The 52,001-nt window shown below is 72.4% G+C and carries 58 protein-coding genes and 1 tRNA gene (1 of these 59 cut by a window edge); 25 read left to right on the forward strand and 34 right to left on the reverse strand.

Annotated features, from left to right (window positions below; genetic code table 11):
* The 4 genes from ubiG to D3218_RS15705 form a co-directional block, all read left to right on the forward strand.
* Positions 1 to 290, forward strand: the 3' portion of a protein-coding gene (gene ubiG, locus D3218_RS15690) for a bifunctional 2-polyprenyl-6-hydroxyphenol methylase/3-demethylubiquinol 3-O-methyltransferase UbiG (RefSeq protein WP_119541080.1). Its footprint begins 454 nt before the window's first position; only the last 290 of its 744 coding nucleotides appear in the window; its start codon lies off the left edge, out of view; it ends in the stop codon at positions 288 to 290.
* An 83-nt stretch (positions 291 to 373) separates the two neighbouring features.
* Positions 374 to 1,183: a serine hydrolase domain-containing protein gene (locus D3218_RS15695; protein ID WP_119541012.1), complete on the forward strand. Its 810-nt coding sequence runs from the start codon at positions 374 to 376 to the stop codon at positions 1,181 to 1,183.
* A 113-nt stretch (positions 1,184 to 1,296) separates the two neighbouring features.
* The gene (locus tag D3218_RS15700) at positions 1,297 to 1,773 is read left to right on the forward strand and encodes a hypothetical protein (protein WP_119541013.1); all 477 of its coding nucleotides are present in this window, start codon (positions 1,297 to 1,299) and stop codon (positions 1,771 to 1,773) included.
* Between the two features lie 296 nt (positions 1,774 to 2,069).
* Positions 2,070 to 2,540, forward strand: a complete 471-nt coding sequence (locus tag D3218_RS15705) for a Dps family protein (protein ID WP_119541014.1) — start codon at positions 2,070 to 2,072, stop codon at positions 2,538 to 2,540.
* A 90-nt stretch (positions 2,541 to 2,630) separates the two neighbouring features.
* Here D3218_RS15705 and D3218_RS15710 read toward each other — a convergent pair whose 3' ends face one another.
* The 6 genes from D3218_RS15710 to D3218_RS15735 are packed head-to-tail and all read right to left on the reverse strand — an operon-like array spanning position 2,631 to position 5,626.
* Entirely contained in the window at positions 2,631 to 2,906 is a 276-nt protein-coding gene (locus D3218_RS15710) for a DUF1289 domain-containing protein (RefSeq protein WP_119541015.1), read from the reverse strand.
* A gap of 35 nt (positions 2,907 to 2,941) precedes the next feature.
* Entirely contained in the window at positions 2,942 to 3,235 is a 294-nt protein-coding gene (locus D3218_RS15715) for a DUF1289 domain-containing protein (protein ID WP_119541016.1), read from the reverse strand.
* A gap of 23 nt (positions 3,236 to 3,258) precedes the next feature.
* A complete protein-coding gene (locus D3218_RS15720) occupies positions 3,259 to 3,723 on the reverse strand; it encodes a DUF1178 family protein (protein ID WP_119541017.1) in 465 nt (154 codons plus the stop codon).
* Positions 3,720 to 4,574: a carbon-nitrogen hydrolase family protein gene (locus D3218_RS15725; protein ID WP_119541018.1), complete on the reverse strand. Its 855-nt coding sequence runs from the start codon at positions 4,572 to 4,574 to the stop codon at positions 3,720 to 3,722. Before D3218_RS15725 ends, D3218_RS15720 begins: the two co-directional genes overlap by 4 nt.
* A 10-nt stretch (positions 4,575 to 4,584) precedes the next feature.
* Positions 4,585 to 4,842 (reverse strand): glutaredoxin 3, encoded by a 258-nt coding sequence (gene grxC, locus D3218_RS15730; protein WP_119541019.1) that lies wholly within the window; start codon positions 4,840 to 4,842, stop codon positions 4,585 to 4,587.
* 34 nt (positions 4,843 to 4,876) lie between these two features.
* Complete coding sequence (locus tag D3218_RS15735; RefSeq protein ID WP_119541081.1) at positions 4,877 to 5,626, reverse strand: ComFC family protein; 750 nt, start codon at positions 5,624 to 5,626, stop codon at positions 4,877 to 4,879.
* A gap of 138 nt (positions 5,627 to 5,764) precedes the next feature.
* On the opposite strand from D3218_RS15735, the gene D3218_RS15740 reads away from it, so the two are divergent.
* Positions 5,765 to 6,637, forward strand: a complete 873-nt coding sequence (locus tag D3218_RS15740; protein ID WP_119541020.1) for a class I SAM-dependent methyltransferase — start codon at positions 5,765 to 5,767, stop codon at positions 6,635 to 6,637.
* A 13-nt stretch (positions 6,638 to 6,650) separates the two neighbouring features.
* Here D3218_RS15740 and D3218_RS15745 read toward each other — a convergent pair whose 3' ends face one another.
* From D3218_RS15745 to D3218_RS15770, 6 genes are all read right to left on the reverse strand, one after another.
* Positions 6,651 to 6,854 carry a Flp family type IVb pilin gene (locus D3218_RS15745; protein ID WP_168990553.1) on the reverse strand — a complete coding sequence of 68 codons (204 nt, stop codon included), beginning with the start codon at positions 6,852 to 6,854 and terminating at the stop codon, positions 6,651 to 6,653.
* Complete coding sequence (locus D3218_RS15750) at positions 6,848 to 7,120, reverse strand: hypothetical protein (RefSeq protein ID WP_119541022.1); 273 nt, start codon at positions 7,118 to 7,120, stop codon at positions 6,848 to 6,850. The genes D3218_RS15745 and D3218_RS15750 overlap by 7 nt, the downstream gene beginning before the upstream one ends.
* A 119-nt stretch (positions 7,121 to 7,239) precedes the next feature.
* On the reverse strand, positions 7,240 to 7,647 hold the full coding sequence (locus D3218_RS15755) for a (deoxy)nucleoside triphosphate pyrophosphohydrolase (RefSeq protein ID WP_119541023.1): 408 nt from the start codon (positions 7,645 to 7,647) through the stop codon (positions 7,240 to 7,242).
* A 22-nt stretch (positions 7,648 to 7,669) separates the two neighbouring features.
* Positions 7,670 to 8,458: a GNAT family N-acetyltransferase gene (locus tag D3218_RS15760; RefSeq protein ID WP_119541024.1), complete on the reverse strand. Its 789-nt coding sequence runs from the start codon at positions 8,456 to 8,458 to the stop codon at positions 7,670 to 7,672.
* On the reverse strand, positions 8,439 to 9,671 hold the full coding sequence (argJ, locus tag D3218_RS15765) for a bifunctional glutamate N-acetyltransferase/amino-acid acetyltransferase ArgJ (protein ID WP_119541025.1): 1,233 nt from the start codon (positions 9,669 to 9,671) through the stop codon (positions 8,439 to 8,441). Before argJ ends, D3218_RS15760 begins: the two co-directional genes overlap by 20 nt.
* Positions 9,672 to 9,841: 170 nt before the next feature.
* Positions 9,842 to 10,840, reverse strand: a complete 999-nt coding sequence (locus D3218_RS15770; protein ID WP_119541026.1) for a peptidylprolyl isomerase — start codon at positions 10,838 to 10,840, stop codon at positions 9,842 to 9,844.
* Between the two features lie 308 nt (positions 10,841 to 11,148).
* Between D3218_RS15770 and secA the strand changes: the two genes are divergently transcribed.
* Positions 11,149 to 13,881, forward strand: coding sequence for a preprotein translocase subunit SecA (gene secA / locus D3218_RS15775; RefSeq protein ID WP_119541027.1), 2,733 nt, complete (start codon positions 11,149 to 11,151; stop codon positions 13,879 to 13,881).
* 118 nt (positions 13,882 to 13,999) lie between these two features.
* Here secA and D3218_RS15780 read toward each other — a convergent pair whose 3' ends face one another.
* The 4 genes from D3218_RS15780 to D3218_RS20145 all read right to left on the reverse strand — a co-directional run bounded on the left by D3218_RS15780 (position 14,000) and on the right by D3218_RS20145 (position 17,535).
* Positions 14,000 to 15,013 (reverse strand): L,D-transpeptidase family protein, encoded by a 1,014-nt coding sequence (locus tag D3218_RS15780; protein WP_245415066.1) that lies wholly within the window; start codon positions 15,011 to 15,013, stop codon positions 14,000 to 14,002.
* Between the two features lie 275 nt (positions 15,014 to 15,288).
* Entirely contained in the window at positions 15,289 to 16,248 is a 960-nt protein-coding gene (locus D3218_RS15785; RefSeq protein WP_119541029.1) for an acetyl-CoA carboxylase carboxyltransferase subunit alpha, read from the reverse strand.
* 157 nt (positions 16,249 to 16,405) lie between these two features.
* On the reverse strand, positions 16,406 to 17,350 hold the full coding sequence (locus D3218_RS15790) for a site-specific tyrosine recombinase XerD (protein WP_280959976.1): 945 nt from the start codon (positions 17,348 to 17,350) through the stop codon (positions 16,406 to 16,408).
* Positions 17,351 to 17,352: 2 nt separating this feature from the next.
* Positions 17,353 to 17,535, reverse strand: coding sequence for a histidine kinase (locus tag D3218_RS20145; RefSeq protein ID WP_245415067.1), 183 nt, complete (start codon positions 17,533 to 17,535; stop codon positions 17,353 to 17,355).
* Positions 17,536 to 17,778: 243 nt separating this feature from the next.
* Here D3218_RS20145 and D3218_RS15795 point away from each other — a divergent pair, with 243 nt between their 5' ends.
* Positions 17,779 to 18,363 (forward strand): shikimate kinase, encoded by a 585-nt coding sequence (locus D3218_RS15795; protein ID WP_119541031.1) that lies wholly within the window; start codon positions 17,779 to 17,781, stop codon positions 18,361 to 18,363.
* The gene (gene aroB / locus D3218_RS15800; protein WP_119541032.1) at positions 18,360 to 19,484 is read left to right on the forward strand and encodes a 3-dehydroquinate synthase; all 1,125 of its coding nucleotides are present in this window, start codon (positions 18,360 to 18,362) and stop codon (positions 19,482 to 19,484) included. The genes D3218_RS15795 and aroB overlap by 4 nt, the downstream gene beginning before the upstream one ends.
* On the opposite strand, the gene D3218_RS15805 is transcribed toward aroB, so the two are convergent.
* The gene (locus D3218_RS15805; protein WP_119541033.1) at positions 19,481 to 20,182 is read right to left on the reverse strand and encodes a YoaK family protein; all 702 of its coding nucleotides are present in this window, start codon (positions 20,180 to 20,182) and stop codon (positions 19,481 to 19,483) included. The genes aroB and D3218_RS15805 overlap by 4 nt on opposite strands.
* Positions 20,183 to 20,187: 5 nt before the next feature.
* The gene (locus tag D3218_RS15810) at positions 20,188 to 20,490 is read right to left on the reverse strand and encodes a BolA family protein (protein WP_119541034.1); all 303 of its coding nucleotides are present in this window, start codon (positions 20,488 to 20,490) and stop codon (positions 20,188 to 20,190) included.
* A gap of 133 nt (positions 20,491 to 20,623) precedes the next feature.
* Here D3218_RS15810 and D3218_RS15815 point away from each other — a divergent pair, with 133 nt between their 5' ends.
* The 5 genes from D3218_RS15815 to D3218_RS15835 all read left to right on the forward strand — a co-directional run bounded on the left by D3218_RS15815 (position 20,624) and on the right by D3218_RS15835 (position 25,750).
* Entirely contained in the window at positions 20,624 to 21,244 is a 621-nt protein-coding gene (locus D3218_RS15815) for a J domain-containing protein (RefSeq protein ID WP_119541035.1), read from the forward strand.
* A gap of 94 nt (positions 21,245 to 21,338) precedes the next feature.
* On the forward strand, positions 21,339 to 22,325 hold the full coding sequence (gene cobS, locus D3218_RS15820; protein ID WP_119541082.1) for a cobaltochelatase subunit CobS: 987 nt from the start codon (positions 21,339 to 21,341) through the stop codon (positions 22,323 to 22,325).
* Entirely contained in the window at positions 22,325 to 22,792 is a 468-nt protein-coding gene (locus D3218_RS15825) for a hypothetical protein (RefSeq protein WP_119541036.1), read from the forward strand. The genes cobS and D3218_RS15825 overlap by 1 nt, the downstream gene beginning before the upstream one ends.
* A gap of 4 nt (positions 22,793 to 22,796) precedes the next feature.
* The gene (gene cobT / locus D3218_RS15830; RefSeq protein WP_119541037.1) at positions 22,797 to 24,701 is read left to right on the forward strand and encodes a cobaltochelatase subunit CobT; all 1,905 of its coding nucleotides are present in this window, start codon (positions 22,797 to 22,799) and stop codon (positions 24,699 to 24,701) included.
* Between the two features lie 2 nt (positions 24,702 to 24,703).
* Positions 24,704 to 25,750, forward strand: a complete 1,047-nt coding sequence (locus D3218_RS15835) for an esterase-like activity of phytase family protein (protein WP_119541038.1) — start codon at positions 24,704 to 24,706, stop codon at positions 25,748 to 25,750.
* Here D3218_RS15835 and D3218_RS15840 read toward each other — a convergent pair.
* Entirely contained in the window at positions 25,723 to 26,412 is a 690-nt protein-coding gene (locus D3218_RS15840) for a queuosine precursor transporter (RefSeq protein WP_425359314.1), read from the reverse strand. The genes D3218_RS15835 and D3218_RS15840 overlap by 28 nt on opposite strands.
* Before the next feature lie 114 nt (positions 26,413 to 26,526).
* Positions 26,527 to 26,835 (reverse strand): 50S ribosomal protein L28, encoded by a 309-nt coding sequence (gene rpmB / locus D3218_RS15845; RefSeq protein WP_119541039.1) that lies wholly within the window; start codon positions 26,833 to 26,835, stop codon positions 26,527 to 26,529.
* Between the two features lie 245 nt (positions 26,836 to 27,080).
* Here rpmB and D3218_RS15850 point away from each other — a divergent pair, with 245 nt between their 5' ends.
* Positions 27,081 to 27,863 carry a DUF3108 domain-containing protein gene (locus D3218_RS15850; protein ID WP_119541040.1) on the forward strand — a complete coding sequence of 261 codons (783 nt, stop codon included), beginning with the start codon at positions 27,081 to 27,083 and terminating at the stop codon, positions 27,861 to 27,863.
* 9 nt (positions 27,864 to 27,872) lie between these two features.
* Here D3218_RS15850 and D3218_RS19835 read toward each other — a convergent pair whose 3' ends face one another.
* A complete protein-coding gene (locus tag D3218_RS19835; protein WP_168990555.1) occupies positions 27,873 to 28,175 on the reverse strand; it encodes a YggT family protein in 303 nt (100 codons plus the stop codon).
* Between the two features lie 192 nt (positions 28,176 to 28,367).
* Here D3218_RS19835 and D3218_RS15860 point away from each other — a divergent pair.
* Positions 28,368 to 28,443: transfer RNA gene (locus D3218_RS15860), tRNA-Ala, on the forward strand.
* Between the two features lie 61 nt (positions 28,444 to 28,504).
* Positions 28,505 to 29,773 carry an MFS transporter gene (locus D3218_RS15865; RefSeq protein WP_119541042.1) on the forward strand — a complete coding sequence of 423 codons (1,269 nt, stop codon included), beginning with the start codon at positions 28,505 to 28,507 and terminating at the stop codon, positions 29,771 to 29,773.
* Positions 29,774 to 29,816: 43 nt separating this feature from the next.
* Here D3218_RS15865 and sthA read toward each other — a convergent pair whose 3' ends face one another.
* The 7 genes from sthA to hemC all read right to left on the reverse strand — a co-directional run bounded on the left by sthA (position 29,817) and on the right by hemC (position 37,656).
* On the reverse strand, positions 29,817 to 31,265 hold the full coding sequence (gene sthA, locus D3218_RS15870) for a Si-specific NAD(P)(+) transhydrogenase (protein ID WP_119541043.1): 1,449 nt from the start codon (positions 31,263 to 31,265) through the stop codon (positions 29,817 to 29,819).
* Positions 31,266 to 31,368: 103 nt separating this feature from the next.
* Positions 31,369 to 32,112 (reverse strand): glutamine amidotransferase, encoded by a 744-nt coding sequence (locus D3218_RS15875; protein WP_168990559.1) that lies wholly within the window; start codon positions 32,110 to 32,112, stop codon positions 31,369 to 31,371.
* Positions 32,113 to 32,141: 29 nt separating this feature from the next.
* Positions 32,142 to 32,630: a tellurite resistance TerB family protein gene (locus D3218_RS15880; RefSeq protein WP_119541045.1), complete on the reverse strand. Its 489-nt coding sequence runs from the start codon at positions 32,628 to 32,630 to the stop codon at positions 32,142 to 32,144.
* Positions 32,631 to 32,670: 40 nt separating this feature from the next.
* Positions 32,671 to 34,092 (reverse strand): heme biosynthesis protein HemY, encoded by a 1,422-nt coding sequence (locus tag D3218_RS15885; RefSeq protein WP_119541046.1) that lies wholly within the window; start codon positions 34,090 to 34,092, stop codon positions 32,671 to 32,673.
* Between the two features lies 1 nt (position 34,093).
* On the reverse strand, positions 34,094 to 35,836 hold the full coding sequence (locus tag D3218_RS15890) for a COG4223 family protein (protein ID WP_119541047.1): 1,743 nt from the start codon (positions 35,834 to 35,836) through the stop codon (positions 34,094 to 34,096).
* Positions 35,837 to 36,031: 195 nt separating this feature from the next.
* Positions 36,032 to 36,718: a uroporphyrinogen-III synthase gene (locus D3218_RS15895; RefSeq protein ID WP_168990556.1), complete on the reverse strand. Its 687-nt coding sequence runs from the start codon at positions 36,716 to 36,718 to the stop codon at positions 36,032 to 36,034.
* Between the two features lie 5 nt (positions 36,719 to 36,723).
* Entirely contained in the window at positions 36,724 to 37,656 is a 933-nt protein-coding gene (gene hemC, locus D3218_RS15900) for a hydroxymethylbilane synthase (protein WP_119541049.1), read from the reverse strand.
* Positions 37,657 to 37,801: 145 nt separating this feature from the next.
* On the opposite strand from hemC, the gene tsaD reads away from it, so the two are divergent.
* From tsaD to D3218_RS15935, 7 genes are all read left to right on the forward strand, one after another.
* The gene (gene tsaD / locus D3218_RS15905) at positions 37,802 to 38,962 is read left to right on the forward strand and encodes a tRNA (adenosine(37)-N6)-threonylcarbamoyltransferase complex transferase subunit TsaD (RefSeq protein ID WP_119541050.1); all 1,161 of its coding nucleotides are present in this window, start codon (positions 37,802 to 37,804) and stop codon (positions 38,960 to 38,962) included.
* Complete coding sequence (locus D3218_RS15910; RefSeq protein ID WP_119541051.1) at positions 38,959 to 39,939, forward strand: NAD(P)H-dependent glycerol-3-phosphate dehydrogenase; 981 nt, start codon at positions 38,959 to 38,961, stop codon at positions 39,937 to 39,939. Before tsaD ends, D3218_RS15910 begins: the two co-directional genes overlap by 4 nt.
* Positions 39,940 to 39,991: 52 nt before the next feature.
* Positions 39,992 to 40,282 (forward strand): YciI-like protein, encoded by a 291-nt coding sequence (locus D3218_RS15915; protein ID WP_119541052.1) that lies wholly within the window; start codon positions 39,992 to 39,994, stop codon positions 40,280 to 40,282.
* A 5-nt stretch (positions 40,283 to 40,287) separates the two neighbouring features.
* Positions 40,288 to 40,725 (forward strand): EVE domain-containing protein, encoded by a 438-nt coding sequence (locus D3218_RS15920; protein ID WP_119541053.1) that lies wholly within the window; start codon positions 40,288 to 40,290, stop codon positions 40,723 to 40,725.
* Between the two features lie 45 nt (positions 40,726 to 40,770).
* Complete coding sequence (locus D3218_RS15925) at positions 40,771 to 40,995, forward strand: DUF3072 domain-containing protein (protein WP_119541054.1); 225 nt, start codon at positions 40,771 to 40,773, stop codon at positions 40,993 to 40,995.
* A gap of 259 nt (positions 40,996 to 41,254) precedes the next feature.
* Complete coding sequence (locus tag D3218_RS15930) at positions 41,255 to 41,953, forward strand: class I SAM-dependent methyltransferase (protein ID WP_119541055.1); 699 nt, start codon at positions 41,255 to 41,257, stop codon at positions 41,951 to 41,953.
* A gap of 25 nt (positions 41,954 to 41,978) precedes the next feature.
* Positions 41,979 to 42,788, forward strand: a complete 810-nt coding sequence (locus tag D3218_RS15935) for a TIM barrel protein (protein ID WP_119541056.1) — start codon at positions 41,979 to 41,981, stop codon at positions 42,786 to 42,788.
* Here the strand turns inward: D3218_RS15935 and D3218_RS15940 are convergent.
* Positions 42,772 to 45,123 carry an FdhF/YdeP family oxidoreductase gene (locus D3218_RS15940; RefSeq protein WP_119541057.1) on the reverse strand — a complete coding sequence of 784 codons (2,352 nt, stop codon included), beginning with the start codon at positions 45,121 to 45,123 and terminating at the stop codon, positions 42,772 to 42,774. The two genes, D3218_RS15935 and D3218_RS15940, sit on opposite strands and share 17 nt — an antisense overlap.
* A gap of 86 nt (positions 45,124 to 45,209) precedes the next feature.
* Complete coding sequence (locus D3218_RS15945; protein ID WP_119541058.1) at positions 45,210 to 45,776, reverse strand: L,D-transpeptidase family protein; 567 nt, start codon at positions 45,774 to 45,776, stop codon at positions 45,210 to 45,212.
* 70 nt (positions 45,777 to 45,846) lie between these two features.
* Here D3218_RS15945 and D3218_RS15950 point away from each other — a divergent pair, with 70 nt between their 5' ends.
* Both D3218_RS15950 and D3218_RS15955 read left to right on the forward strand, forming a co-directional pair.
* Positions 45,847 to 46,530 (forward strand): response regulator transcription factor, encoded by a 684-nt coding sequence (locus D3218_RS15950; RefSeq protein WP_119541059.1) that lies wholly within the window; start codon positions 45,847 to 45,849, stop codon positions 46,528 to 46,530.
* 160 nt (positions 46,531 to 46,690) lie between these two features.
* Positions 46,691 to 47,197 (forward strand): cyclic nucleotide-binding domain-containing protein, encoded by a 507-nt coding sequence (locus tag D3218_RS15955; protein WP_119541060.1) that lies wholly within the window; start codon positions 46,691 to 46,693, stop codon positions 47,195 to 47,197.
* A 181-nt stretch (positions 47,198 to 47,378) separates the two neighbouring features.
* Here D3218_RS15955 and D3218_RS15960 read toward each other — a convergent pair whose 3' ends face one another.
* The 4 genes from D3218_RS15960 to D3218_RS15975 all read right to left on the reverse strand — a co-directional run bounded on the left by D3218_RS15960 (position 47,379) and on the right by D3218_RS15975 (position 51,887).
* Complete coding sequence (locus D3218_RS15960; RefSeq protein ID WP_119541061.1) at positions 47,379 to 48,992, reverse strand: FGGY-family carbohydrate kinase; 1,614 nt, start codon at positions 48,990 to 48,992, stop codon at positions 47,379 to 47,381.
* Positions 48,993 to 49,009: 17 nt separating this feature from the next.
* Positions 49,010 to 49,738, reverse strand: a complete 729-nt coding sequence (locus D3218_RS15965) for an SDR family oxidoreductase (protein WP_119541062.1) — start codon at positions 49,736 to 49,738, stop codon at positions 49,010 to 49,012.
* 77 nt (positions 49,739 to 49,815) lie between these two features.
* On the reverse strand, positions 49,816 to 51,069 hold the full coding sequence (locus tag D3218_RS15970; protein ID WP_119541063.1) for a sugar ABC transporter permease: 1,254 nt from the start codon (positions 51,067 to 51,069) through the stop codon (positions 49,816 to 49,818).
* The gene (locus D3218_RS15975) at positions 51,066 to 51,887 is read right to left on the reverse strand and encodes an ATP-binding cassette domain-containing protein (protein WP_119541064.1); all 822 of its coding nucleotides are present in this window, start codon (positions 51,885 to 51,887) and stop codon (positions 51,066 to 51,068) included. The genes D3218_RS15970 and D3218_RS15975 overlap by 4 nt, the downstream gene beginning before the upstream one ends.
* Positions 51,888 to 52,001 lie beyond the last annotated feature (114 nt).

Raw genomic sequence — 52,001 nt, forward strand, 5'->3', positions numbered from 1 at the left:
CGGCGCGCATGGTGAAGCCCGGCGGGCTCCTGTTCGTGGCGACGATCAACCGCACGGCCAAGGCGCTGGCCTTCGCCATCGTGGGGGCGGAATACGTTCTGGGCTGGCTGCCGCGGGGCACGCACCAATACGCCAAGCTGGTGCGCCCGGCCGAGATCGAGGCGCCGCTTCGCGCCGAGGGCCTGGCGCGCATCGACGAGACGGGCGTCGTGTACCATCCGCTGGCCGACGAGTGGCGCCGCTCGCGCGACATGGACGTGAACTACATGGTGCTCCACCGCCGGCCGTGAGCGCCCCTCGCGCCGTGGCGGTGGTGCGCCGCGACGGCGCGGTGATCGAGGCGGGCGACGGGGCGCCCGTCGCCTAGTGGAGCCTGACCAAGACCGCGATCGCGGCCCTTGCCCTGCGTCTGGCGGACGAGGGACGGCTCGACCTCGACGCGCCGGAGCCGGGCGCCCCGTACACGCTGCGCCAGCTCCTGCGCCACACCGCCGGCCTCCCCGACTACGGCGCGCTGCCGGCCTATCGCCGGGCGGTGGAGGCGGGCGAGACGCCCTGGAGCGATCGCACGGTCCTGCGCCGGACACGGGCGCACCGCCTGCTCTTCGCGCCGGACGGGGGCTGGCGCTATTCCAACGTCGGCTATCTCCTGGCGCGTCGGCGCCTGGAGGAGCGGACGGGCCATGCGCTGGGAGACGCGCTGGCCGGCCTCCTGCTCCGACCGCTCGGCCTGCGCGCCACGCGGCTCGCCGAGACGGCGCGGGACATGGCCGACCTCCTCCTGCCGCCGCCCTTCCCCTACCATCCGGGCTGGGTGTTCCACGGCACGCTGATCGGCCCCGTGCGGGAAGCCGCCCTGTTCCTCCACCGGCTGCTCGAGCCGGGCTTCCTGTCGGCGGACGGGCTCGCCGCTCTCCTGTCTTCCCACCGGCTGGCCGACGGCGAGGCCGGCCCTCCCTGGCACGCGCCCGGCTACGGCCTCGGCGCGATGACCGGCGAATGGCGCACGCAGGCCGGCCTCTGCGTCGGCGTCGTCGGCCACGGGGCGGCGGGCCCGGGAAGCCGAGGCGCCACGTTCCGCCTCGCGAAAGGGGCCCGGTCCGTCACCGTGTGCGCCGTCTGCGCCGAGCCGGGACCCGATCCGCAGCTCGGCGTGCTGGAGGCCGCCCGCCCTCATCTGTGATGGGTCGCCCGCCCCCCTTCCGGTGCCTCGCGCGATCTGATAGGGAATGCTTCCGTTGAAAGTCAGGTTTTGAGACCGCGGGGCCTCGGCCCCTCGGAAACCGGGAATCCTCGATGTCAGCATCCCCAGCGCGGCTCTCCCCTTCGCTCGACGCGGATCGCCGGGTCGTCGCCTTTCCGCGCTGCCCCACTGCCGAGCGCATCAATGCGGCGCGCAGCCTTTCGGCCGACCAGCGGCTAGATCTGGAGCGCCTGCGCTGGCTGGCGCTGCGCTCGCAGCTCGCGCCCCGCGCCGACCTGGAGCGCGCCTGCTACGTGCTGGCCGGCCAGCCCACCGCCTCGCTGGACCGCCTCGCCACCGTGTTCTTCCGGGGCCTTGCCGAGCGCGCATCCTCCGAGATGGTGATCTACCGGCCGGGCGCCGCGTCGGTGAGCGACGACGAATGCTGGCTCCTGCGCCTGGTGTCGGCGTGCCGGGCCGAACAGGACGCGGCCGCCGCCGCGCTGGTCGCCTGGCGTGTCGCCCCGTGCGCGAGGCGCTGGATGCGCTTCCTGTCCGCGGCCATGGTGCGCGCGCTGGACGCCGCCTGAGCCATGCCGGCGGCCGGTGCCTATCCCGCCGCCCCTCCTCCCGCTGCCTCGCCGCACCCGGCCCTCCCCGCGCACGGGACGCCGGACACTCTCCCGTGCAACGCCTCGCCGCGTTCGCTTGTTGGTGGCCGCAAGGGGTGTCCGGCGACGCCCGCGACCACGTCCGTCCACTAGTTTAGAATGATTCAAAAGAGGCTTGAAACGGGGCGCGCGAGCGTCTAGTTTGGAATTATTCCAATTCAGTCTCGCCCGACGCGGCGGGGCCGCGAACCGAACCACCGACGAAGGAGAACCCCATGGGTCTGGTTGCCGCCAAGATCGAGCCGAGCGCCAAGGAAGAGATCGTCAACGGCCTGACGCAGGCCCTCGCCGAGACCGCCGTGGAGACGCTCAAGGCGCAGAACTTCCACTGGAACGTCACGGGCATGAGCTTCGGCCCGCTGCACGAGCTGTTCCAGAAGATCTACGAGGACCATTTCGAGGCGCAGGACACCCTGGCCGAGCGCATCAAGGCCTTCGACGCCCATGCGGAAGGCCGCTACTCCGTGTATCTCGAGCGCAGCGCGATCGAGGAGCACGACGGCCACGCCGACGCGCGCACCATGATCGAGATCCTCATGAAGGATCAGGAGACCCTGTCGTCCACCCTGTCCTCGCTGGCGCAGGTCGCCGAGGAGCACGGCGACTGGGCGACCAACGACATGGCCACCGGCCGCATCGAGGTCCACGACAAGTTCGCCTGGATGCTGCGCGCCCACCTCAAGTAGGCGCCGCGCCGGCCCGAGGGGCCGCCGGCATGCGAAAGGGCCCGCCGGAGCGATCCGGCGGGCCCTTCGCGTCTCGGGAGGGGCGAGGCCTCAGAGGTCGTCGCCGTCCAACGGACAGGGCACGCCCTCCTGCTCGCACTTGCGGCGGTAGGCGATGGCCCAGAAGGCGGGGTTCTTGTGCTCGGCACGCAGGCGTGCCAGCAGCGCGTCGAAGAACGCCTTCTTGCGCTCGGCGCCGCCCGAGCGGGGGAAGGAGTCCTTCTCCATCTTGGTCATCATGCAGCCGACGCAGCGCCCCGCGCGCTTGTACTTGCACACGTCGACGCAGGGGCTCGGGGCGTCGGCCCAGGCTGGCGATACGCTCATGGACGGGGCCGCTCCGTGTCTTGGGAGACCTGCAGTTAGGCGGCCTCCCGCCCCTTGTCGAGGCCCGCCTCCAGCTTGTCGAGCGGGCACGGCCGGCCCTTCTTCTCGCAGCGCCGGCGATAGAGGCGCGACCAGTAGCCGTAGCGCCCCGCCGCCTGGAGCCGCGCGCTCAGCATCGCCAGGAAGGCGCGCTTCTCGCCCTTGCCCTCCAGCTTCTTGAACCGCTTCTTCTCCGGCTTGGTCATGCGGCAGCCGATGCATTGCCCCTCGATCCGGAACTTGCAGACCGAGATGCAGGGGCTGGGCGCCTTGGCGAAGGTCTTGGCCATGGATCGTCTCCCGCGTCGCCTCGTCAGTTCCGGTCTTCAGGCAGCGGCGGCAGCGGCAGCGCGGGGATCCCGTCCTCCAAGAGGCGGCGCACCTCGCGCCCGCTCGCTTGGCCCCAGATCTGGCGCTCCTCGGCCTCGCCGCGATGGATTCGCCGGGCCTCCTCGGCAAAGCCCGCGCCGACGTTCTCGCCCTCGGCGCGCACCTTGCGCGCCATCTCCTGCATGCGCCGATAGAGAGCGGCGGCCTCGCCGGAGGGCGCGCTCGCGACAGCGCCGCCGGTCGGCCCCGACTGCGATCCGGCACTCACCCCCGATCCAGGCGCGGCCGCGATGGCCGGCCTCATCAAGGCCTTGTCCACCGCGCGGGCGTCGCAGACAGGGCAGGCCAGATGGCCCGCCTCGCCCTGCGCGTCGAAATCGGCGGAGGAGCGGAACCAGCCGTCGAAGCCGTGGCCGCAACGCCGGCAGCGCAGCGCGTAGCGGATCATGCCCGTTCGGGCAGGCGCGGCGCCTCGAAGGGCCGGCGGTTCTTCAGGTTGGGGATCTTGGAGCGCACGCTGGCGACGAGGTCCGTGTCGATGGCGGCGAGCGCGACGCCGGGCTCGTCGCCCCGCACCTCGGCGATCACCCGGCCCCACGGGTCGCAGATCAGCGAATGGCCGAAGGTCTCGCGGCCGTCCTCGTGGCGCCCGCCCTGGGCGGCCGCGATCATGAAGCAGTTGTTCTCGATCGCGCGGGCACGCAGGAGCACGTGCCAGTGCGCCTCGCCGGTCTGCCGGGTGAAGGCGGCGGGCGCGGTCAGCACCTCGGCGCCCGCCAGCGCCTGGGCGCGGAACAGCTCGGGAAAGCGCATGTCGTAGCACACCGCGAAGCCGAGCCGGGCCGAGCCGTCGGCGAAGGCGACGTCCGCCAGCCCCGAGCGGGTGCCCGGCGCGTAGGTCGCCGATTCGCGCCAGCTCTCGCCGCCGTCCAGGTCCACGTCGAACATGTGGATCTTGTCGTAGGTCTCGATCGTGCCGCCGTCCGGCCCGAACAGGAAGGCGCGGTTGGCGGCCATGCCGTCGGCGGCCGCGACCGCGGTCGAGCCGAGATGTAGGACGATCGCGTGCCGGCGGGCGAGGGCGCGCGCGGCGGCCACCACCGGGTCGCTCTCGGCCGGCCGCAGATGGTCGCGGAACAGGGCGCGGTCGCGGCACAGCATGCCTGTCATCTCGGGCGTCTGGACATAGGTCGCGCCCCGGTCGGCGGCCTCGGCCACCAGCACCTCCATCGCCTCGATGTTGCGGGCGGGATCCTGGCCGGAGCGCATCTGCACCACGGCGGCTCGGAACGTCGTCATCGGCGCGCCCTCAGGACGCCAGGAGCGGATCGAGCCCGCCGGCCCGGTCCAGGGCGTGCAGGTCGTCGCAGCCGCCGATGTGGCGCTCGCCGATGAAGATCTGCGGGAAGGTCGCGCTGCCGGGCGCGCGCGTCATCATCTCCTGCCGGAAGGCCGGCTCCGCGGTGGCGTCCTTCTCCTCGAAGGCGACGCCCTTGCGGGTGAGAAGGTCCTTGGCGCGCGTGCAGTAGCCGCAAAATTGCCGGGTGTAGATGGTGACGGGGGGCATGGGCGTCCTCGCGATGGGCGAGGGTGATATGCGGTCATCGCGCGCCGGCCGCAACCCTGGCGAAGACCAGGACGTCCACTTCGGCCGCTCCGGCGCGCTTCAGCGCGCGCGTCGCCGCCTCCACGGTGGCGCCCGTGGTGAAGACGTCGTCCACCAGGAGCACCCGCCGGCCGCGGACCTCGCCCTCGCGCCCCGCCTGGACGTGGAAGGCGCCGCGCACGTTCTCGCGCCGCTCGTCGGGCCCGAGGCCCACCTGGCTGCGCGTCGCGCGCCGCCGCCGCAGGCACAGCGGCGCATAGGCGAGGCGCTCGGCGCGCGCGACGGCGCGCGCGAGCTCGGCCGACTGGTTGAAGCGGCGGCTGAGGAGACGCCGGGAATGCAGCGGCACCGGCACCACCAGGTCGCAGTCCGCGATCACCTCCCGCCCCGCCCGGCGCATCCAGGCGGCCATCAGCGGAACGAGATCGGCTCGGTCGGCGTATTTCAGCGAGGCGACCATGCGGGCGGCCAGCGTCTCGTAGACCAGCGCCGCGCGCAGGCGTGCGAACACCGGCGGGTCGGCGATCGCCTCCGCCGACAGGAAGCCGGCGCCGAGATCGTAGGAGAAGGGAAGGCCCAGCACCTCGCAATAGGGCCGCTCGATGAAGCGCAGGGAGCGCCAGCAGTCGGGACAGACCGCGGGCGCCGCGGCCAGCGCGCCGCCGCAGCCCGCGCAGACGGGCGGATAGAGCAGCCGCCCGATCGGCCCCGCGAAGCGGGACAGCCCGCGCCGGAGGAACTCCATGCCCATCGCCTCCCCGCGCCCCCGTCCGCCGTGCCGCGCCGGTCGCCCGGCCGCGGCGCTTTCCTTCCGCCCCGCCCGACGATACTCCCCTTCCGGCGCGCCACAAGCCCTCGCCGCCCATCCACCCGGAGCCCGCCGATGACCGCCAACGCCCCATTCGACCGCGACCTGATCGACCGCAGGCGCCTCCGGGCGGCGGCGCGCGGGGCGGGCGGCGCGTCGTTTCTCCTGGACGCGGTGGCCGAGGAACTCGCCGAGCGCCTGTCGCTGGTGCAGCGCCGCTTCGCGCTGGGGGTCGAGCTTGCCGGGCACACGGGCGCGCTCGAGGCGCGGCTGCGGGGCGGCGGGCAGGTGGAGCGGCTCCTGCGCATCGAGCGCGACGCGCGGTTCCTCGGGCCGGGCGAGGGCGTGGTGGCCGACGAGGAGGCGTTGCCGCTCGCCGAGAACAGCGTGGATCTCGTGCTGTCGCCCCTGTCGCTGCACCTCACCAACGACACGCCGGGCGTGCTAGTCCAGGCGCGGCGCGCGCTGCGGCCGGACGGGCTGTTCCTGGCCGCGCTGCTCGGCGGCGAGACGCTGCACGAGCTGCGCGCCGCGCTCCTGGCTTCGGAGGCCGAGATCACCGGGGGCGCCAGCCCGCGCGTCGCTCCCTTCGCCGACCTTCGCGAGGCCGGCGCGCTGCTCCAGCGGGCGGGCTTCGCCCTGCCGGTGATCGACCAGGACCGGCTCACCGTGCGCTACGCGTCGATGTTCGAGCTGATGCGCGACCTGCGCGACATGGGCATGAGCAACATGCTCCATGCCCGCGCTCGCCGGCCGGCCGGCCGGCGCCTGTTCCTTCGCGCGGCCGAGATCTACGCCGAGCGGTTCGCCGACCCGGACGGTCGCGTGCGCGCGACCTTCGACGTCGTCTACCTGTCGGGCTGGAAGCCGCACGAGAGCCAGCAGAAGCCGCTGAAGCCGGGATCGGCGACCCACAGCCTGGCCGAGGCGCTGAAGCCGAGGCGCTGACGCCTGCGGACGGCTACGGCTCTTTCAGGATGTCCGCGACCTTCTCCATCAGGTCGTTGAACAGGGCGGCCACGCCGTCGTGCGTGTCGCCGAGGCCCGCCAGGAGGGCCAGCCCCACCAGCGCGACGATGAGCCCGTACTCGATCGCCGTCGCGCCCGCGCGATCGGACAGGAAGCGGCGCGTGGCCGCGCGCGCGAAGGACGCGGACCTCAGCATGCGCCGCCCTGGCGCCCGTCCGGCAGGCGCAGGCATCCGCCGGTCGGCGCGCCGCCCATGGCGAAGGTGAAGCGGGACGAGGAGACCGATCCGGTGGTCATCGTGTCGATCCCCTCCGAACCGTTGGCCGCCACGAGGCGGTCGGAGCCGCGCGGCGCGATCCCGAAGGCGATAGCGCCGGCGAGCGGGGCCACCAGTAGCGCGGCGCGCAGCAGGGCACCGGCGACGCCGGCGCGGCGAGGCGATCGAGTGGGCTTCTTCCGCATGCGATCCGGCTCCGATCCCGTCCGGCGCCGCACGCAGCCGGACCGCCGGAATGATGAGCGGGGCGGGTAAAGGTCGCTTTAAGCGACATGCTTAATGCGGGCGGGCTCCCCGCCCCGGCTCACAGGAGATCGGTCAGGAAGGGGATCAGCGGCAGGTCGGCCGGCGGCATCGGATGGTCGCGCAGCGCCCCCGCCCGCACCCATTTCAGCGCCTGCCCCTCCATCGAGCGGGGAATGCCCTCGTAGCGCCGGCACACGTAGAGCGGCATCAGGAGGTGGAAGTCGTCGTAGCCGTGGCTGGCGAAGGCGAGCGGGGCGAGACAGTCGGCCTTGGTCTCGACGCCGATCTCCTCGCGCAGTTCGCGGATCAGCGTCTCCTCCGGCGTCTCGCCGGCCTCCACCTTGCCGCCGGGAAACTCCCAGAGGCCGGCCAGCGACTTGCCGGGCGGGCGCTGGGTCAGGAGGATGCGGTCGTCGGCGTCGAGCAGCGCGCAGGCGGCGACGAGGAGAAGGCGGGGCGTCGGCATGGGAACGGCTCCGGCGGGCGGGTCAGGCGGCGACGCCCGGCGGGGCGCGATAGACGTAGCGGTAGGCTTCGGCGAAGCCGAGGCGCGCGTACAGCGCGCGCCCGGCCCGGTTGTCGGCCTCGACCTGCAGCCAGCCGGTGCGCGCGCCCTTGTGCGCCGTATGGCGCAGCGCGGTCGCCACGAGGTCGATGCCGATGCCCCGGCGGCGGGCGGACGGGTGCACCGCCACGTCGAGGATGCCGGCGAGGTCGTTGTCGGAGATGGCGAGCGCCACGGCGATCGGCGTCCCATCCTCGCTCTCGCGCACGAAGTAGGCCGCCGGCGGGCGGATCGAGCCGAGCACCGCCTCCAGCCCCTCGCGCAGGGAGGCCGGCCGGTGGTGCACGGCGAGCGAGGCCTCGAGGTAGCGGCGGGCGTCCTGCAGCGGGATGCGGTCGATCGCGTCCGCGAGGTCGAGCGTGGCGAGGTCCGCCGTGTAGACGATGGACTCGCCGAAGCTCGACCAGCCGGCCTCGTCCAGGTGGCGCACAAGGGCCGGCGGGGCCAGCGGCGACTGGCGGAACAGGAGCGGCCGGCCGGCGGCGGCGAAGCGCCGGCCCGCCCGCTCGATCCGCGCCTCGATGGCGACGTCGTCGGCCGGGTCGAGCGGATTGACCGAGTTCAGCCGCTTGGCCGGAAAGCTCGTCGTCAGGCGCACCGCCCAGGTGCCGTCGTAGTAGGTCGAGCTCGCCGGCCAGGCCCGGAAGCCCGCCGCCTCCAGCCGACGCACCACGGTCAGCCGCGGCACGCGGTCAGCTCCGGTAGTCGCCATTGATCGCGACGTATTCCTTGGTGAGGTCGCAGGTGTAGACCGTCCAGCGTCCGGTCCCCATGCCGAGCTCGACGCGGATCGCGATCTCGTCCCGCTTCATCGCGGCCGACGCCTCCGCCTCGCTGTAGGCGGGGTCGCGCTCGCCGTCCACGGCCACGCGCACGTCGCCGAACGAGATCGCCAGACGGTCGCGCTCGGCCGGCTCGCCCGCCTTGCCCACCGCCATCACGACGCGGCCCCAGTTGGCGTCCTCGCCCGCCACCGCGGTCTTGACCAGCGGCGAATTGGCGATCGACAGCGCGACGCGCTTGGCGGACCGGTCGTCCACCGCGCCCTCCACGGTGACCACGATCTCCTTGCGCGCGCCCTCGCCGTCGCGCGCCACCTGGCGGGCGAGATCGAGCAGCACGGCGCCCAGCGCCTCGCGGAAGGGCGCCAGGCGGGCGTCGCCCGTCTCCGTGACCGGCGCGTTGCCGGCGGCGCCCGTGGCGAACAGGAGCAGCGTGTCGGAGGTCGAGGTGTCGCTGTCCACCGTGACCGAGTTGAAGGTCGGCCCGACGGCCTCCGCCAGGAGCGCCTGGAGCACCGCCGGCTCGATCGCCGCGTCGGTGGCGAGGAAGGACAGCATGGTCGCCATGTCGGGGGCGATCATGCCGGCGCCCTTGGCGATGCCGTTGAGGCGCACCTCGGTCTCGCCGAGGCGCACCGAGCGCGTTGCGACCTTGGCATAGGTGTCCGTGGTCATGATGGCGTCGGCCGCCTCGCGCCAGCGCCCGCCCTCGCCCTGCGCGAAGAGGCCCGCCAGGAGCGGGGTGATCCGGGCCGCGTCCAGCGGCTCGCCGATCACGCCGGTGGAGGCGAGGAACACCTCCGAAGGCGCGCAGCCGACGGCCTCGGCGGCGGCGGCGGCGGTGGTCTGCGTGGCGGCGAGCCCCTTGCGGCCGGTGAAGGCGTTGGCGTTGCCCGAGTTCACCACCAGGGCGCGGGCGCGCCCGCCCGGCAACGACGCCCGGCAATGGTCCACCGGCGCGGACGGGCATTTCGACGTGGTCAGCACGCCGGCGACCGCGGTGCCCGGCGCGAAGGTCATCGTGAGGACGTCGGTGCGGCCCTTGTACTTGATGCCTGCAGCGCCCGTCGCGATCGAGACGCCCGCCACCGGCGGCATCTCGGGGTGGGAGCGGGGGGCGAGCGGGGAGACGGGATGGGACATGGCGCGGCCCTCGACGACGGATGTTCGGGTTCGGCTCCCCTGTGCCCCAGGGGACGGTGCGGCGGCAAGCGCGAATTGGCGCGCAGTGGGCGTCCCGGAAGCGCGGCGCCCAAGCAAAAGGGGCGCCGGATCGGCTCCGGCGCCCCTCGTCGCGTGGTTCGGCCCGTGGCCTACTGGGCGGTGGCCGGCTGGCCCTCGGCCGGCACCGGGGCGGCCTCGCCCTCGGCCTCGTCGGCCACCGCCTCGGGATCCTCGCCGCCGCCCGACATCGCCTTTTCCATGGTCTCGACCTGCGCCTTCAGCGCGGGGTCCTCGTAGGTCACGCCCTCCTCGGCGCGCGCGGCCTGGACCAGATCGACGTACTTCTCGCGCATCACCACCTGGCGCACCTGGTCGGCGACCTGCTCGAAGGCGGGCGGCTGCTGCGGGCGCTTCTCCAGCACCTTGATGACGTGCCAGCCGAACTGCGTCTGCACCGGTTCCTTCGTGTAGGTGCCGGGCTCCAGCGCATAGGCGGCGGTCTCGAAGGCCGGCACCATCTGGCCGGGACCGAAGAAGCCGAGGTCGCCCCCCTGCGGCCCGGTCGGGCCGGTGCTCTTCTCGGCGGCCAGCGCGTCGAAGTCCTTGCCGGCGTCGAGCTCCTTGACGACCGCCTCGGCCTCTTCCTTCGTGGGCACGAGGATGTGCTTGGCGTGCACCTCCTCGACCGGCTTCATGGCCGCGACCTCCTGGTCGTAGCGGGCGCGCACCTCGGCGTCGGTGATCGCCGCGATGCCGTGCTTCTCGAAATAGGCGTTGTGCAGGGCGCGCTCGCGCAGGAACGCGATGCGGCGCGCCGTCTCGGGGTCGTCGGCGAGCTTCTCGGCCTCGCCCTTGGCGGCCAGCGCGCGGATGTCGATCAGCGCGGCGAGCGTGGCCAGGCGCCGCTGGTCGGGCGGAAGCTGGGCGAACTGCGAGCCGAGATCGGCGCCCGCGGCCTCGAGGTCGGCCTGCGTGATCTTGGCGTCGCCCACCGTGACCAGAACCGTGTCGGGCGCGACGGGGGCGGGTGCCGCCGGCGCCGCGGCAGGTGCGGCAGGCGCCGCGGCGTCCTGGGCATGGGCGCTCGCGGCGAGCGCGGCCAGGATCAGGCCGGAGGCGGCGAGCCGCGTGCGGAGCGAAGTGAGCATGAAGCGGAAGCCTTCCCGTCAACGACAAAACAAGGGCGGTGCGCCGGTCCGATCCGGCCGGCGGGCGGGTGCGCGTCTGCCGCTCCCGCGCACCGCAAAGAGCCGACTTTGCGGTGTTTTGAGGGCCGAAACCCCGCGCGGGGCGCGGCGTTGACTTCCTCCGGGGGCCCTCTTATCTCTCCAGCGTTCTGAAAGTCCAGCCGCCGCGTCCCGGAGCGCGGGCTCGCGGATCGGCGACGATCCCCGGCGGCGGACCCGCGAGGCGCACCGCGCCCGCGACAATCTCGTTCCCTGAAAGGACGTTTCGGATGGTGAGTTTCGGCGGTCTGGCCCGCAAGCTGCTGGGGTCCTCCAACTCGCGCCGGGTCCGCAAGTTCGAGCCCACGGTCAAGGCGATCAACGCGCTGGAAGCGGAGCTCGCCGCCCTGTCCGACGACCAGCTGCGCGCCCGCACCGAGGCGTTCCGCGCCGAACTCGCCGCCGGCAAGACCACGGACGACCTTCTCGTCCCCGCCTTCGCGACGGTGCGCGAGGCCTCGAAGCGCGCGCTCGGCCTGCGCCATTTCGACGTGCAGATGATCGGCGGCATGGTGCTGGCGGGCGGCGCCATCGCGGAGATGCGCACCGGCGAGGGCAAGACGCTGGTCGGCACCCTGCCGGTCTACCTCAAGGCGCTCGAAGGCAAGGGCGTGCACGTCGTCACCGTGAACGACTACCTCGCCACGCGCGACTCAGGCCAGATGGGCCGCGTCTACAACTTCCTCGGCCTCACGGTCGGCGTGATCGTCCACGGCATGTCGGACGACGAGCGCAGGGCCGCCTACGCCTGCGACATCACCTACGCCACCAACAACGAGCTCGGCTTCGACTACCTGCGCGACAACATGAAGTACGAGCGCGGCCAGATGGTCCAGCGCGGGCACTTCTACGCCCTGGTGGACGAGGTGGACTCGATCCTGATCGACGAGGCGCGCACGCCCCTCATCATCTCCGGCCCGCTGGACGACCGCTCCGACCTCTACCGCACGATCGACGGCTTCATCCCGCAGCTCGCCCCCGAGGACTACGAGGTGGACGAGAAGCAGCGACAGGTCGCCTTCACCGAGGACGGCACGGAGAAGCTGGAGCGCATGCTGGAGGCGGCGGGGCACCTGCACGGCCCCTCGCTCTACGACATCGAGAACGTCACGATCGTCCACCACGTCAACAACGCGCTGAAGGCCCACAAGCTGTTCCAGCGCGACAAGGACTACATCGTCCGGGGCGACGAGATCGTCATCATCGACGAGTTCACCGGCCGCATGATGCCCGGCCGTCGCTTCTCCGAGGGGCTGCACCAGTCGCTGGAGGCCAAGGAAGGCGTCACCGTCCAGCCCGAGAACCAGACGCTCGCCTCGATCACCTTCCAGAACTACTTCCGCATGTACGACCGCCTCGCCGGCATGACCGGCACGGCGGCGACCGAAGCGGCCGAGTTCGCCGACATCTACGGCCTCGACGTCGTCGAGATCCCGACCAACCTGCCCGTGGTGCGTCTGGACGAGGACGACGAGGTCTACCGCACGGCCGAGGAGAAGTTCCGCGCGATCGCCAAGGAGATCAAGCTCGCGGCCGAGCGGCGCCAGCCGATCCTCGTCGGCACGACCTCGATCGAGAAATCCGAGATGCTGGCCGAGCGGCTGCGCGGCGAGGGCCTCAAGGACTTCCAGGTCCTCAACGCGCGCTACCACGAGCAGGAGGCCTACATCGTCGCGCAGGCCGGCGTGCCGGGCGCGGTGACCATCGCCACCAACATGGCCGGCCGCGGTACCGACATCCAGCTCGGCGGCAACCTCGACATGCGCATCGAGCGCGAGCTCGCCGAGGTGCCCGAGGGTCCCGAGCGCGAGGCGGCCATCGCCTCGCTCAAGGCCGACATCCAGCGCCTCAAGGACGAGGCGCTGGCGGCCGGTGGCCTCTACGTGCTGGCCACCGAGCGCCACGAGTCGCGCCGCATCGACAACCAGCTGCGCGGCCGCTCGGGACGCCAAGGCGATCCCGGCCGCTCCAAGTTCTACCTGTCGCTCCAGGACGACCTGATGCGCATCTTCGGGTCCGAGCGCATGGACACGATGCTGACGCGCCTCGGGCTCAAGGAGGACGAGGCGATCGTCCATCCCTGGATCAACAAGGCGCTGGAGAAGGCGCAGAAGAAGGTCGAGGCGCGCAACTTCGACATCCGCAAGAACCTCCTGAAATACGACGACGTGATGAACGACCAGCGCAAGGTCATCTTCGAGCAGCGGCTCGAGCTGATGGACGCGGCGTCGCTCGCCGAGACCGTCGCCGACATGCGCCACGAGCTGATCGAGACGCTGGTCGCCAAGCGCATGCCCGAGAACGCCTATCCCGAGCAGTGGGAGACGGCCGAGCTGACCGAGGAGATCCGCGAGTTCCTGAACCTCGACCTGCCCGTCGCCGCCTGGGCGGACGAGGAGGGCATCGACGACCAGGACGTGAAGAAGCGCATCTTCGAGGCGGTGGACCAGGCCGCCGCGAGCCGCGAGGAGCGGTTCGGCGCCGAGATCATGCGCTACATCGAGCGCTCGGTGGTGCTGCAGACGATCGACGCCCTGTGGCGCGAGCACCTCGTCAACCTCGACCACCTGCGCTCGGCCGTGGGCTTCCGCGGCTACGCCCAGCGCGACCCCTTGAACGAGTACAAGTCCGAGGCCTTCGAGCTCTTCCAGACGATGCTGGATCAGCTTCGCGAGCGCGTGACGCAGCAGCTCATGCGCGTCGAGCTGGTGCGCCCGGACACCGAGGAGCCCGTGCTGCCCGAGATGCAGGCGCACCACATCGACGCGACCACGGGCGAGGACGAGTTCGGGCAGGGCGCCGCGCGCCTCACCGCCGACTTCACCCCCCCCGGCACCGACCCCCTGCAGCGCGATCCCGAGCGGCCCGACACCTGGGGCGAGGTCTCGCGCAACGAGCCCTGCCCCTGCGGCTCGGGCAAGAAGTTCAAGCACTGCCATGGCGCCTACGCGCAGATCGCCTGACGGCACTCCCACCCCGAAAAGGGGCGCCCTAACGCGAGAAGGCCGGCCCTCGGGCCGGCCTTCTCGCGTTTCGTATGGGAGACGATCCCGCGCGCGGCCCCGCTGCCGGGGCCCGCGTTCAGGGCTCGCGCGCGGTCTCGGCGGCCGGCTTCTTCTGGATCAGGGTGCGGAACATGGACGAGCGCGCCGTCTGGAGCGGCTTGCCGTCGCGGTCGTAGCCCTCGCGCCGGTGCTGCTCGGCCGCGTAGGCCTCGGCCGAGATCGGCGATCCGGTCTTGTAGGTCGAGGCGACCGGCACGACGAACTCGTCCGGCGTCATGGTGGAGGCGATCTTGCGCTGCAGCTCCTCGTCGGCCACCTGCTTGGCCATGAGGTCGGCCGGCGTCTCGATCGCCGGGCAATGGCCCTCGGCGTCGAGCGTGCGCCCGTCGCCCAGCGTCTCGTCGAACACGTAGCGCTTCTCGCAGACGGCGACCGCCACCGGCTTGTGCGTCAGGTCGAAGCGGTCGGTGCCCTGCTTCAGCATCTTCCAGAAGGCGACATGCGGCGAGTTCTGGTGGCGCGCCATGTTCTGCGGCGTCATGCGGAAGGGCAGCGCCTGGATCTGGATCGACCGCTGGCCGCCCTTGAAGGCGTGGTTGGCGAGCGAATAGAGCTCCTCCATCTGCCAGTTGTCCATGGCGTAGCAACCCGACGAGTTGCACGAGCCGTGGATCATCAGATGCGTGCCGGAGGCCTCGTTCGCCCGGTCGTAGGCGTTGGGATAGCCCATGTCGAAGGCGAGGTGGTAGTTCGAGGTCGGGTTCAGCTGGCCGGGCGTCAGGTGGTAGAAGCCCTCGGGCGCCTGCCGGTCGCCCTCCTTGCGCTTGGGCCCGAGCTGGCCCGACCAGGCGCAGATCGGATAGGTCTTGAGCAGGGCGAAGGTGCCGTCGGTGGTCTGCTTCCAGACCTCCAGCTCCGACTCCTCCTTGTAGAGCCGCACCAGGATGGGCGAGTTCTCGCCCATGTCCTTGGCCCGGATGACCTTCACGAGGGCCGGCGGCAGCGGCGCGTTGGGGCCCACGAGATCGGCGAACACGTCGTCCTGCTGGCATGCCGACAGCGCCATGAGACCGAGCCCCAGCAAGGCCATCGCGCCAACACGTCGTGCCGTCATTGCCGACCCCCACGCTGCGGAGCGGCGGCAAGCCGCGCGCACCCTCGAACCGAACCCGAACCCCGCCGGCCGCAGGTTGCGGCTGGGGGCATCGCCCTCTTTTCGGACCGGGACGGTTACCGGAAGCTTAACGACCGGGCGGGAAACGTCCGAAATTTCGTTCCCCCTTGGAAAGGATGCGCGAGGCGTCCTTCCGATGGCTCTTAGCGCGGATCGAAGACCGTTTGAAGGCAGGGCCCCGCCCGGCCCGCTCAGACCTTGAGGTCGCGGCCGATGCCCAGGAACTTCTCGCGGCGCTGGCGCTTCAGCTCCTCTCCCGGCAGCGCCGACAGCTCGACGAGCGCCGCCTCGATCCGCGCTCCCGCCGTCTCGATCGCCGCCTCGCTGCCGCGATGGGCGCCGCCGAGGGGCTCGGACACGATCTCGTCGATCACGCCGAAGCCCTTGAGGTCCTGCGCGGTGATCTTCATCGCCTGGGCGACGTCCTTGGCGCGGCTGGAATCGCGCCACAGGATGGAGGCGCCGGCCTCCGGCGAGATCACCGAATAGATCGCGTGCTCCATCATCAGGACGCGGTTGGCCGCGGCGAGCGCGATCGCCCCGCCCGAGCCGCCCTCGCCGATGATGAGCGAGACCAGCGGCACCGACAGGCCGAGGCAGGTCTGGGTGGAACGGGCGATGGCCTCGGCCTGGCCGCGTTCCTCCGCCCCGATGCCGGGATAGGCGCCGGCCGTGTCGACCAGCGTCACCACGGGCAGCGCGAACCGCTCGGCCATCTCCATGACGCGCACCGCCTTGCGGTAGCCCTCGGGCCGCGCCATGCCGAAATTGTGCTTGAGGCGGGTCTGGGTGTCCGACCCCTTCTCCTGGCCGATCACCGCGACCGGCCGCCCCTTGAAGCGGCCGAAGCCGGCGATGATCGCGTGGTCCTCGGCGAAGTAGCGGTCGCCGGCCAGGGGCGTGAAGTCGGTGACCAGGGCCGCGAGGTAGTCGACGCAGTGGGGCCGGTCGGGATGACGGGCGACCTGCGTCTTCTGCCAGGGCGTCAGCTTGCGGTAGAGATCGGCCAGCGCGTCGGCGGAGCGGGTCTCCAGGCGCTGGATGTCCTCCGAAACGTCGATCCGCCCTTCCGCGTCGCCGATCTTCTTGAGTTCGATGATCTGGCTGTCGAGATCGGCGACGGGCTTTTCGAAGTCGAGATAGTTGTGCATCCAGCCGGGCCTTGCGCCGTCCTTTGGCGGTCCGGCGGCGGGTCGCTGCGCCCCCGGCCTGAACGGCCGGCTGGCTCGGCCGCGCGCCGAACCTTGGGGTTCGCGTCGGCGCGCAAACTGGCGATCCGTCACCCGAATGTCAAGAAAGGTGGGCGTTTCAGTCGGACGAGAGGTCCGACAGCGGATGGTGGTCGGTGACCAGACGCATCAGCCGCTCCTCCAGGACATGGGTGTAGATCTGGGTCGTGCCGATGTCGGCATGGCCCAGAAGCTCCTGCACCACGCGCAGGTCCGCCCCGTTCTGCAGGAGGTGGCTGGCGAAGGCGTGGCGCAGGACGTGCGGCGAGACGCGCGCCGGCGCGATCCCGGCGCGCACGGCGAGACCCTTGAGGTCGCGCGCGAAGGCCTGGCGCGTCATGTGCCCGCTCTCCGAGAGTCCGGGAAACAGCCAGCTCTCGCCGGCGCCCGGCAGGTCCCGCAGCGAGGCGGCGAAGGCCTCCATGGCGTCGCGCGCCCGCTCGCCGATCGGCACCATGCGCTCCTTGTTGCCCTTGCCCCGCACCACGATCAGGCTGCCGCGCGAGCGCAGCACCGCGCGCGGCAGGGCGACGAGCTCCGACACGCGCAGGCCCGTGGCGTAGAGGATCTCGACCAGCGCGTGCATCCGGCGTGCGCGCGCCAGCGCGGCGCCGCGCAGTTCCGGGTCGCCCGCCGCCGCCTCGGCCTCGCCGATCAGCCGGTCCACCTCGGTTTCGGACAGGATCTTGGGGATCGCCCGTTCCTTGCGCGAGCCCTCGATCGGCGAGGTCGGATCGTCCGGCCGGCGCCCCTCGGCGTAGAGGAACTTGAAGAACTGGCGCAGCGACGACAGGCGGCGCTGGCGCGACGAGGCGGCGAAGCCCTGGGCGTCGAGCCCCGCCATATAGGCGCGCACGGCCTCGGTGGTCACCTCCCACAGGGGCGTGCCGGCGGCGCGCAGCGCGGCGCGCGCGTGCTCGAGGTCGCGGCGATAGGCGGCGAGCGTGTTCTCGGAGGCGCCGCGCTCCACCGCCATCATCTCCAGGAAGGCATCGACATGCGCCCCGTCGCGGCCGGGCGCCACCGTCACGGCGCGACCCCGGTCTGCGTGTTGGGTGCCACCGGGGCGGGCTGGAGGGCGGGGATCGGCACCTTCACCACGACCGGCACGGGCTCGGGCTCCACGAAGGCCACCAGCGCCGCCATCGCCGCGTAGACCGCGCCGACGACGAGCGCGAGAAGGGTCAGGAGGCGCGTCAGGGTGGGCATCGGGCGGCACGGCTTTCGATCGGGAGCGGGGTGGATGTCGCGGACACTAGAGACAGTCCGGCGCGAGGGACAGTGCCCCGGCGCCCCAGTGCCGGGCGAACAAGGCGGGGCCATGGCGCCGCGCGCACGAACCCGCCCGCCCCGGCGCCGTCCCCCGCCCCGCGCCGCGGTTCGCTTGACGGCCCTGGGCTTTTCTGGTCTCACGCAGGGCCGATCCAGCCCGTTTCCTGACCGCCTGAGCCGATGATCGAGACCGCCGGGGCTCTGCCCGTCACCCCACCGCCCGCCCCGCGCGCCGTTCGACGGCCCGTGGTGCTCGTCGGGCTGATGGGCGCGGGCAAGACCACGGTCGGGCGCAAGCTCGCGCAGATGCTGGACCTGCCCTTCGTGGACACCGACCACGAGATCGAGGACGCCTCGCGCATGACGATCGCGGACCTCTTCGCGACCTATGGCGAGGCCGAGTTCCGGGCGCTGGAGGCACGGGTGGTGGCGCGCCTCCTGGACGACGGGCCGCGCGTGATCGCGACCGGCGGCGGCGCCTACATGAACGAGGGCACGCGCCGGCTCCTGGCGGAACGGTCGATCACGGTCTGGCTCAACGCCGAGCTGGACGTCCTGATGGAGCGCGTCGCCAAGCGGCCGACGCGTCCGCTGCTCCAGACCTCCGACCCGCGTGCCACGCTCAAGGCGCTGATGGACCAGCGCTATCCGGTCTACGCGCAGGCCGACCTCCAGGTCCAGACGCGCAACGTCAAGCGTGAGGCGGTGGCGCGCGAGATCCTGGACCTCCTGCAGCGCCACCCCCTGTTCAAGGCCGGCGCATGAGCGAAGCCCCCTCTCCCGTCTCGGTGCGCGTCGAGCTCGGCGCCCGCAGCTACGACATCCTGATCGGCCCTGGGCTCCTCCAGGACGCCGGACACCATTTCGCCGCGCGTCTTCCGGGCGCGCGCGCGCTGGTCGTCTCCGACCGGACGGTGGCCGCGCTGCACGCCGACCGCCTCCTGGCCTCGCTGGCCCGGGCCGGCGTCGCGGCGACGCTCCTGACCCTGCCGCCCGGCGAGACCACGAAGTCCTTCGACCACCTGATGACGGTGGTGGACCGGATCCTCGCCGAGCGGCTGGAGCGGGGCGACGCGGTGGTGGCGCTCGGCGGCGGCGTGATCGGCGACCTGTCGGGCTTTGCCGCCGGCATCGCGCGGCGCGGCATGCGCTTCGTCCAGGTGCCGACCTCGCTGCTGGCGCAGGTCGACAGCTCCGTGGGCGGCAAGACCGGCATCAACAGCCCGCGCGGCAAGAACCTCGTGGGCGTGTTCCACCAGCCCGCGCTGGTGCTGGCCGACACCGACGTCCTCGACACGCTGCCCGAGCGGGAGTTCCGCGCCGGCTACGCCGAGGTGGTCAAGTACGGGCTGATCGACCGGCCGGACTTCTTCGAATGGCTCGAGGCGAACCGCGCGGCGATCTTCGCGGGCGGCCCGGCGCGGGTCGAGGCGGTGGCGGCGAGCTGCCGGGCGAAGGCCGCCGTGGTCGCGGGCGACGAGCGCGAGGACGGCGACCGCGCCCTCCTGAACCTCGGCCACACGTTCGGCCACGCGCTGGAGTCCGTCGCGCGCTACGACCCCGCCCGCCTCGTCCACGGCGAGGGCGTCTCGGTCGGCATGGCGCTGGCCCACCGCTTCTCCCGCCGGCTCGGCCTTTGCCCCGGCCAGGACGCGGTGCGGGCCGAGGCCCATCTTCGCGCCGCCGGTCTGCCGACGCGCATCCAGGAGATTCCCGGCGAGGGCTTCACGCTGGAGGCGCTGATGGACCGGATCGCGCAGGACAAGAAGGTCACGCGCGGGTCGCTGACCTTCATCCTGACGCATGGCCTCGGCCGCTCCTTCGTGGCGCGCGACGTCGCGCCCGAGGCGCTCGGCGCGTTCCTCGCCGAGGAACTCGCAGGCTAGGGTCGACCGGTCGGCCGCCGGTAGGGTCGGCGCGCGAGATAGGTCCGGCGCCAGCGTTCGGGAATGGCGAGGGCGAGCCCCGACAGGGCCGCGCAGGCGAGGGTCGAGGCGAGGATCGCCGCGTGGCCGAAGCGCGCCTGCGCCAGCGCGCCGGCGACCGCGCCGGCCGCCATGCCGAGCCAGGGCACGCCCTGCGCCCACCAGCCCGGCGACGCCTCGCCGCGGACGGCGCGCGCCAGCCCCCGGCCGAGACGCGACAGCGCGCCGGTGACGTAGGTGAGGCCCAGCGCCTGGCCGCCGACCTCCTCCAGCGCGACGTTGATCGCGCCCATGGCGACCACCAGCAGCACGATCGCCGCCCCGCCCCCGCCCAGCGCCGCCGACAGGCCGGTCAGCGCCGCGACCGCCGCGAGCAGCGCCGGCTGGCTGCCGCGCGCGGCCCGGATCGCCAGCGCGCCGAGCGCGTTGCCGGCCACGAAGGCGATCACGAGAATCAGGAGATGGCCCGCGCGCCCGAACTCCCCCGTGCCGGCGGCGATCCCGAGACGCGTCGTATTGCCGCTCATGAAGGACACGAAGTCGCCCGCCAGCAGGAAGCCGATCGCGTCGGTCATCCCCGCCGTGAAGGACAGGAGGCTCGCGAACAGGAGCCCGACGGCGATCCGCTGCCGCGCGCGGCGGCGCACGCGGCGGCGCATGGGGCCTAGAAGCGCGTCGGCTCGCCGGGCGCGGCGGCCTCGATGGCGAGCGCGTGGACGCCGGTTTCGAGCTCGGCCGCCAGAAGCGCGTTCACCGCCCGGTGACGCTCCAGCCGGCTCCGCCCCGCAAAGGCCGCCGACACGACGCGCACGCGAAAATGCGTCTCGCCCGTTCCGTCGAAGCCGCCGTGGTGGCCGCTGCCCTCGTGGTGGTGGCCGGCATGGAGATGGCTCTCGTTCACCACCTCCAGCCGCTCGGGCGACAGGGCCCGCGTCAGCTTCGCCTCGATCTCGGCCGCCTTGGTCATGATGTCGCCTCGCCCGTCTGGGATCGCCCCTGTGCAGCGCCTCGCGGCGCCTTGCCGGCTTTCCGTTTTGGGCGGGTTTTCCGTTCTGTCAATTCTTGTTCGCACGGGGGGCGGCCCCCATAATCGCGGTCTGATGAAGCTCGACTCCAAATACTTCGACAAGATCCGGGTCCGCCCCGCCCGTTCGGGGGCCGCCGAACCCGAGCGCACGCCCGTCTGCGCCTGGGACGGCTGCCAGGAGCCGGGCTCGCACAAGGCGCCGCGCGGGCGCGACCACGAGGGCCAGTACCTCCACTTCTGCGTCGACCACGTGCGCCTGTACAACAAGTCCTACAACTACTTCTCCGGGCTCGGCGACGACGACATTCAGAAGTACCTCAAGGACTCGCTGACCGGCCACCGGCCGACCTGGACCATGGGGTCCAACAATTCGGGCGGGGCCATGCCCTCGCAGAAGCCGAGCGGGCGCCCGCGCCGCTGGAACGGGGCGCGCCCGCGCGACTCGTTCAACCTGTTCGGCGAAGGCGAGGCCGCGCCGCCGCCGCCGCGCCGCAAGGCGCGCACGCTGGAGGTGAAGGCGCTGACCACGCTGGGCCTGGCCGAGAACGCCGGCGGCGAGGCGATCCGCGTGCGCTACAAGGCCCTCGTCAAGCAGTACCACCCGGACGCCAACGGCGGCGACCGCGGCTCGGAGGACCGGCTCGCCGAGGTCATCCAGGCCTACAAGCTTTTGAAGGCGTCGGGCTTCTGTTAAGCCCTGGGTCCGGGCCGGTTCGACGCGCGCCGGCGGCCAGAGCGAGACGCATGATGACGGCCTGCCGCCCGGCGGCAGCGCCCCTGGAGGTATGATGAGTGCAGCGGAACCGGATGTGGCGAACCTTCCCGACGCCATGGTCTCCGTCCGCGAAACCTTCGGTTTCGACAGCGACCTGAAGGTTCCGGCCTTCTCCAAGCCCGACCCGCACGTTCCCGAGGCCGACCCGGACTACCTGTTCGACCGGCAGACGACGCTGGCGATCCTGGCGGGCTTCGCCAAGAACCGCCGCGTGATGGTGTCGGGCTACCACGGCACCGGCAAGTCCACCCATATCGAGCAGGTCGCCGCCCGGCTGAACTGGCCGTGCGTTCGCATCAACCTCGACAGCCACGTGTCGCGCATCGACCTCGTGGGCAAGGACGCGATCACCGTCCGCGACGGGATGCAGGTCACCGAGTTCCGCGACGGCGTGCTGCCCTGGGCCTATCAGAACAACGTCGCCCTCGTGTTCGACGAGTACGACGCCGGCCGGCCGGACGTGATGTTCGTGATCCAGCGCGTACTGGAATCCTCCGGCCGCCTGACCCTTCTCGACCAGGCGCGCGTCATTCGCCCGCACCCCGCCTTCCGCCTGTTCGCCACCGCCAACACGGTGGGCCTCGGCGACACGACGGGCCTCTATCACGGCACGCAGCAGATCAACCAGGCGCAGATGGACCGCTGGTCCATCGTCACGACGCTGAACTACCTGCCGCACGACAACGAGGTCGGTATCGTGCAGGCCAAGGCCCGGCACTTCCAGACCAAGGAGGGGCGCGCCCAGGTGTCCAAGATGGTGCGCGTCGCCGACCTCACGCGCTCGGCCTTCGTCAATGGCGACCTGTCCACCGTGATGAGCCCGCGCACGGTGATCACCTGGGCCGAGAACGCCGAGATCTTCGGCGACATCGGCTTCGCCTTCCGCCTCACCTTCCTCAACAAGTGCGACGACCTCGAGCGCCCGCTGGTGGCCGAGTTCTATCAGCGCGCCTTCGGCGAGGACCTGCCCGAGGCGGCGTCGAACCTCGTGCTGGACTGATGCCGACACGCCGGGCACTCTTCCTCGCCGCGGCCCTCGGCTGCCTCGCCGTTCCGGCGCTGGCGGCCCAGGACCGTATCCTGCGGGTCGAGGGGGCGCTGACGGCACGGACCTATCCCGGCCTCGAAGCCTTCCTGTCGAACTCGGTCGGTACGATCGTCGGCCTCGACATCCGGGCCGACGCGGACCAGGAGGGGCTCAGCGCGTCGACCGACGGCGGGCGCTTCGTCGCCTACCGGCCGGGATCGGGCTCGGAGACCGAGATCGTCGCGGACGGCGGCTTCGGGTTTCAGCACGGAGCCGTGACGCTGGAAGGATTCTTCTCGGTGAAAGACGGCGGCATGAACCAGGGCATCGTCTCGCTGTTCCTGGAACGCCAGCCGGACGCCAGCATCCGCCTGTCCGACACGCCGGTGAAAGCCATCCGCATCGACCGCCTGGATCCCAGGATCCGCAAGCAGGATTAGTCTCGTGCCCCGCATCGGCGACAACTCGACCAAGGCCCCGCGCGGCAAGGCGCCCGACCGCGAGCCGTTCCGGCGCGCGGTGGCCGGCTGCATGCGCGCCATCGCCGGGGACGGCGAGCTCGAGGTCACCTACGGCAACGAGCGGCCGGGCCTGACGGGCAGCCGTGCCCGCCTGCCTGAGCTGCCCAAGCGCGCCGGCCAGGGCGACGTGTCGGTGGTGCGCGGCCTGTCGGACGCGATGGCCCTGCGCAAGGCGCGTCACGACGCGCGCGTCCACGCCACGCTCTCGCCCGACGGGCGCGGGGCGCGGGCCGTGTTCGACGCGCTGGAGCAGGCGCGCTGCGAGGCGATCGGCGCCAACGCCATGCCGGGCGTCGCCGACAACCTCGCCGCCATGCTCGAGGACAAGTATCACCGCTCCAACCTCTCCGAGGTGACCGACCGCGCCGAGGCGCCGCTGGAGGATGCCCTGGCGCTCCTGGTGCGCGAGCGGCTGACCGGCCGCCCCGTGCCGGCGAGCGGGCAGGCGCTGGTCGACGTCTGGCGCGACTGGATCGAGGACAAGGCGGGGCCGAAGTTCGAGCGGCTCGGCGAGACGGTGGAGGACCAGCGCCTCTTCGCCCGCGCCATCCGCGACATGCTCGTGTCGATGGACATGGCGGAGGAGCTGGCCGACGAATCGCAGTCTGAGGACGAGGATTCGCCCGAGGAGGCCGGCGACAGCCAGAGCCGCGACAACGAGGAAGCGGGCGCCGAGAAGGAAGCGGGCCAGGACGAGGCCGAGCCCGAGGAGACGGAGGGCGAGGCGGAGACGGAGGACGCGTCGGAGGCCGAGACGTCCGAGGCCACCGCCGAGGAGGCGTCGGACGAGGACGAGCCGGATTCGGAGACGCCCGGCGATTCGCGCCGGCCCAACCAGCCGATGCCGCGCGATCTCGGCGACACGGACTACCGCGTCTTCGCCGAGACCTTCGACGAGACGGTCGGGGCGGAGGAGCTGTGCGAGGAGGCCGAGCTCGACCGGCTGCGCGCCTTTCTCGACAAGCAGCTCGTCTCGCTCCAGGGCGCCGTCGGGCGGCTCGCCAACCGCCTCCAGCGTCGCCTCATGGCGCAGCAGAACCGCGCCTGGGACTTCGACCTCGAGGAAGGCTACCTCGACACGGCGCGCCTCACCCGGCTCGTCACCGACCCGATGCAGCCCCTGTCCTTCAAGATGGAGCGCGACACCCAGTTCCGCGACACGATCGTCACGCTCCTGATCGACAATTCCGGCTCGATGCGCGGCCGGCCGATCACCGTGGCGGCGACCTGCGCCGACATCCTAGCGCGCACGCTGGAGCGTTGCGGCGTCAAGGTCGAGGTGCTGGGCTTCACGACGCGCGCCTGGAAGGGCGGCCAGTCCCGCGAGGCCTGGCTCAAGGCCGGCAAGCCGCAGCGGCCGGGCCGGCTCAACGACATCCGCCACATCGTCTACAAGGGCGCCGATGCGCCCTGGCGGCGGGCCCGGCGCAATCTCGGCCTGATGATGCGCGAGGGGCTGCTCAAGGAGAACATCGACGGCGAGGCGCTGATCTGGGCGCACAACCGCCTGCTCGGCCGCCCCGAGCAGCGGCGCATCCTGATGATGATCTCGGACGGGGCGCCGGTGGACGATTCGACCCTCTCGGTGAACCCCGGCAACTACCTGGAGCGGCACTTGCGCGCGGTGATCGAGGAGATCGAGACGCGCTCGCCGGTGGAGCTCCTGGCGATCGGCATCGGCCACGACGTGACGCGCTACTACCGCCGCGCCGTGACGATCTCGGACGCCGAGGAACTGGCCGGTGCGATGACCGAGCAGCTCGCGGCCCTGTTCGCCGACGAGGGGGAGATGCCCCTGCGCCGACGCCGCGCCGCCGGCCGGCGCTGAGGATGGGGCTGCTCGCCCGGCGCGCCGGCCGGCCGGCGCTCGCCGCGGCGCTTTTCCTGGCGGCCCTGGCCCCTGTGCCGCAGGCCCTCGCCGACGAGACGCCCATCCGCGCCCAGCCGATCGCCCGCTTCGCGATCGGCCGCGACACGGTGCGCTTCGGCGCGCTCGACTATCGCGGGGGCTTCTCCTACGCCTCGTCCGACCGCCGCCTCCAGGGCGTCTCCTCGATCCGCATGAAGCCCCTTGGCGCCGGCTTCCTGGCGGTGACCGACACCGGCTTCTGGTTCGCCGGGACGATCCGGCGCGACGCGCAGGGTCGCCCCGTGGGCATTGCCGAGGCCCGCATCGCCCCGATCCTGAACCCCGCCGGGCGCCCGATGCCGAACAAGGGGCAGGCCGACGCGGAGGGCTTGGCGATCCGGGACGGCGAGGCGCTGGTGAGCTTCGAGCGCGACCATCGGATCGAGGCCTTCCGGCCGGCGTGGACGCCGTTCGAGGCCAAGGGGCGGCGCCTGCCGCTGCCGATCCCCCGGCGCGAGCTGCGCGGCAACGGCGGCATCGAGACCATCGCGGCCGCGCCGCAGGATTCGCCGCTGCGCGGCGCCGTGGTCGTGGTGGCCGAGCAGTCCGTCGACGGCGACGGCAACCTGTTCGCCGCGATTCTGGGGCGCGGCCTGTTCAAGGTGCGGCGCGCGTTGCCGTGGGCGGTCACCGACGGCACGTTCCTGCCGGGCGGCGACCTTCTCCTCCTGGAGCGGCGCTACGAGGGATTCGGGCGCGTCGGCATGCGCATCCGCCGGATCGACGGCGAGACGATCCGCCCGGGCGCGCTGGTGGACGGGCCGGTGCTGATGGAGGCCGATCTCGGCGAGGAGATCGACAACATGGAAGGCATCGACGCCTGGCAGGATGCGGACGGCCAGACCTACCTGTCGCTGGTGTCCGACGACAACGGCTCGATCTTCCAGCGCAACCTCTACCTGGAGTTCCGCCTGGCCGAGGATCGGCAGGCGGCCGGCCCTCAGGCCGCCGCCGGCGCCTCGCGATAGGGCAGGAAGGCGCCCACCGCCACGCGGTAGGGCACGAGGCCGAACACCGCGATCAGGAGCTTCACCCCGAAGTCGCCGAGCGCCCAGGACACCCAGCGCGGCGCCTCCAGCGCAAGGAGGCCGAACAGGGGCGCGGTCTCCAGGGCGAAGGGCTCGTTCGGCCCGAGCAGCAGGAACAGCGGCGCGAAGGCGAGGGAGAAGAACACCATCGTGTCCACCACCGTGCCGAGGATCCCGCTCGCCAGCGGCGCCTTCCACCAGGACAGGCGGCGCAGCCGGTTGAACACCAGGATGTCGAGGAGCTGGGCCACCAGGAAGGCCGAGCCGCTGGCCAGCGCGATGCGCAGGAGGCGCCCCGCCTCAGTCTCGAAGGGCGTGAGGCCGAGCCGATGCAGGATCGGCGGAAGCACGATGGAGCTCAGCACCGCCGCCGCGAAGCCGAGATACACGACGCGCCGCGCCAGAACCGGCCCGAACAGGCGGTTGTTCACGTCGGTCACGATGAAGGCGAAGGGATAGACGAAGGCGCCCCAGGTGAGGAGGTCGGCCAGCGACAGGGGACCGAGCGTGCCCTGCACGGGAAACTGCACGGCGATGTTGGAGGCGAGGACGATGATCGTCATGGCGATCACCGGCAGCACGGTGCGGCGGGACAGGGTCACGGGGGGCATCCATTTTTTTAGGCTGGGGTATGGCACCAGCGTCGGGTTCGGATCGGACGCGAAAACGCCGCCCCGGGGGGCGGCGCCTTCAGAATCGCAATGGGTCGAAGCGCCTCAGGCGGCTTCGGCCGTGGCGGCGGTCGCCGCGGTCTTCTTGGCGATCTGGCGCTTCAGGAGACGGGCCTTCTGCGACAGGTCGTGCTCGGACGCCTTGGCGAGGAAGGCGTCGAGGCCGCCGCGGTGCTCCACCGAGCGCAGCGCGTGCGCCGAGACGCGCAGGCGGAAACGCTGGCCGAGCGCGTCGGAGATCAGCGTCACCTGGCACAGGTTCGGCAGGAAGCGACGACGGGTCTTGTTGTTGGCGTGGCTGACGTTGTTGCCGGTCTGGACGGCCTTGCCGGTCAGTTCGCAAGCGCGTGACATGGGATCACCTTTCAAACGTTCGATACGGCCTTCCGGGGCGCGCCGCCGCCGGAACGGCAGCGCGATCATCGACCCCATGGCATGATCGGAAAATCGACTGCCCCTATAGTGGCGCGCGCGCCGCCCGTCAAGCCGCGACGTGGCGCTCTCCGCCCCCAAAGGCCCCGGCATCCGGGCATGATGCTGCCGCGTTTGCCCCGCAGAACGGAGCGAGGCCCCCTCCCCGCTCTTCGGAGACCCGTCCGATGCCCCGCGCCGCCCCCGGACTTCTCGCGCTCGCCCTGTCGGCCGCCGCCGTCGCGCCGGCCGGGGCGGAAGCCCCCGCGCTGCGCACCAGCTACACGATCTCGCTGATCGGCCTGCCGGTCGGGCGTGCCGAGTTCCGCACCACGATCGATGGCACGCGGTTCGCCGTGTGGGGCACCCTGTCCTCGGCGGGGCTGGCCGAGCTCGTGTCCTCGACGCGCGGCACGAGCTCGGTGTCGGGCCGCATCGCCGGCCCCCGGCTCCTCGCCGACCGCTACGCGCTCGCCTATACCAGCGACGGCAAGTCCTGGTCGAGCGACCTCGCGCTTCGCGGCGGCGGCGTGGTGTCGACGAAGATCGCCCCACCGGCGCGCAGTCCCGCGCCGGCCGACTTCGTGCCCGTGCGCCCGGCCCAGCTCGCCAGCGTCGTGGATCCGCTGAGCGGACTGATGATCAAGCCGGGCAAGCCCGAGGACCTGTGCCGGCGCACGCTGGCCCTCTTCGACGGCTGGAGCCGGATCGACCTGCCGCTGGCGCCGGCCGGCACCGAATCGTTCCGCGCCGACGGGTTCCAGGGCGACGCCACGGTGTGCACCACCACGGTCCGGCCGGTGGGCGGCTACCGCACCTCGTCCAAGGGGCTGAAGTTCCTGCGCGGCAAGACCATCCGCCTGTGGTTCGCCCCGATCGGCGAGACCGGCGTCTATGCGCCGGTGCGCGTGCGCGTGCCGACCGAGGTCGGCCCGCTGACGCTGACCGCCTCGACCTTCGCCAAGCCCTGAGACGCGCCGTCAGATGCCGGCGCGGTACACGGCCGGGACGACGTAGATGTAGATGATCTGCTGCAGGAAGAAGATCACAAGCAGGACCACCAGCGGCGACAGGTCGAGCCCGCCGAAATTGGGCAGGATGCGGCGGATCGGCCGGTAGAGCGGCTCGGTGATCCGGTACAGGAAGTCGCCGATCACCGATACGAACTGGTTGCGCGGGTTCACGATGTTGAAGGCGAACAGCCACGACAGGATCGCCGACGCGATGATGATCCACCACAGGATGTTGAGGATCAGGAGGACGACTTGGATGACGGCGAGCATGTCGGAGGGCAGCCTTCTCGGGTTGCGGCTCTCGGCCTTGGGCGGAATCGTGGCGCGAGGCTCGCACGACGAGATGGGGATTTCCCTAACGAATGCCAGTTGCGCGAGCGGGCAAACGCGTTCGTGAACGCGAGGCGACATCGCGCTTGACAGGCCGGCCGCCGCCATCCTACAAGCCGCCCACTGGTGGACGGGGCTGTAGCTCAGTTGGGAGAGCGCGTCGTTCGCAATGACGAGGTCAGCGGTTCGATCCCGCTCAGCTCCACCATTTCCTTCCCTTGCGACCCATGGCAGACAAGCGGACCGGCCCGGCCGGCCGAGGCGAAGCCATGACCGAAGATCTGCGGAACCCCGAGGGCGAGACGCCGGTGGAGGCGCCCGTCGAGGATCGGTTCGCCGCCTTCCGCAACAGCCGCTTCCTGCGCTACTGGCTGGCGCGGTTCCTGGGTGCCTTCGCGGTGCAGGTGGTGGCGGTCTCGGTCGGCTGGCAGATCTACGACCTGACGCGCGACCCGCTCGACCTCGGCCTGATCGGCCTGTCGCAGTTCCTGCCGGCGCTGCTGCTCGTCTTCGTCACCGGAACGGTCGCCGACCGCTACTCGCGCCGCCACATCATGGCGATCGCCATCCTGGCGCAGGCCGCCGGCGCGGGGGCGCTGCTCTTCCTCACCTTCCAGGGCCTCGCCTCGCCCGCCCCGGTGTTCGCCGTCCTGGTGGTTCTCGGGGTCGCGCGGGCCTTCTTCGGCCCGGCCGCGTCGTCGCTGGTGGTCAACCTCGTGACCAAGGACGAGCTGGCCAACGCCATCGCCTGGAACTCCTCGTCCTGGCAGATCGCCTCGATCGTCGGCCCGGTCGCGGGCGGCCTTCTCTACGGCCTGTCCGCGCATCTGTCCTATGCGGTGGCGCTCGCCCTGTTCGCGGTGGCCGCCGCGCTGATCGTCTCGGTGCCCGCCCCCGCGCAGCGCACCAGCCGCGAGCCGGCGAGCATCACGACGGTGCTGGCGGGCTTCCGCTACATCTGGCGCGAGAAGGTGGTCCTGGGCGCCGTGTCGCTGGACCTCTTCGCGGTGCTCCTCGGCGGCGCCGTGGCACTGATGCCGGTGTTCGCGCGCGACGTCCTCCAGGTCGACGAGTTCGGCCTCGGGCTCCTGCGCGCCGCGCCCGGCGTCGGCGCCATCCTGACCGCGATCTGGCTCGCCGCCCATCCGGTAAAGGACCACGCGGGCCTCGTGATGTTCGGCTTCGTCGCCCTGTTCGGGGCCTTCACGGTGCTGTTCGGCCTGTCGACCTCGCCCTGGCTTTCGATCGCCGCGCTGGTGCTGATGGGCGCGTCGGACATGATCTCGGTCTATATCCGCGAGATCCTGCTCCAGCTCTGGACGCCGGACGACGTGCGCGGCCGGGTGAACGCGGTGAACGGCATCTTCGTCGGCGCGTCCAACGAGCTCGGCGAGTTCCGCGCGGGCGTCATGGCCTCGCTGGTGGGCGCGGTGCCGGCCACCGTGATCGGCGGCGCCTGCACGGTGGCGATCGCCGCGCTCTGGGCCTGGGCCTTTCCGCAGCTCCGCCGGGCGCGCAGCCTAGCGGCCCGCGAGTAGGAGATCGGGCCCGGCGGCGCTCCGCGCGGGCGCCGGCGCCCGGTCAGTCGATCGCCTCGCCCGCCCCTTCGGGCGCGGCCACCGGCGCTGCGCCCGGCAGCGGCGCGAAGGCGCGGTTCCAGGCGTCCAGCGAGGCGATCTTGTAGGCCTCGGCCAGCGTCGGGTAGTTGAACGTGTTCTCCATGAAGTAGTCGATCGTGCCCTTCAGGTTCAGCACGGCCTGGCCGATATGGATCAGCTCGGTGGCCCCCTCGCCCACGATGTGGACGCCGAGCAGCCGGCGCGTCTTCTTGGAGAAGATCATCTTCATCATGCCGCTCTGCAGGCCCATGATGTGCCCGCGCGACGTCTCGCGGAAACGGGCGATGCCGCACTCGTAGGCGATGCCGCGCTTGCGCACGTCCTCCTCGCTCATGCCGACCGTCGAGATCTCGGGCACCGAATAGATGCCGTAGGGAAAGAACTCCGGGGACGGCGGCGTCGGGGCGCCGAAGGCGTGGCAGGCGGCGATGCGGCCCTGCTCCATGGAGGTGGAGGCAAGACTCGGGAAGCCGATCACGTCGCCGGCGGCGTAGATGTGGGGAACGGCGGTCTGGAGGGTCTTCGGGTCCACCGCGATGCGCCCGCGATGGTCGCAGGAGAGACCGGCGGCGTCGAGCTTCAGCCCGTCGGTGGCGCCCATGCGCCCGGCCGCGAACAGGAGCACGTCGCTGGCGACGTCGCGCCCCGTGGCGAGGCGGCACACCGGGCGCCCGCCGCCGTCGAACTCGATCCGGCTCACCTCGGCGCCCAGCCGCAGCGCCACGTTGCGGTCGCGCAGATCGTGGACGAATTCCTCCATCAGCTCCTTGTCCACGAAGTCGAGGAAGGTCGGGCGCGGCTCGATCAGCGTCACCTGCACCTCGAGCGCGGAGAAGATCGTGGCGTACTCGACCCCGATCACCCCCGCCCCGATCACGGTGAGCGAGCGCGGCAGCTTCGGGATCTCGACGATCTCGTCGGAATCGAAGACGTTGATCCCGTTGAAGGGCACGTAGTCCGGCCGGAACGGGCGCGTGCCCACCGCGATCAGCACGGTGGCGCCCTCCACCGTGCGCACCTCGCCCGAAGCGAGGGCGACGTCCACCGCATGGGCCGAGCGGAAGGACGCCCGGCCGTGAAGGATCTTCACCCCGTTGCGGGCGAACTGGTGGTTGAGCACGTCCACCTCGTGCTCCAGCGTCTTCACCATGCGGGCCTGGATGTCGGCGCTGGTGATGTCCTGCTTCACGCGGTAGGCGCGCCCGTAGAAGCCGCGCTCGCGCCAGCCCGACAGGTTGAGCACCGTCTCGCGCATGGTCTTGGAAGGGATGGTGCCGGTGTGGACGGACACGCCGCCGACGCGCGCCTGCGATTCCACCACGAGGACCTCGCGTCCGAGCTTGGCCGCCTGGATGGCGGCGCGCCGGCCGGAAGGACCGCTGCCGATCACGATCATGTCGTAGCGCTGCATCTGATACCCCGTCCGCGTCCTGGCCGCCCGTCCCGATCGAAACGCCGTCGGCCGCCTCATGCTGCATAGCGGGAGGAGCTTTCGCGAGGCGGGCTCCGGCCCGTCAGGGCGTTCCGAGGCTCCGGCCGAAGACCAGGGCCAGGAAGTCGCCCAGCCAGCGCCGCACGGGCGCGTCGAACACGGCGCGCCCGGTGAAGTGCTCGCGCCGGGCCTGGGCGCCGGGCAGCGACAGGCGGGCATGGCCGCGCGTCGTCCAGCGGTGCATCATGGCGAGCGTCAGCTCGGCATGGAACTGGACCCCGTAGGCGTTGTCGCCGTAGCGCATCGCCTGGTTCGGGAACCGCTCGCCCGAGGCCAGCAGCACCGCGCCGGCGGGAAGGGAGAAGCCCTCGCGGTGCCACTGGTACACCATGGGGGGCCAGGGCCCCATCAGGCGCCGACCCGCCGCCGTCGCCTCGATCGGGTAGTAGCCGACCTCGACCAGGCCCTCCGCATGTGGACCCACCGTGCCACCGAGGTGCTTCGACAGCATCTGCGCGCCGAGGCAGATGCCCAGGAACGGCCGGTTCTCGCGAAGGGGCACGTCCAGCCAGTCGATCTCGTGGCGCAGGTGAGGGTCGAGATCGTTGGCGCTCGGCGGGCCGCCGAACAGGATCGCCCCGCGATGCGCGTCGAGCGTCTCGGGCAGCCGCTCGCCCAGCACCGGCCGCCGGATGTCGACGCGCACGCCCGCCGCCTCCAGCACCTGGCCGACGCGGCCGGGCGTCGATGTCTCCTGATGGAGCACCACCAGCACCGGGCGCGGATCGTCGCGGCCGTCGAGACGGAAGCGGGCGGGCTCGGCGATCGTCCCCTCGCCCGCGCTCGGCGCGTGGCTCAAGCTTCGACGCTCCCCGCGTCCTCGGCCGCGCCCTGCCGCGCATCCTGCATCGCCTCGTGCTTGCCGCGCATGCGCTCGCGCGTGGGCACGGCGAGAAGCTCGGCGATGCGCCAGACCACGTTGTCCTCCAGCTCGTGCACCGACCCGTCCGCGAAGACGACGCGCCACAGGAGCTCCACGAAGCGCACCCGCTGCGCCTCGTCCAGATGGCGCATCAGCACGCTGGTGAAGCGGTAGAGGTCCACCGCCTCGGCGTCGGCCGCCTCGCCCGCCGCCTCGATGCGGCGCGCGGCCTCGCCGTCGAGCCCGTATTCCTGCGCCAGCACGGCGCGAAGGGTCTCGATCTCGCGCGCCGACGCCGTGCCGTCCGCCTCCGCGACGTGGAACAGCAGCGCCGCCGCGGCCACGCGCACGTCGTCGGCGTCGTGCCGGCCGGCGGGGCCGCCGGTCAGCGTGGCGAGGAAGTCCTTCAGTCCGTCGAGCATCGGGGGCGTCCGGTTGGGTCGTGCGGGCCGGAGCCCGCGTTCAGGGCGTGGCCGGCGCGGCGGCGGGTTCCTCGCGCACCGGCCGGGACGCCTCAACCGACATGTCGGGGCTGCGCGGATAGTGCTCGGCGATCGCCCGGATCGACCCCGGCTCCGCGAGGGCGGACACCTGGGGCATCGCGGTCGGTGCGGTCCAGCGGAAGGCGTCGAGCCGGCCGGTCTCCGGCGACACCGGCGCCCATTCGCGGCTGACGATGCCGTCCACCGTCCAGGCCGGGTCCTTCGGCGCGTTCAGGGCTCGGCCCATCCACTGCCGGACCAGCGCCTCGTTGCCCGAATCGGCATCCTCGATGTCGGCGAGCAGCAGGTAGGTGGATTCGCGCGGCGCGGCCTCGGCCGCCGCCATCGCCTCGGAGCGGGCGGTGGCGAAGTCGCGTGCGTCCAGCGCCGCGTGGGCGACCGCCAGGCGCGATTCCACGTGGCCCGGATGCAGCGCGGCGAGGGCCCGGGCGCGGCGCAGGCGCTCCTCCACGCCGTCGCCGGAGCGGGCGTGGATGTAGAGCGCGGCGATCTCGGGATGGGGCGCCACCTTCCACGAGGCCTCCAACGCCTTGGACGCGGCGCGCCCGTCGCCGAGGCGGATGGCCGCCCGGCCCGCGATCGCGGCCGCGGGCTCGAGGTCGGGCGCGAGCTTCTGCGCCTCGCGCGCCAGCGTGCGGGCGCCGGCCGGGTCGGCGTCGGCCAGCGTCTGCGCCTTGCCGGTGAGGAGCACGGCGCGCAGGCGGCGGCTCTCGGCCTTGTCGATCAGACGCGAATCGCGCTGCGCTTCCAGGATCGCCAGGGCGCCGTCGAAGTCGCCCTGCGCGGCCTTGAGGTCGAGCACGGCGCCGCCCGCCCAGCCGACATGGGGCGCGATGCGCACCGCGCGCTCGGCGTAGTTGCGCGCCGCCCCGCGGTCGCCCAGGCGCTCGGCCTCGAGATACAGGCCGCGCAGGCCCACGAGGCGGGTGTCGGGCTGCGCCTCCAGTTCCTCGAAGATGGCGCGGGCGCGGGCGTTGTCGCCCTCGATCAGCGCGGTCTGCGCGTCCAGGAAGCGCAGCATCGGCTCGGAGCGGTTCGGCAGGAGCTTGGCCGCCTGCTTGGTCATGCGCCGGGCGGTCACCGCGTCGCCGGCGCCCACGGCGATGATGCCGGCGGAAAGGGCGCGGTAGCCCTTCTCGCGCCGGCGCGTGGAGAAGAAGCGCGACATGCGGTCCGGCGCCTTGAAGAAGCCGCGCAGCGCCCAGAACACGAGGATCGCCGCCACCACGAGCGCGATCTGCAGCACCACGAACACGGTGAAGCTCGTGCCGACCTCCTGGCCCTGCCAGATGAGCGACACGGTTCCGGGATGGTCGGCGAGCCAGGCGAAGCCGAGGCCGGCGGCCAGGACGACGAGGAAGAAGGCGAGGATAGCCAGCATGTCAGCCCTGCGAGGAGGCGCCGACGGCGCGGTTGATCGTGTCCTGGATGAGGCGGTCGGCCTCGACGCGCGCACGCACGTCCCCGGCGAAGTCCGACGAGGCCGTCTTGGCGGCCTCCGGCAGCTTGTCCCATTCGGCGAGCCACGCGGCGTGGTCGCCGTCGGAGATGGCGGCGTCCATGCGCGCCACGGCGGCCTGCGGCCCCGGCGCGTCGGGCGAGACGCTGCTGCCGGCCGGCCGCACCTGCACCAGCGAGCGTAGGCCCGACAGGACTTGCGTGCCGACGTCGTCCGTGGAGGCGGGCGGACGCACCGCGTCGAGGATCGCCGTTTCCACCTCCGGCCAGCGGCTGGCGAGCGTCGAGCCGGTGGGCACGCCGGATGCCGCGAAGTCGCGCAGCGACGAGACCGCATCCCCGTCGCCGGACGCCTTGGCGAAGCTTTCCAGCTCCGACATGAACGGCGTTCCCCGGTCGATAGCCGATTTCAGGCCGGCGGCCGAGAGCGCGACCGCCGCCTGCCGGTTCGCGTCCTCGATGGCGGCGAGACGCTGCCCGAACCCGTCGATCGCCGAGCGCGCCTCGTTGGCGGCGGACTGCGCGTTCTGGGCGGCCTGCTGCGCGGCGGAGACGCCCTGGCGCGCCTCGTCGGCCGCGGACTGGGCGGCGTTGGCCGTGTCGCGCGCGGCGTTCGCCGTGGTTTCGGCCTGGGCCGCCGTGTCGCGCGCGGCGGTGGCGGCCTCGTTGGCGGCCTGGGCGGCGGCGGCCGCATCGCCGGTCGAGGTTCCCCCGCTCTGGATCGCCCGCTCGTTGGCGGTCACGCGGTCGGTGAGCTGGGTGAAGTCCGCCGTGGACACGGTGCCCGACCCCGCGCCGCCGGCGGCCTGGGCGGACTGGACCTGCTCCACCGTGCCGCGCACCTGGTCGAGGTCGCTGCGGATCTGCTGCAGGTCGCCGGCCTGGGCGAACTGCTGGGTCGGCACGCTCTGCTGCTGGCCCGGCGGCGGCACGAGGCCGCCATAAAGCGCCGTGGCGCCCAGAAGCAGCGCGATCACCGCGCCGAGGGCGCCGGCGCCGAGCAGCGCGCCGAAGCCGGCCCCGCCGCGCGGCTCGGCGGAATGGCCGGCGAGATAGGGGCTGTTGTCGGGCACGGAGGTCTTGGTGCGCTCGGCCTCGGCCTGGGGATGCACGGTCTCGTCGTCCTCGAACTCGCCGAGATGCCGGCGCTCCGGCGCGGCGCCGGCGGCGACGAAGCCCTCCTCGCGGGCGAACTCCGCCGTGGGAGTTTCGCGGGTCTGGGTTTCTTCGGTGGGGGTTTCGCGGGTCGAGGTTTCGGCGGCGGGCATGTCGTCGGGCGCCGGCGGCGCGGCCGCCTCGCTCTCGAACCCGCGCCCCTCGCCCGTCCGGTCGTCGCCGGCCGGCAGCGCGCCCCCGGCGGACGGATCGACGCTATCGCCGCCCGCGGGCGCGGGACCGGCCACCGCCTCGTGGATGCGCGCCGCCTCGTCGGCGTCGGCTGGCGCGGCCACGGCGTCCTCGGCCGGGCGCTCGCCCTCGGAGGCCGCGCCGCCGCTCACCACGACGTCGTCGGCGCCAGCGTGCGTATCCGGCCCGGCGGCGGACGGCCCGTCCTCGGCGGCGACCCGCTCCTCCGGCCCGCCGGTCGCCGCGAGGCGCTCGGCCTCGCCGTCGATGATGGTTTCCGGTCTGCCCCCAGTCCTGGGGCGGCGCGGGCGATTGGCCATCCGGGGCTCCTCGAGTCGCATCGGCTCCGGACGGAGCCGAATTCTTGGGTTCCGGCGCACGGCCGATCGGCACGCCCCGCTCTCGCGGCGACGGACCGAAGCTGATTTAGCGTGTCCACGCCAAGCTGCAACGGCGTTTGTGCGCCGCAAGCGCCTCGGCGGGGTGCAAAGCAGGGATCGCGCCGCCGAGCCGCCTCAGTCCAGCAGCGCCAGAAGCCGGTCCAAGGTGGGGCGCTCGCCCCATTCGCCGCGCCGTCCGGGCCGCAGGCGCGCGGCCACCGCCGCCGACAGGCAAAGCGGGCGCAGGGCCGGATGCAGGAGCGCAGCGCGCCGCGCCGCGAGCGCCTCGAACAGCTCCGCCTGGCGCCGCGACAGGATCAAGGCGGCGTCGGGCAGGCCACCGGCGAGCGCGCGGTCGATCTCGGCCTCGTCCGGCACCCGGTCGTCCATGCCGTAGACCTCGATCGTGCGGAACGGCACGGCGCGGGCGCGCAGGCCCGTTTCGAGGTCGGGCAGGCGCAGCCGTCCCGCCGCGTAGACCAGCGGCGCACCCGCCTTCGATCCCAGCGCGGCGGCCATGGGCACGAGGTCCCGCGCCCGCCCGGGGCCTTCGACGACCCGGCCGAGCCCCGCCCCGCGCAAGGCCTCGGCCGTGCGCGCGCCGACCGCCAGCACCGGCATGCCGGCGGCGTGGCGCGCGAGCCAGGGCGCCGCATGGGCGCTGGTGGCGATGAAGCCGCCGACGGGCCCGCCGCCCGGCGGCGGATCGAGCAGGCACGCCGTCTGGAGCGGCAGGAGCAGCGGCTCGTGACCGCGCGCGCGCAGCGCCTCGGCCGTGCGGGTCCCGTCTTCCGCCTCGCGCAGGACCAGGACCCGCGCCACGCGCCTCAGCCGAACCAGCCGGCGAAGAAGTCCGATCCCGCCTCGGCCACGAGGCGCCGCGCCGCCTCGGCCGCGCCCTCGGCGGCCTCGGCCTGCCCCAGCTCGAGTCGCGTCTCGTGCATCCGGGTGCCGTCGGGCGTCAGGATCATGCCGTGGAAGCGGAAGGCGTCGCCCTCCGGCCGGGCATGGGCGGCGATCGGCGTGCGGCAGGAGCCGTCGAGCACCGCCAGGAAGGCCCGCTCGGCCAGAAGCGCGCGATGCGTCTCGCCGTGGTCGAGCGGCGCCACCATGGCGGCCGCGCGCGCGTCGGCCGCGCGCTGCTGGACGCAGATGGCGCCCTGGCCGGGCGCCGGCGGAAACGCGTCGAGCTCGAGGACCTCGCCGGCGACGCCCGCCGCGTCCAGCCGGTTGAGGCCCGCCAGCGCCAGCAGCGTGCCCTCGACCTCGCCGCGCTCCAGCTTCTGGAGCCGCGTCTGGACGTTGCCGCGCAGGATCACGAGGTCGAGGTCGGGCCGCAGCCGCCGCAGGAGCGCCTGCCGACGCAGGGAGGCCGAGCCCACCCGCGCACCGTGGGGAAGGTCGGCGATCGCACGCGCGGAGCGCCCGATGAACACGTCGCGCACGTCCTCGCGCGGGAGGAAGGCGGTGAGCGCCAGCCCGTCCGGCACGGCGGTCGCCATGTCCTTGGAGGAGTGCACGGCGACGTCGATCCGCCCGTCCAGAAGCGCCTCCTCGATCTCCTTGGTGAAGAGCCCCTTGCCGCCGACCTCCGACAGGGCGCGGTCCTGGATCCGGTCGCCGGACGTGGAGATCACCACCACCTCGAACGCCTCTTCCGGCAAGGCGTGGGCCGCCATCAGCCGGGCGCGGACCTCGTGCGCCTGGACGAGCGCCAGCCGGCTGCCGCGCGTGCCGATGCGGAAGGGTTGGGAGGTCATGACATGCCTTTCGATCGCTCGGCCGGCCTCCCGAGGGCGCCGGCGCGCCCTTTCCCTACAACAGGCCGGCGGCCGGGTTCCACCGCAAAGCCCGCGCGCGGGGGAACGGTGGCGAAACCGCGCGCGCGCGGCTATGTGCTGAGCCATGACCAAGCCCGCGCCCGATCCGGCCCCGACCGCCCCGCAGTTCCACGGCCCCCTTGTGCTGGGCCCCCTTGTGCTGGGCCCCCTTGTGCTGGGCATCGAGACGAGCTGCGACGAGACCGCCGCCGCCGTGGTGGCGCGCGATGGCGACGGGCGGGCGCGGATTCTGTCCAACGTGGTGCTGAGCCAGATCGGCGAACACGCGGCCTTCGGGGGCGTGGTGCCCGAGATCGCCGCGCGCGCCCATGCCGAGGCGATCGGCGGGATCGTGTCGGCGGCGCTGGACGAGGCGGGCGTCGGGCTCGCGCGCATCGGCGCCGTTGCCGCGACGGTCGGGCCCGGCCTCGTGGGCGGCCTGATCGTCGGCGCCACCGCCGCCCGGGCCATCGCCCTGCCGCGCGGGCTGCCGTTCCTGGGCATCAACCACCTGGAGGGTCACGCCCTCACGCCGCGCCTGACCGACGGGCTCGCCTATCCCTATCTCCTGCTGCTGGTGTCGGGCGGCCATACACAGATCCTGCTGGTCGAGGGACTCGGGCGCTACGAGCGCTGGGGCACCACGATCGACGACGCGCTGGGCGAGGCCTTCGACAAGACCGCCAAGCTCCTGGAACTGCCCCATCCGGGCGGCCCCAGCGTCGAGCGCATGGCCGAGCGCGGCGACCCCGCCCGCTTCTCGCTGCCCCGGCCGCTACGCGGCGAGAAGCGGCTCGACTTCTCGTTCTCGGGCCTCAAGACCGCCGTGCGCCAAGCCGCCGAGGCCAACGCTCCGCTGGGCGAGGGGGACGTCGCGGACCTGTGCGCCGCGTTCCAGCGCGCCGCGAGCGAAAGCGTCGCCGACCGGCTGGTCCTGGCGCTGGCGCGCCTGCGCGACCGGTTCCCCGACCTCGCCGATCCGGTGCTCGCGGTGGCGGGGGGCGTGGCGGCCAACGGCGAGATCCGCCGGGCGCTGACCGCGCTCTGCGCGCGGGACGGGGTTCGCCTGGTCACCCCGCCGCACGCCCTGTGCACCGACAACGCGGCGATGATCGCCTATGCCGGGCTGGAGCGCCTGGAGGCGGGCGACCGCGACGCGGCGGCGGCGCCCGTGCGCCCGCGCTGGCCGCTGGACGAGACCGCCGCGCCGCGCCTCGGCTTCGGCAAGCGGGGGGCCAAGGCATGAGCGTCGCGGTGGTGGGCGGCGGCGCCTGGGGCACGGCGCTGGCGGCCGTGGCCGCGCGCGCCGGGCACGTCAACCTCCTGTTGCGCGATCCGGCGGTGGCCGAGGCGATCAACGCGCAGCGGAGCAACCCCGCCTATCTGCCCGGCATCGCCCTGCCGGCGACGATCCGGGCGGTGCTGGACCCCGCGCTCGCCCTCCGGGGCGCCGAGGTCGTGCTTCTGGTGACGCCCGCCCAGACGCTGCGCGCCGTCTGCCGGACGCTTCTCCCCGCCCTGCCGGGCGACGCCGCGCTGGTGCTCTGCGCCAAGGGCATCGAGCGCGACACCGGGCTCTTCGCGTCCGCCGTGGTGGAGGCCGAGCTGCCGGGCCGCCCGATCGCCGTGCTGTCGGGCCCGAGCTTCGCCGCCGACGTCGCCGCCGGTCTGCCCACGGCGGTGACGCTGGCGGCGCGCGACGCCGCGCTCGCCGACGCGCTGGCGCGCCGCCTGTCGGGCCCGGCCTTCCGCATCTATGCGGGCACCGACGTCCTCGGCGTCGAGGCGGGCGGCGCGCTCAAGAACGTGCTGGCGATCGCGGCGGGCGCGAGCGCCGGCCTCGGCCTCGGCGCCTCGGCCCAGGCGGCGCTGGTGACGCGCGGCTTCGTGGAGCTGTCGCGCCTCGGCGAGGCGCTCGGCGCCGATCCGCGCACGCTGATGGGCCTGTCGGGCCTCGGCGACCTCGTGCTCACCTGCTCGGGCACCCAGTCGCGCAACTTCGCCTACGGGCTGGCGCTCGGACGCGGGGACGACGTGGCCGCTCTGAAGCTCGCCGAGGGCGTGTTCTCGGCCGCGATCGCCGCCCGCCTGGCGCGCGAGCGCGGCATCGAGGCGCCGATCATCGAGGCCGTGGCCGGCATCCTCGACGGCTCGCTGCCGGTGGCCGACGCGGTGGCGGCGCTGCTCGCCCGCCCGCTGAAGCGCGAGTTCGAAACCGCTTGATCGCCCGGCCCGATTTGCTACGGGGCGGACAGCCAATCCCGGAGAAGCCCCGATGCTCTACGCCCTGATCTGCGACGACCGCCCCGACGCCGGCACGCTGCGCGCCGACACGCGCCCCGCCCATCTCGAGCACCTGAAGGCGCTGGGCACCACGCTGAAGTTCGCCGGCCCCTTCCTGGACGCGGACGGCAAGCCGACCGGCAGCCTCCTGGTGGTGGAGGCGGAGAGCGAGGAGGCGGCCCGCGCGCTCGCCACCCGCGATCCCTACGCCGTGGCGGGCCTCTTCTCCGGCGTGACGGCGCGCCGCTGGAACTGGACCGTCAACAACCCCGAGGGCAACTGACCGTCATGGCCTTCTGGCTGTTCAAGTCCGAGCCGTTCAAGTGGTCCTTCCAGCAGCAGAAGGACTGCGGGGCGGCCGGCACCGAGTGGACGGGCGTGCGCAACTACCAGGCCCGCAACTTCATGCGCTCCATGGCGGTCGGCGAGCGCGGCTTCTTCTACCATTCCAACGAGGGCAAGGCGGTGGTGGGCGTGGTCGAGGTCTGCGCCCTCGCCCATCCCGACTCCACGGCCGACGATCCGCGCTGGGAATGCGTCGATATCCGCGCCGTGGCCGACATGCCGCGCCCGGTGACGCTGGATGCCGCCAAGGCGGAGCCGCGCCTCGGCGCGATGGTGCTGGTCACCAATTCGCGTCTGTCGGTGCAGCCGGTGACGCCCGACGAGTTCCGCACCGTCTGCGAGATGGGCGGCCTCGACTGGCGAACCGCGTCGGGAACCTGAGAGGGGCCGGAACGTTTCGCGAACGACCTGATCGCGGAGCGTTCCATGACCGATGCCAACCCCAAGGCGGATGCCGCCAACTCCAACACGGTGAAGGACCCGGACGACTGGACCACCGGCGACGAGCCGATGACCGGCGCCCAGGCCTCCTACCTCAAGACCCTGTGCGAGGAGACCGACCACCCGTTCGACGACACGCTCACCAAGGGCGACGCGTCCAAGCTGATCGACGAGCTGCAGGACAAGAGCAAGCGCCTGAAGAACGGCTGAGCCGCCTTCGCCGCAGCCGAAACGAAAAGGCCGCCCTCGACGGGGCGGCCTTTTCGTTCGCGATCGCGGCCATGCCGTGGCACGAGGGGAATCGGCCTCAGTGCAGGAAGCCGAAGATCCACAGAAGAAGAATGATCGGAATGGGAATGCCGATCAGCCAGAGAAGGCCACCCTTGAGCATCGTTGTCGGTCCTTTGCAGTGGTCTTGCCGTGAAACCGCCCATGCGGGCTTCGGTTCCCGTTTTCGTGAGGTCGCGCGATGAGGGAGCGCCGGGACCGACGCGACTTCGTGCTCGCCAACACCGCGCCGCTGCGCCCGCCGCACGTGCCCGAGATCGTGCTCCATCTCGCCGACGAGGCGCACGAGCTCTGGGCGAAGACGGAGGAGGCGCTGGAGGCGATCGGCCTGCCGCCGCCCTTCTGGGCCTTCGCCTGGGCCGGCGGCCAGGGACTGGCGCGCCACGTGCTCGACCATCCGGCCCTGGTGGCCGGCCGGCGCGTCGTGGACTTCGCCTCCGGCTCCGGCTTGGTGGCGGTGGCCGCGGCGAAGGCGGGCGCCGCGAGCGTCCAGGCGCTGGACGTCGATCCGTTCGCGCGCGAGGCGGCGGAGCTGAACGCCGCGCTGAATGGCGTCGCCTTCCGGACCGTGAGCGAGGACCGCATCGGGCGGGCGCTCGACGCCGACGTGCTGCTCGCCGGCGACGTCTTCTACGACCGGGAGTTCGCCGCGCGCCTCGCGCCCTGGTTCGACCGGCTGGCCGCGGAAGGCACGTTGGTCCTGGTGGGCGATCCCGGCCGCGCCTACCTGCCCCGCGACCGCGTCGAGCGCCTCGCCGTCTACGAGGTGCCGGTGACGCGCGCGCTGGAGGACGCGGAGGTCAAGCGCACCACCGTCTGGCGCTGGAGGGGCGACCGGCGCCCCCTTCCCGGGCTCGACGCGCAAGCCCCGCCGGCATAGCCTCGGGCGCCGCCGGGGAGGATCCATGAGCCCGCATCGCGAACCGCCGTTCCAGCTCGCCGTGTGCGCCGAGACCGTCTACGCCGCGCTGCCCGTGCGCGAGCGTCTGGCGCGGCTGACGGCGGCTGGCTTCCTGGTGGAGATCTGGGACTGGACCCGTCACGACATCGCGATGCTGGCCGCCTCCGGCGCGTGCTTCTCGTCGATGACCGGCTACGTCACCGGCCGGCTCGCCGACGATGCCGGCGCCGAGGCGCTCCTGGCGAGCGCCGCCCGCTCGATTCCGGTGGCGCGCGAGCTCGGCTGTCCGCGCCTCAATCTCCACGGCACCGGCCTCGACGCGCACGGCCAAGCCCTGGTGCCGGCCGAGACGGTGAGCGGAGCGATGTGGATCAAGGCGGTGGATACGCTGCGCCGCATCGCCGATCTCGGCGAGCGGGAGGGCGTGACCTTCGTGCTGGAGAACCTCAACCGCGAGGTCGACCATCCCGGCGTGCCCTTCGCGAGGGCCGCCGACACGATCGCGCTGGTGGCGGCGGTGGACAGTCCGGGCCTGCGCCTCAACCTCGACCTCTACCATGCGCAGATCGACGAGGGGAACCTGATCGAGCTGTGCCGCCGCGCCCTGCCGCTGATCGGCGAGATCCAGGTGGCGGACGTGCCCGGCCGCCACGAGCCGGGCACCGGCGAGATCAACTATCCCGCGGTGGCGCGTGCGCTCGACGCGATGGGCTATCGCGGCGTGATCGGCCTCGAAGCCTGGCCGGAGAGCGACGACGAGACGGCGCTCCGCCGCTTCCGCGAGTCGTTCCTGCCGCTCACTCCGCCGGCGTAGCGGCGGCCTGCGCGGTCGCCGGATCCGTCGCCCGCCGCACGCGGATCGGCACCGACTTCGCGGCCGGGACATGGCTGTCCTTGGCGTGGTGCCAGAGCGGGATCAGGCGGTTGAGCTCGGGATAGTAGCCGCCGACGTCGCCCTTCGGCAGCTTGTACGCGTGCACGCGCAAGCCCTTCACCCGCCGATCCACGCCGTCGTCGGCATGGGTCTCGACATCCACGAGGTCCTGGTCGCGCAACTGGAGGCGGGCCATGTCCTCGCCGTTCATCAGCAGCACCATGCGCGAGCCCGAGATGCCGCGAAGGCGGTCGTCGTAGCCGTAGACCGTGGTGTTGAACTGGTCGTTGGAGCGCAGCGTCATCAGGGTGAAGACGTCGGGACCGCGCGTGTCGATGTCGGGATCGGTGTCGAACCCGTCCTCGGGCACGTGGAAGTTGGCCTTGCCGTTCTCGGTCTTCCATTCGCGCCGGCAGGCCGGCAGGTCCCGGTGGAAGCCACCAGGCTGGAGGAAGCGCTTGTTGAAGTCGGCGAAATACTGCGGATAGGCGCGCTCGATCTCGTCGCGCACCTTGGCGTAGTCGCCGACCCACTCGTCCCAGGGAATGGTGGAGCGCCCCGGCACCGTGGCCTTGGCGATCTCGGCGACGATCCGGGGCTCGGACAGGAGCTCGGGCGAAGCCGGCGGCCGCCAGCCCTTGGAGCCGTGGATGCAGGCGGTGGAATCCTCGATCGACACGGTCTGGTCGCCCGAGGCCTGGCGGTCGCGCTCGATCCGCCCGAGGCAGGGCAGGATGAAGGTGACCGCCCCCGGCAGGAGGTGGTTGCGGTTGAGCTTGGTGGAGATCTGCACGTGGAGACGCAGGTTGCGCCACGCCGTCTCGATCGCCTCGGTCTCGGGCACCGCGCGCGAGAAGTTGCCGCCGAGGCCGATGAAGGCCTTCACCGAGCCGTCCAGGATGCCCTGGCAGGCCTCCACCGTCGCCATGCCCTTCTCGCGCGGCGGCTCGAAGCCGTAGAACTCCCGGAACTTGTCGAGCGGGGCGAGTTCGGGCTTCTCGGTGATGCCCACCGTGCGCTGCCCCTGCACGTTGGAATGGCCGCGGATCGGCGAGATGCCGGCGCCGCGCTTGCCGATATTGCCGCGCATCAGGAGCAGGTTCGTCAGCATGCGCACGTTGTCGACGCCGTTCCGGTGCTGGGTGAGCCCCATGCCGTAATGGGCCATCACCGCGTCGGAGCGCGCATAGGTCCGACCGACCTCCTCCAGCTCGGCGCGCGCGAGCCCAGAGCGGCGCTCGATCGATTCCCAGGACGCGTCGCGCACGAAGCGCTCGAACGCCTCGAACCCGTGGCAGTGCTCGGCGATGAAGGCGGTGTCGAGGACGCGCGCCGCCCCCGCCGCCACGGCCTCGTCGTCGAGTTGGAACACCGTCTTGGCGATGCCGGTCATGGCCGCGATGTCGCCGCCGCAGCGGAGCTGGAAATACTCGCTCGACATCTTGGTGCCGGCGCCGGGCGACAGCATCTCGGCGGGCGACTGCGGGTTCTTGAACCGCATCTGCCCCCGCTCCTCCACCGGGTTGAAGGTGAAGACGGGCACGCCCCGCTTGCGCGCCTCCTGCAGCGGATGGAGCAGGCGCGGCGCGTTGGTGCCGGTGTTGTGGCCGAAGAAGAGCATCATGTCGCAATGCTCGAAGTCCTCGTAGACCACCGTGCCGACCGGCGAGCCGATAGACAGCGGCAGGCCGACCGAGGTGGACTCGTGGCACATGTTGGAACTGTCGGGCAGGTTCTGCGAGCCGTAGACCCGCGCCAGGAGCTGGTACATGTAGCTCGTCTCGAGCGAGGCGCGGCCCGAGGCGTAGAAGATCACCGACTTGGGATCCAGCGCCTGCAGCTCGCGCCCGATCTCGGCGAACGCGCTGTCCCAGGACACCGGCACGTACTGGTCGAGCGAGGCGTCGTAGCGCATCGGGCTCGTCAGCCGGCCGTTCTTCTCCAGGTCGTGGTCCGGCCAGTCGAGCAGCTCCGACACCTTGTGCCGGGCGAAGAAGTCACGGCTGGTGCGTCGCTTGGTCTGCTCCCAGATCGTCGCCTTGGCGCCGTTCTCGCAGAACTCGAACGTGTTGGCGTCGGCGGGCTTGGCCCAGGAGCAGGACACGCAGGCGAAGCCGTCCGGCTTGTTCTGCTTGTAGAGCGTGTTCCAGATGGTCGAGATGGCCAGCCCCTCGGCCAGGCTCTTCTGGGCGAGCGACTTCACTGAGCCCCAGCCGCCCGTCGGCTCGTCGTAGGGCGCCACGGTGGGTTCGGGCTGGATCTCGCTGCGCTTCATGACGGCATGCCTCGGTCGGAACATGGATGGGCTCGCCCTCACTGGACGCGCGAGCCGCCCCGCCGGTTCCCGCGCCGCGCGCGATCCTATCGCCGCACCGCCAATCGCGCGCCCGGCCGCAGGAAGGGCGCGAGCCGACCCATGTCGCGCCGCGAGACCGCGACGCAGCCCTCCGTGGGCGCGTAGGCCGGACGCGCGACATGGAGGAAGATCGCGCTGCCGAGCCCGCGGGCGCGCCGGCCGAGGTTCCAGTCCAGCACCACCACCACGTCGTAGAGCGCGTCGGCGCGCCGCATCGTCTCGGCGCTGGCGCCCATCGGCAGGCGCACCGGGCGGTTGTAGGCCGGATGGCCCGGGGCGTCGCACCACCCGTCCTCGGCGCGCGCCCGGCGCACGGGCAGGCCCGGCAGGCGCAGCGGCGCACCGCGCGGGCCGCCGCGGAGATAGGCCGCCACGACGGGCATGGCGGCGAGCGGCGTCGCCCCGTCGCCCTCGCGCTTTCGCGAGCTGACGCCGGAACGCCCGAGCGCGCAGCGAAGGCGCAGCGGACCGGCCGCCAGGATGCCCCGTCGCCCGTCGAGCGGCGAGGGACGCACCAGAAGAAGCGGCCCAGAACGGGGTTTCCGGGGCCTGGGGGGTGGAAAAAGCCGCATTCCGCTCACAAATTGTTACAAAGCCGGGCGCGAATCGTCGCCCGGCCGGACCTCGAGACGGGATTCTTGAATGAGCGTACGTAGCATTCTCATTGTCGATGACGACGACGACCTTCGCACGACGCTCGTGGACCAGCTCGCCCTCCACGAGGAATTCCAGGTGCTGCAGGAGGCCAACGCCACCAAGGGCATCCAGACGGCGCGCGCCCATCTGATCGACCTCGTGATCATGGATGTCGGCCTGCCGGACATGGACGGGCGCGAGGCGGTGAAGGCGCTGCGCAAGGGCGGCTTCAAGGCGCCGGTCATCATCCTCACCGCGCAGGACGGCGACGCCGACACGATCCTCGGCCTCGAATCGGGCGCCAACGACTACGTCGCCAAGCCCTTCCGCTTCGCGGTGCTGCTGGCGCGCATCCGCGCCCAGCTCCGCCAGCACGAGCAGTCCGAGGACGCGACCTTCCAGGTCGGCCCCTACGTGTTCAAGCCGAGCCAGAAGGTCCTTCTGGACGACAAGGGCGGCAAGATCCGGCTCACGGAGAAGGAGACCGCGATCATCCGCTACCTCTACCGGGCCGACCGTCGCGTGGTGACGCGCGACGTGCTGCTCGAGGAGGTCTGGGGCTACAATTCGGGCGTCACCACCCACACGCTGGAGACGCATGTCTACCGACTGCGCCAAAAGATCGAGCCCGAACCCTCCAACGCGCGGCTGATCGTCACCGAATCGGGCGGCTACAAGCTGATGCCCTGACCGGCCGTCCGGCTGTGGCCGGGCGGGAACGCACGGGGCGCCAAGGCCGTCCCGCGTGGCGCTTCCGCCCGCTTTGGGCTTCACGCGGCGGGCATTTCCTGCGATGTCCGATGCGGACGCGGAGCGTCCGGCATGGGACGCATGGAGTGTATCGGTCGGCATGAGCCTGGAAAGCGACATGGAGCTTCTCGGCGGCGTCTCGCTGTTTCAGGATCTGACGCGCGACCAGTTGCGGCTCCTGGCCTTCGGCGCCGAGCACCGGCACCTGCGGGCGGGCGAGATCCTGTTTCGCGCCGAGGCGCGGGCCGACGCGGGCTTCATCGTGGTGGGCGGCGAGGTGAACCTCGTGGACGGCGAGGGCGACGGGCGGCGCGTGGTGGACACGGCAGGCCCCGGCTCGCTGCTCGGCGAGATGGCGCTGATGGCCGACACGCGCCGGCCCGTGACGGCGGTGACCGCCACCGACTGCGACTTCATCCGCATCTCGCGTCCGCTGTTTCGGCGGATGCTCCAGGAATATCCCGACATCGCGGCGACGCTGCATCGGCGCATCGCCGGCGAGCTTCAGGAGATGACCGCGCGGATCCTCGCCCTGTCCGACGTCTTCGAGGACGACCTTGAGACGCCCGGCGAAACGGCCGACGGCCCATCCGTGCCGCAGGACTGAGGAAGCGGGAGCGACCGCGGTCGCCGTCCGGAACGTCCCCGGCAGTGGATTGGCGGGGGATCGTCGCGGCCCACGAGGCGCCGGACGCCGCGCATGCCGGCGGCATCGGCGGCGATCGGCAACGAAACGCGTGGCGGCCAGCACCGCCGGGCCGATCCGGCGGGCTGTTCGGCCGGGCTCCCTAGATCTCGCCCATCACCTCTCGCGCCCGACGCTCGGCCGCCTGCAGGGTGCGGTAGGCCCGGAACTTGGCGTCGTGGAAGCGGGCGGTCTCGCCGCCCGCCGGCTCCACCGTCTCGCCGGCGCGGCACATGCGGGCGGCCGCCTGCGCCAGATCGGGCTCGGCGCCGCTCGCGACCACGCCCAGCATGGCGCTGCCGAGAAGCACCGGCTCGGCGGTCTCCGGCAGCACCACGGCGGTGCCGGTCGCGTCCGCCAGGATGCGGCGCAGGAGCGGGGAGCGCGAAGCGCCGCCCGAGACCACGATCCGTTCCAGCGGCACGCCCTCGGCGCGCATCGCCTCCACGATGTCGCGCGTCCCGTAGCAGAGGCCGCAGAGGCCGGCGACGAACAGGCGCACGATCGCATCCTCGTCGGCGTCCAGCGTGAGGCCGCTCACCGTGCCGGTCGCGTGCGGGTCGGCGTGCGGCGAGCGGTTGCCGAGATGGTCGGGCACGACGTGGACGGCGGCGGCGAGCCGGGCTGCGGCCTCCAGGGAGCCGGCGAGCGCAACGGCCCGCGCCTCCAGGTGGTCGAGCACGGCGCGCCCCTCCCCGTCCGCGCGGCTGCGGGCGGCGGCAAAGCCCGGATGCGAGCCGACCAGATGATCGAGCGCCGCGCCGTAGCCGGACTGCCCGCCCTCCAGGAGCCAGGCCCCCGGCAGCATGGCGCCGAAATACGGCCCCCAGACGCCCTCCACGAAGGTCGCCTCGGCGGTGACCGCCATCGCGCAGGCCGAGGTGCCCATGATCAGCGCGAGGTCGCGACCGACGCCCGACACGGTGCCGACGCCGCCGGCATGGGCGTCGATCAGTGCGGCGCCGACCGGCGTTCCCGGCAGGAGGCCGAGGTCGGCGGCGGCCGCCGCCGTCAGCCCCGCCCCGACCGGCTGGCCGATGTCGAGCACCTCGCGGCCGATCCGGGCGAAGCCTTCGTCGGCCAGGTCCCCGAGCCCGATCGTGCGGAAGTAGTCCTCGTCCCAGCGCCGCTCGTGGGCGAGGTAAGTCCACTTGCAGGTCAGGGTGCAGACCGAGCGCGCCGCCGAGCCGGTGGAGCGCCAGGTGAGATAGTCGGCGAGGTCGAAGAAGTGCTCCGCGCCGGCGAACGTCTCCGGCATGGTCTCCTTCAGCCAGAGGAGCTTCGGCGTCTCCATCTCGGGCGAGATGCGACCGCCCACGTATCGCAGGACGGCATGACCGGTGGCGTTGATGCGCTCGGCCTGCGCGATCGCCCGATGGTCCATCCAGACCACGACGTCGCGCGCGGCGTCCCCGGACGGGCCGACCGCGAGCGGCCGCCCGGACGGCCCCACGGCGACCAGCGAGCATGTCGCGTCGAAGCCGACGCCCCGGACCCGGGCGGGATCGCCGCCGGCCAGGCCGAGCGCCTCGCGCACGCTCTCGCACACAGCGCGCCAGATGTCGGCCGAGGACTGCTCGACGATCTCGCCCGGCTCGCGCCACAGGCGGATCGGGCGCTTGGCGGTGGCGACCAGCCGGCCGTCGGCGCCGAACAGGCCGGCGCGCGCGCTGCCCGTGCCGACATCGACGCCGAGGAAGAGATCGTTCGCAGTCATGGTGGCCGTTCCCGGGACTAGAGGTCGACGCCGTGCGGCAGGATCACGAGGTCGCGGATCACGACCCCGGGCGGACGGGTGAGCATGAACAGGACCGCGTCGGCGACCTCCTTGGCCTCCATCAGGCTCTTGGAGGCGCGCGCCTCCTCCAGCTTGGCGGCCGGCCAGTCGTCGATCAGCGGCGTCACCACCGGGCCGGGGGCCACGGCGCCGACGCGGATGCCGTGCTTGATGACCTGGCGGCGCAGCGTGTGGACGAAGGCCTGGATGGCGAACTTCGAGGCCGTGTAGACCGGCTCCCAGACCACCGGCACGAGGCCGGCCACCGAGCTGGTGACGACGATGTCGCCCGAGCCGCGCTCGGCCATGTGCGGGAGCACGGCGTGGATGGAGCGGAAGGCGGCGTTGACGTTGAGGTTGAGCATCCGGTCCCAGCGGTCCGGGTCGCCCTCGATCACCTCGCCGCCGACATAGGCGCCGGCATTGGCGTGGAAGATGTCGACCCGGCCGGTCATCTCCAGGATCTGCGGCATCATCGTCGCGACGCTGGCGCCGTCGGTGAGGTCGATGCGAACCGCGTGGGCGCCCTGGCCGAGTTCGGCGCAGGCCTGTTCGAGCCGGTCGGCGGCGTGGTCGACGAGCACGACGCGCGCCCCCGCCGCGAGCATGGAGCGGGCGCATTCGAGGCCGATGCCGGACGCGCCGCCCGTGACGGCGGCGACCTTGCCGGAAAGATCGAAGTTCATGGAAGGGTTTCCCGAATGGACGATATGGGGAGGCCTCGGGCCCGCCGCCGCGCGGCGGCGGGCCCGAGGCGGGCGCGTCAGCCGCGACCGTGCGAGGCGCGCGAGCGGCGGGCGAGCGAATCCACGATCACGGCCAGCGCCAGCACGCCGCCGAGGATCATGTAGCGGAGGCTGGACGAGAGGTTCAGCAGCGTCAGCCCGTTGGAGATCGCCTGGATCACGATGATGCCGAGCAGTGCCGAATAGGCCGAGCCGCGTCCGCCGAACAGGGACGTGCCGCCGATCACCGCCGCCGCGATGGCGTTGAGGTTGACGTCGCCGGTGCCGGCCTGCTGGGAGGCCGATCCGAGGCGCGCGGCCGACAGGAGGCCGCCCAGCGCCGCCAGCGTCGAGCACAGGACGAAGGCGCTGAGGTAGATGCCGCGCACGTTGATGCCGGCGCGCCGGGCCGCCTCGCGGTTGCCGCCGACCGCCATCATGGAACGGCCCCACCGGGTGCGGGTGATCGCGTAGTCCATCGCCGCGACCATCGCCACGAAGAGCGCGAACATCCAGGGCACGCCCCGCCCCTGCGCCAGATACAGGACCACCGCGACGAGGCCCACGGTCAGCAGCAGCGCCTTGGCGACCACGACGCTGAGCGCGGCGCCCGTCAGGCCCGCCGCCTGCCGGCGCGCCCGGGCCCGGAGGCCGCTCCACAGAACGGCGGCGCCGGGTGCCAGCGCCAGGGCGACCGACAGCCAGTTCGGCATGTAGGCGTTCTGGCCGAAGCGCACGAAGGCGAGGCCGAACGGCAGGTTGATCGAGCCGGACGTGCCTAGGAGGTAGAGCTGGAGCCCGAGCAGCGCGAGAAGGCCCGCCAGCGTCGCCACGAAGGACGGCATGCCGACGCGGTTGTAGAGCAGCGCGTAGAGCGCGCCGACCAGCGCGCCGAGCCCGAGCGCCACCGCGATCGCGCCCGCGAGCGGCCAGCCGTTGTTGATCCACAGGACGCCGAGCATGGCCGAGGCGAGGCCCGACATGGAGCCGACCGACAGGTCGATCTCGCCGAGCAGCAGCACGCAGACGATGCCGAGCGAGATGATGCCGGTGGTGGCGCAGTCGTAGAGGAGGTTCGACACGTTGCCCGGCCGCAGGAAGACCGGGTTCAGCGAGGTGAACACCACGGCGATCAGCACCAGGCCGACCGCCACGGGGATCATGCCGAGGTCGCCGGAGCGGACGCGGTCGCGGAAGGCGCGCAGGGCGCCGCCGAGGCCTTCGTCCTGGCGCACGCGGGCGTCGGCGCGGTCGAGCGCGCGCCCGGCGACGGAGTTGGGATTGTCGCTCACGCGGAGCCCTCCAGGGTGGCGGCGCGGCGGCCGGCGCGCCGCGACACGGCGTTCTCGGTGGCGCCGGTGATGGCGGCGATCAGGTCGGTCGGGGAATCGTCGGGCGTGAACACGCCGTTGTTGCGCCCGAGGCGCAGCACCACGATGCGGTCGGCCACCGCGCGCACGTCTTCCATGTTGTGGGAGATGATGATGACGCCGAGCCCGCGGTCGCGCACCCGCTCGATGAGGTTCAGCACCTCGGCGGTCTGCGCGACGCCCAGCGCGGCGGTGGGCTCGTCCAGCATGATGAGCTTGGGCTCCAGGAGGAGCGAGCGCGCGATGGCGACCGTCTGGCGCTGGCCGCCCGACAGCGAGGCCACCGGCTCGCGCACGGAGGGGATGCGCGCGGCGAGCTCGTTGAGGAGCGTCCAGGCGCGCACCTCCATGGCGACCTCGTCGAGCTTCCAGGGGCTCGCCTCGCGCCCGAGATAGATGTTGGCGACGACGTCGAGGTTCTCGCACAGGGCGAGATCCTGGAACACGGTCGCGATGCCGAGGTCCAGCGCCGCCGAGGGGCTCGAGAGCGCGACCTCCCGGCCGTCGAAGCGGATCGTGCCCGACGTCGGCTGGTGCACGCCGGCCAGGACCTTGACCAGCGTCGACTTGCCGGCGCCGTTGTCGCCCACCAGGGCGACCACCTCGCCGGGATGGACGTCGAGCTCGATGTCGGTGAGCGCCGACACGGCGCCGAAGTTCTTGGACACGTTGCGTAGCGAGATGACCGGCTCGCGGCCGCCCGGATGGGCGGGCGGGGAGCGGTCGGCGTGATCGGCCATGAGCCGGGCCTCCCTTGGTTCACGGAACGGGGGTCGGCCGCCCCGGGGTGCGGGGCGGCCGACGGTTCGGGCCCGAGGGCCTAAGGGCTGCGCAGTTACGCGGCGGCGCTGGCG

The sequence above is a fragment of the Aureimonas flava genome (assembly GCF_003583935.1).
GTDB classification, from domain to species: domain Bacteria; phylum Pseudomonadota; class Alphaproteobacteria; order Rhizobiales; family Rhizobiaceae; genus Aureimonas; species Aureimonas flava.

Bases quoted from the DNA above. Each gene is read 5' to 3' on its own strand.
- D3218_RS15700 (WP_119541013.1), top strand. From the start codon at position 1,297: ATGTCAGCATCCCCAGCGCGGCTCTCCCCTTCGCTCGACGCGGATCGC.
- D3218_RS15705 (WP_119541014.1), top strand. From the start codon at position 2,070: ATGGGTCTGGTTGCCGCCAAGATCGAGCCGAGCGCCAAGGAAGAGATC.
- D3218_RS15710 (WP_119541015.1), bottom strand. From the start codon at position 2,906: ATGAGCGTATCGCCAGCCTGGGCCGACGCCCCGAGCCCCTGCGTCGAC.
- D3218_RS15715 (WP_119541016.1), bottom strand. From the start codon at position 3,235: ATGGCCAAGACCTTCGCCAAGGCGCCCAGCCCCTGCATCTCGGTCTGC.
- D3218_RS15720 (WP_119541017.1), bottom strand. From the start codon at position 3,723: ATGATCCGCTACGCGCTGCGCTGCCGGCGTTGCGGCCACGGCTTCGAC.
- D3218_RS15725 (WP_119541018.1), bottom strand. From the start codon at position 4,574: ATGACGACGTTCCGAGCCGCCGTGGTGCAGATGCGCTCCGGCCAGGAT.
- grxC (WP_119541019.1), bottom strand. From the start codon at position 4,842: ATGCCCCCCGTCACCATCTACACCCGGCAATTTTGCGGCTACTGCACG.
- D3218_RS15735 (WP_119541081.1), bottom strand. From the start codon at position 5,626: ATGGAGTTCCTCCGGCGCGGGCTGTCCCGCTTCGCGGGGCCGATCGGG.
- D3218_RS15740 (WP_119541020.1), top strand. From the start codon at position 5,765: ATGACCGCCAACGCCCCATTCGACCGCGACCTGATCGACCGCAGGCGC.
- D3218_RS15745 (WP_168990553.1), bottom strand. From the start codon at position 6,854: ATGCTGAGGTCCGCGTCCTTCGCGCGCGCGGCCACGCGCCGCTTCCTG.
- D3218_RS15750 (WP_119541022.1), bottom strand. From the start codon at position 7,120: ATGCGGAAGAAGCCCACTCGATCGCCTCGCCGCGCCGGCGTCGCCGGT.
- D3218_RS15755 (WP_119541023.1), bottom strand. From the start codon at position 7,647: ATGCCGACGCCCCGCCTTCTCCTCGTCGCCGCCTGCGCGCTGCTCGAC.
- D3218_RS15760 (WP_119541024.1), bottom strand. From the start codon at position 8,458: ATGGCGACTACCGGAGCTGACCGCGTGCCGCGGCTGACCGTGGTGCGT.
- argJ (WP_119541025.1), bottom strand. From the start codon at position 9,671: ATGTCCCATCCCGTCTCCCCGCTCGCCCCCCGCTCCCACCCCGAGATG.
- D3218_RS15770 (WP_119541026.1), bottom strand. From the start codon at position 10,840: ATGCTCACTTCGCTCCGCACGCGGCTCGCCGCCTCCGGCCTGATCCTG.
- secA (WP_119541027.1), top strand. From the start codon at position 11,149: ATGGTGAGTTTCGGCGGTCTGGCCCGCAAGCTGCTGGGGTCCTCCAAC.
- D3218_RS15780 (WP_245415066.1), bottom strand. From the start codon at position 15,013: ATGGCCTTGCTGGGGCTCGGTCTCATGGCGCTGTCGGCATGCCAGCAG.
- D3218_RS15785 (WP_119541029.1), bottom strand. From the start codon at position 16,248: ATGCACAACTATCTCGACTTCGAAAAGCCCGTCGCCGATCTCGACAGC.
- D3218_RS20145 (WP_245415067.1), bottom strand. From the start codon at position 17,535: ATGCCCACCCTGACGCGCCTCCTGACCCTTCTCGCGCTCGTCGTCGGC.
- D3218_RS15795 (WP_119541031.1), top strand. From the start codon at position 17,779: ATGATCGAGACCGCCGGGGCTCTGCCCGTCACCCCACCGCCCGCCCCG.
- aroB (WP_119541032.1), top strand. From the start codon at position 18,360: ATGAGCGAAGCCCCCTCTCCCGTCTCGGTGCGCGTCGAGCTCGGCGCC.
- D3218_RS15805 (WP_119541033.1), bottom strand. From the start codon at position 20,182: ATGCGCCGCCGCGTGCGCCGCCGCGCGCGGCAGCGGATCGCCGTCGGG.
- D3218_RS15810 (WP_119541034.1), bottom strand. From the start codon at position 20,490: ATGACCAAGGCGGCCGAGATCGAGGCGAAGCTGACGCGGGCCCTGTCG.
- D3218_RS15815 (WP_119541035.1), top strand. From the start codon at position 20,624: ATGAAGCTCGACTCCAAATACTTCGACAAGATCCGGGTCCGCCCCGCC.
- cobS (WP_119541082.1), top strand. From the start codon at position 21,339: ATGAGTGCAGCGGAACCGGATGTGGCGAACCTTCCCGACGCCATGGTC.
- D3218_RS15825 (WP_119541036.1), top strand. From the start codon at position 22,325: ATGCCGACACGCCGGGCACTCTTCCTCGCCGCGGCCCTCGGCTGCCTC.
- D3218_RS15835 (WP_119541038.1), top strand. From the start codon at position 24,704: ATGGGGCTGCTCGCCCGGCGCGCCGGCCGGCCGGCGCTCGCCGCGGCG.
- rpmB (WP_119541039.1), bottom strand. From the start codon at position 26,835: ATGTCACGCGCTTGCGAACTGACCGGCAAGGCCGTCCAGACCGGCAAC.
- D3218_RS15850 (WP_119541040.1), top strand. From the start codon at position 27,081: ATGCCCCGCGCCGCCCCCGGACTTCTCGCGCTCGCCCTGTCGGCCGCC.
- D3218_RS19835 (WP_168990555.1), bottom strand. From the start codon at position 28,175: ATGCTCGCCGTCATCCAAGTCGTCCTCCTGATCCTCAACATCCTGTGG.
- D3218_RS15865 (WP_119541042.1), top strand. From the start codon at position 28,505: ATGACCGAAGATCTGCGGAACCCCGAGGGCGAGACGCCGGTGGAGGCG.
- sthA (WP_119541043.1), bottom strand. From the start codon at position 31,265: ATGCAGCGCTACGACATGATCGTGATCGGCAGCGGTCCTTCCGGCCGG.
- D3218_RS15880 (WP_119541045.1), bottom strand. From the start codon at position 32,630: ATGCTCGACGGACTGAAGGACTTCCTCGCCACGCTGACCGGCGGCCCC.
- D3218_RS15885 (WP_119541046.1), bottom strand. From the start codon at position 34,092: ATGCTGGCTATCCTCGCCTTCTTCCTCGTCGTCCTGGCCGCCGGCCTC.
- D3218_RS15890 (WP_119541047.1), bottom strand. From the start codon at position 35,836: ATGGCCAATCGCCCGCGCCGCCCCAGGACTGGGGGCAGACCGGAAACC.
- hemC (WP_119541049.1), bottom strand. From the start codon at position 37,656: ATGACCTCCCAACCCTTCCGCATCGGCACGCGCGGCAGCCGGCTGGCG.
- tsaD (WP_119541050.1), top strand. From the start codon at position 37,802: ATGACCAAGCCCGCGCCCGATCCGGCCCCGACCGCCCCGCAGTTCCAC.
- D3218_RS15910 (WP_119541051.1), top strand. From the start codon at position 38,959: ATGAGCGTCGCGGTGGTGGGCGGCGGCGCCTGGGGCACGGCGCTGGCG.
- D3218_RS15915 (WP_119541052.1), top strand. From the start codon at position 39,992: ATGCTCTACGCCCTGATCTGCGACGACCGCCCCGACGCCGGCACGCTG.
- D3218_RS15920 (WP_119541053.1), top strand. From the start codon at position 40,288: ATGGCCTTCTGGCTGTTCAAGTCCGAGCCGTTCAAGTGGTCCTTCCAG.
- D3218_RS15925 (WP_119541054.1), top strand. From the start codon at position 40,771: ATGACCGATGCCAACCCCAAGGCGGATGCCGCCAACTCCAACACGGTG.
- D3218_RS15930 (WP_119541055.1), top strand. From the start codon at position 41,255: ATGAGGGAGCGCCGGGACCGACGCGACTTCGTGCTCGCCAACACCGCG.
- D3218_RS15935 (WP_119541056.1), top strand. From the start codon at position 41,979: ATGAGCCCGCATCGCGAACCGCCGTTCCAGCTCGCCGTGTGCGCCGAG.
- D3218_RS15940 (WP_119541057.1), bottom strand. From the start codon at position 45,123: ATGAAGCGCAGCGAGATCCAGCCCGAACCCACCGTGGCGCCCTACGAC.
- D3218_RS15945 (WP_119541058.1), bottom strand. From the start codon at position 45,776: ATGCGGCTTTTTCCACCCCCCAGGCCCCGGAAACCCCGTTCTGGGCCG.
- D3218_RS15950 (WP_119541059.1), top strand. From the start codon at position 45,847: ATGAGCGTACGTAGCATTCTCATTGTCGATGACGACGACGACCTTCGC.
- D3218_RS15955 (WP_119541060.1), top strand. From the start codon at position 46,691: ATGAGCCTGGAAAGCGACATGGAGCTTCTCGGCGGCGTCTCGCTGTTT.
- D3218_RS15960 (WP_119541061.1), bottom strand. From the start codon at position 48,992: ATGACTGCGAACGATCTCTTCCTCGGCGTCGATGTCGGCACGGGCAGC.
- D3218_RS15965 (WP_119541062.1), bottom strand. From the start codon at position 49,738: ATGAACTTCGATCTTTCCGGCAAGGTCGCCGCCGTCACGGGCGGCGCG.
- D3218_RS15975 (WP_119541064.1), bottom strand. From the start codon at position 51,887: ATGGCCGATCACGCCGACCGCTCCCCGCCCGCCCATCCGGGCGGCCGC.